Source organism: Anaerocolumna sedimenticola, from assembly GCF_009931695.1.
In the GTDB taxonomy this organism is placed as follows: domain Bacteria; phylum Bacillota; class Clostridia; order Lachnospirales; family Lachnospiraceae; genus Anaerocolumna; species Anaerocolumna sedimenticola.
The window spans coordinates 4,345,515-4,403,185 of record NZ_CP048000.1; the positions used below are offsets into that span (position 1 = coordinate 4,345,515).

The following is a 57,671-nucleotide window of genomic DNA, read 5'->3' on the forward strand; positions in this document are numbered from 1 at the left end:
CCAACTCCCCGAACTGTGTAACTACCTCTTTACCTAACTTTATAGCAGCAGCTCCGGCAGCAACTACTACTGTACCCATTGCTACACCGATACCACTCAATATGCCACCGAGCTTATTAAACTTGCTACCAGCGTCTTCTGCACTTTTGCCTGAGTCTTCAAGTTCATCTCCAAGATTATCTGCTTCAACTGTAGACTGCTCTAATTCACGCTCCATGCCATTTAGTTCTGCCTGAGCCTTATTTAGTTGTATCTGCCAGTTTTGGGTACGACGATCATTTTCACCAAACGAGGTAGTGGCATTATCAAGGGCAGCCTTAAGGGTAGAAATTTTATCTTTCTGTGCATCAATTTCTTTATTCAGAACGGCATTCCGAGCGGTGACAGACTTTATGGATTTATCGTTTTTATCAAACTGACTGGTTACTAAAGACATTTCACTTCCTAGAACTTTAAAGGATTGATTGATTTCAGAAAGTGCCCTCTTAAATTCACGCTCTCCCTCAACGCCTATCTTTAATCCAAAATTATCTGCCATGCCATCACCTCCTCCTTATATACCCGGTGGAATAATATCATCAATCGTTCGAGTTCTTCTTGGTTTCTCAATTCCGTGCCATTGCTTATGGCAGGTCCATAAATCAAAAAACAGTCCAATTGGCATAAGCCAAAACTCCTCTGAATCCATGCCCATTTGAACTGTTCCATAATAGAAAAGCCGGGTAAAGACTTCAGTGTCTGTTACCCGACTTCCACGTTTTTTGGTATTTCTTCTTCACTTTCCACATTTCGTTTCGTACCTTTAAACATGGCTTCTGTGATTGCGTTTTTATATTCTGCTAGATCAAATGGTGTGGTTAGGAGTTCTACATCTTCCTCAGTTAGCAATTCTTCTGGTGAATTTTTGTTTCTAAGATTTTGAATTAAGATAGACTGGTTTGCAAGTAATGTAATTAACCATATAATCTCATCCAGTGCTATCTCGAAATTTTCTGACTTCATTAGCTTTTCACCAAGATTTTCAAGTCCACCGTATCGACCAGCAATCGCCTTTGTAGCACGTGTAGTTAATATAAGTTCATACTCTTTGCCTCCAATATTGATAGCCGCACTTCTCTCATTCTCCATCATTTTCCCTCCTAAGGTTCAGGTGTATATACTGGTTCATAAACTTCCGTAAACCAACCTGTTATAATAGCAGAAGAAACACCTGCATCACCTTCTGTGACCTCTGCTTTCCATGGATGTTTTCCCATACCGTCCAGCTTGTTTCTTCGCATTACCGTCCCCTCAATCGTGGGTGTAGAGAAGGTGATGGTATCTGCCTTTGTCTGTAAGTTGGTTGCTGGTAATCCAAACATCACTTTGTATAGCCAAAAATATCGGTATGTGCCATTGGCCTTTTGAGCACGAAATCCTACCGCGACAGGAGTCCCCACATTCTCACTTGCTGAGATTAATACTCCGTTGTCATCTGTAATCGCACCAGTTAAATCTGCTGCTACAGTTGGGCCAATGTCATCTACACCAAGAGTGAGTGTGCCGCTATTAAAGTCCTTCACGACCTCGGCCGCGCCATCATCCGCATATAAAATCGCTTCTACCAACTCCACCGAGAGTTCTGCAGTAATGGCTTTTGCAAGAACTGAAGGTACAGCATAGGTTTCTTCACCATTGATATCTTCAGTTATTTTTGAATAATACAATCTATCAAGACCGATTGTTGCCATAAGTTACTCCTCCAATCTATAGTTTTTTGCCACATCGATGGCATAATGGTGATATCCGGTATCGTCCTCGTGGCCAATATACCGACGTTCCGTCACAGTGAAGTCTGCATCTAGTAAAGCTTGTGTGAGCTGCCTTTTCCGTTCTAAGTAATTAATTTTTGAGAACAGAGATATCCTAGCTTCCTGCACATCAAATCCCGGGCGATTATCCGCATGGACTTCGAAGATGTCTGAAAGAGGAAGTATCACAGCATACTCATCCGGTGCTATATCTGAAAAGATCCCGGTTTCAACGGGGAGTGGTATAGCGGTAACGAGGGTATTGAGTTCTTCTAAAATATTCATATCTTACTGATCTCCTCCTCCAGCTTGGTTATCATTGCATTCATACATGGCTTTCTAGATGTAGTTCTCGCTGGTTTAAGGAAGGGTTTTGCAGGTTGACCATGCTTTCCGTATTCAATAATACTAGCAATTTTAGCATTACTTTCTCCATCTGATCGTGGCTCTGCAAAACCAACTTTCACATTGAAGTTGCCGCCTCTATCCTGCTTTGCACCAGAAAGACCCAATGAGGATAGCAGTTCACCAGTGCTTCTTGATGAATATTTAGTATCCCTGCCGATTGCTTTACTAAGATTACCTTTGACTTTAGCCAGAACCACTTCACCACCAACCTCTAAAACTTTAGGTAGAATTACATCAGTCTGGTCAGATAACCTGGATACCTTTAAAAGAAATTCTTCTGGCATCTTGATATTTACTCTTGCCATATCCATCACCTCACAGTTGGTTCTATCTTTTCAGTTAAAACCTCAATATACATCCCACGGCTTCTTACATCTTCTACACTTAAAATTTGATATCTACCGTCATCACAGACTATGACCATTTCTGTTGTAACCTTAAGACCAGAAATTTTCCTAAACCGAAATAGGCAAGAGGCAGTAGAAAATGAAGCCATATTTGTCCACCGTTCACTGCTGTGACGATCTTCCTTATAAGCACGTACACTAGCAAGTATGTCATCTCCCTTTATAGAAAAGCCTTCCTTATCTTTAATTGGCACGGTGCTGATAATATCAATAAAGGTATTCATCTTTCCAAAGCTCATGCTATACACCCCACTCTCTGTCAAGGCGTAAAAGTAAGTTCACTGTGTTCCATACTTGTTGACCCGCCTGTACACTATCAGCGAAGAAACCAGCCGTCGAACCATCCCTACTTTCATAGAAATGGCTCGACAGCATTATCACTGCTTGTTCTGTTGTAGGTGGCATGGCTTTGGTTTCATAATAACCTTCTGTGACATGCTGATAACTCTGTGCGTACGACAATGCTGCAGTGATAAAACCAATAAGGAGATCATCATCTTGGTCATGCTTTAGGATTAAGTTCGCCTTGACCTTAGGCAAGAGATTGTCTGCAACTGCCATATCACCAACCTCCTTTAGTCAGCCTCCATTAGTCCTGCAGCTTTTAATTTGACTAGCAAGGAATTAAAATCCGTAACCACCCCAGCGACATCAGTGGCTGTGCTGTCCGCTTGATTTTCAGCAATTGGGAGCCCCGTTACGGAAGCTCCCTCTAAGATTTCTAATGTTCCGCCAATTACTAATTTCTCGCCGCCTTGTTCCATGTAGTTCTTCGTGTTATAACTCATATCGCACCTCCATTACGCTTTCTGCTGGAGCACCTTAACAGCCTCTGGTAAGATAAGCTTGCCATCAACACGTTGAGTAGCAATAAAGCCTACTTGACCTGTAACGGCAAAGAGTTCATTTAATCTTTTGAATACTCTTCCTTGACGATCAGCCACCCAGTAATAGCTGAAGTCACCAAATATTACGGTCTTTGCTGCTGCTTCAATAGTAGGCACATATGCAGAGGTGTAAAGAGGACGGTTTAGAATGGTATCTGGTGTTCCTGCTTGGATGGAAGGTTGCCATAGATACTGTCCGTTTCCGTCTTTCAATTTGCGGATGGCTTTAATCGTAGCATCGTTCATTACAAACACAGCCTTATTACGATATGGTGCTTTCAGACTGTAGAACAGATCTAACATTTCGTCCAGATTGATAGCTGTTGCTCCAGCTGTAGTAACACCGACTTGACCGCCACCTGTAGCATTTAGAATACCTGTTGGCTTACCTGTTCCATCACCAACGAAGAAGGCTTCCTCCTCCTTGTTACCAATACGACGTGCGAACTCTCTTGTAATATAGCTTTCAAGATTAAACACAGAATCGTTTAGCAATTCTTCAGAAACTTTAATCATGGTTGCCAGTTTATAAGCACCAATGGATACTTGACCAAAGCTATCATCGCTCTCAGGAATTGCTCCTTCTTCATCTACCCAGCTTGCAGTTCCTTTGCTTGCTACAACTGGGATTTTTCGATCACCGGAAGATGTCGTGATAACATTAGCAAGTCTACGGAAGATATTCTCTTCTTCTAGTGCTTCCACTAAGGTTCGCTCGAATTCATCAGGTACAAGGTATCCACCCTCAGAATCGGTACCAATCGTCAATGAATTTTTTACATCATAACTAACCTTGTCACGCATAGCGTTCCAGAATGCCTTTTTGTATTCAGCACTTGCACGGCCGGTCTTTTCCTCTCCCGTTCTTGTTGGCTGATTCGTAATAGGGTTACTGGTTGCTTTCGATAATTCTAGGTCGATAGATGCTTGACGTTCCAAACGCTCGATTTCCTTACCAAGAGCCACAACGTCTGCTTCCATCTTTTCATAAGTTGCAGTGTCTTCAGCGGATAACAATCCATCACCGCCACGTTTCGTATCAAGGAATGCTTTTGCTGCATCCCATGCCTTAGCGCGCTTTTCGCGCAATTCAAGAATTTTACTCATTGTATTTCCTCCTTTAAATTAGTGAGAAATTAAAGAAAGCCGCTTATCCAGCGACTCGATTGGGGTTCCTATTTTCGGTTTTTGTTTTTTGGGAATTTTCCCAAGAAGCGAGTTATATACAGCTGCACGGGAGAATATAAGTCCTTGCCCTGTATCGAGTGGACTTCGCTCTTCATCCTCCGTAAACATAATTTTGTCAGCGAAGCCAAGCTCAATGGCTTTGTTTGCGTTCATCCATGTTTCTGCATCCATAAGGTGGGAGATTTTAGTTCGGGATAGCCCGGATTTTAGTTCATATGCATTGATGATACTTTCCTTTACCTCATCAAGCAGAGCCTTTGCACGGAGCATTTCCTCGCTGTCTCCGATGGCTATGGTCGAAGGATTATGGATCATAAGCATGGATACCGGAGACATATATACATCGCCACCTGCCATAGCAATAACCGATGCTGCACTTGCTGCCAGTCCATCAATCTTTACGGTTACACTTCCTACATAATCCATTAGCATGTTATAGATTTGAGCGGCAGCAAAGACATCCCCACCGGGCGAATTGATCCACACTGTTACATTTCCAGAGCCAGCCATTAATTCATCCTTGAATATCTTAGGTGTTACTTCGTCCCCCCACCAAGTCTCGTCAGATATTTCTCCGTTAAGATAAAGAGTACGATCCTCGGTGACTTCATCTCGCACCCAGTTCCAAAATTTTCTCATTGGCTATTTGCCTCCTTTTCATAAAAATTACCCGCCTGAGAAAGCGGGAGCATATTGCCATTAACAAGATATAAATCACCGCCTTCTTCATAAGGGATGCGATTCATATTCTCTAGTTCACGGATGTCGTTTGCAGACATCCATCCATTTTGTCTTCCGACTGAATAACCATTCATACGACTCTGATAATCGCCTCTAAGAAGACCGTCCACATTAAACTTAATAAACAGTGATAATTTCTCGGAAGGCAAAATTAATGACTGCTGCAATGCCTGTTCCCAGCGAACCACCCAAGGATCAAGGGTGTATTTTACGAATTCCAGCGACTGCTGCTCTATATTGGAAAAACTTGATTTCTCAAGGTCACCTATCATATGGGGAGGCACCCTGAATATACGAGCAATCTCATTAATCTGAAATTTTCTTGTCTCAAGAAATTGTGCCTGCTCAGGTGGGATACCAATGGCTTGAAACTTCATGCCTTCTTCTAAGACAGCAACTTTATGAGCATTTCCACTTCCTTGGTAAGCACTATTCCAACTATCTTTGACTCTCTGTATGTCTTTAATTACACCAGGGTGCTCCAATACTCCGCCGGGATTTGCACCGTTAGCGAAGAATGTTGCACCATATTCCTCAGTGGCCAGTGACATTCCAATAGCGTTCTTAGCCATTGCTATGGGCTATAACCAATAAGACCATCAAAGCCAAGACCAGGGATGTGTAGAACTTCATCCTTGCGAAGCGTGACATAGCCACCTTGGGGATTGATACCGCTTTCATCAACATCACGATAATATTTGTATACTAATTCTCCATTTGATGCTCGGCTAACATCCATTTTGCTTGGTAACAGAGGATAAAGTGCAATCGCCTGGCCACGCCCGTTTCGAACAACCTGTGCGTAGGCATTACCCCAAAGTAAAAGATGACTCATAAGTGTTTCTCGAAACACGAATGAAGTCATCTCTGGATTTGGTTCATCATGAAGAAGGTGATATAACGGATGAAAAGGAATTCTTTCTTTTCCTCCGTCCGAACGATATCTATATACGTGTAGCGGAAGCCCTGCTATAGCTTCAGCTAGTATTCTTACACATGCATACACTGCTGTGGTCTGCATAGCAGTTCGCTCATTCACCGCTTTGCCAGATGTTGTTCCGCCAAATAAAAAAGAAAACGAACTGCCCACACGATTTTGCGGTTTATCTCTTGATTTGAACATTCCTTTTAATAGATTCATAGACATCACCTCCGAATAGTTAGAATACAATTAACCCTCGATTATCATAAACAGAATTGTTTGTTCCACCACGACGAATAGCTCTATCAAGAGCCATAATTGTTGCAACCGCACCATCTATCTTTTCCGTGCTCTTTTCCTTATCCGGCTTAATGTTTCCCGCCGGGTCAGTTCTAATAAAGATATTATCCATCATCCACCGAAGTACTGGGTGTCCACCGTGTGCAATTTTCTCTTCCAGTGTCAACTTCATCAACTCTTTCGTTGGTGGTGACATATCTTTAAATCCTTGACCGAATGGCACAACTGTTAATCCTAGACCTTCTAGGTTCTGCACCATCTGAACTGCACCCCAACGGTCGAAGGCAATTTCTCGAATGTTGTATTTAAGGCTTAACTCTTCTATAAAATTTTCAATGTAACCATAATGCACTACATTTCCTTCTGTTGTCTTTAAGAAACCTTGTTTTTCCCATATATCATAGGGAACATGATCCCTTCTCACTCTTAGGTCGAGATTATCCTCTGGTATCCAAAAATGAGGAAGGATAATATACTTGTCATCTTCATACTCTGGTGGAAATACAAGAACAAATGCTGTTATATCCGTTGTTGATGATAAGTCCAATCCACCGTAGCATTGTCTACCTACAAAACTGTCAGGGTCTACTGCAAATGAACATTTATCCCATTTTTCCATAGGCATCCAACGTACGGATTGCTTCACCCATTGGTTTAACCGAAGTTGTCTGAATAAGTTTTCTTCTGCAGGGTTTTGCTTTGCATTTTCGCAAGCAATTTGTATCTTTTCAATATCTACCGTAATGCCCATTGAGGGGTTGGCTTTTGCCCATACCTTCGGATCTGTCCAGTCATCAGCCTCATCGGCTCCATAAATGACTGGGTAGAATGTTGGGTCAACCTTTCGCCCTTCTAGGATATCCTTAGACTTTTGATGTACTTCATAGCATATTGAGTGCTGATCATTCCCGGCAGTCGTAATTAGAAAATACAGTGGTTGCTTTCTAGCATCTCCGGAACCATGAGTCATAACATCGAAAAGCTGTCGGTTTGGCTGAGCGTGTAACTCATCAAATACCACTCCATGAACATTTAAACCATGCTTTGTATATGCTTCAGCAGAAAGAACCTGATAGAAACTCCCAAGCGGTTTATACACTAATCTCTTTTGAGAAAGTACAGGTTTTATTCTAGCTTTTAACGCCGGACATTGCTCTACCATCTCAACAGCCACATCAAAAACAATGGATGCTTGCTGACGGTCAGAAGCACAGCCATAAACCTCTCCACCATGTTCAAAATCACCGCAAGTAAGCAGTAGTGCTACTGCTGCCGCAAGTTCTGACTTTCCTTGCTTTTTAGCAATTTCAATATAAGCAGTATTAAACTGACGGTAGCCATTCGGCTTGATAACACCAAACAAATCTCGAATAATCTGTTCCTGCCAGTCAATCAATTCAAATGACTGACCGTACCACTCTCCCTTGGTGTGTTTTAAACAATTTATAAAGGCTACTGCTGTATCAGCCGAATCCTGATTATAAACCGAACCATCTGCTTTGAAGATGGTCGGCTTGTATGTCTTTAGTTTTCGTATCGCCGCCACCTCCCAGTGAACACTGAAAAAGGAACCCCATAACAGGATTCCCTTCCAAAAATGTAAGCTATTCTATTCTCTGACTTCACCCGTAAGAATGAAGCGAACATAATCATCTCTATGTTCAGATAGGTAATCAATCAATTCATAGTACCCATCACGTTCTGCAATATCGATAACAACAGGAATGTCAAACATATTTGTTTCTCCGGTATTTCGAATTGCTAGAATTTGATCCCTAATTTCTTCCGTCATTCTCCATCCTCCTCTGCAGAGTCGCTAACAGCGTTTCGTAAGATATCAACATTAAAGTCTGCACTTTTATAGCCTTCTAAAATAGTACTGTAATAATAACAACTTGGTTGACCGAGTGGTCTTCCTTCATTCATAATATAAACCATTGTCGTCACGTATTTTTTATCTAGTCTTATCTTAAGTGTTTCCTTTCGATAAAGAAATGGCCATCCTTCATAACGGTCAAGTGCTGTCTCATCTGCGGGTGTGATTTCCCATACAAGTACTGGCACACTCCCCCCTTATAAGGCTCAATGGTTGCCACAGCTCCCGCATGTGAGCCTCTAAAAAGTAACCGATAATTATTTATTTTACTTGCTCCGACCACCTTTGCTGTGGGGCATCTATTTGCCATCTGCTCCAAATTAAGATTGGAGCCGTAGGCAATGTAAAGTTTATTGCTCATTGTAATCCTCCTTTGGTTTTGAGTTTATTGGATTGTTCAGGCTGCCCGAAATCGCCAAGCTGCAGAACCCGAAAGCGCTGCTGTTAGATGCTCTCTGCAGTTAGCAAACTCCTCTCCAATTAAGCCAATGCGGTTTAAGTAAGTCCTCATTGCAAACTTCTCGTTTTCAACCTGTGGTTTCTTAGCAGATGCACATTTTTGCGTTAAAGCTTGGTTGTTAATGGCTAGAGCAAGAACGATGTAGCTTCTTATCTTACCCGCATGAAGTTCACTATTAAATCCCCTAAGCTCAACCGTATGGTTTCCTGTGAAAAAACTGTGGAGGTTTAAGAAGTGGTATCGGCTGTTGTGGTAATGCGTACTTTTGCTTTCGCTGTAGCCCTCATACCAAATATCCTCAAGCTGTCGCATGGTTTTAGGCTTTTTGCGATTCATTTTCTCGACCAGAATGCTATCCATCTTTTTGCAGTAGCTCATTCTCTGAGGTGCTATCTGCAGTGCCTTGTAGAAAAGGTCATTCTTGCTTGCAATGATATTTACAAAATTTCGTATGCTTCTTGGTGTATGGTCTGCCCCATCAAGGTGAATGTGAATTCCGCAAGTTGAATTTGTAAATGCTCCTGCGTGACGAAGCTGCCTAACCAATTCTTGCAATGTTTCTATATCTTCTCGGTAAGTAAGTATCGGACTAACCAGCTCAACGCTGTATTCTCTTCCAGCAGAAACTGTTCTTCCCCTTTCTTTCCTTTGGCAATTAATGCTGCCATCGTACATTACTTTCCAAACCCTACCGTCCGCTGTTATTACCTTCTTGGTGTCGTAATATGTTCCACCCTCCGAATAAGTTCCTTGTAAAAATTCTGCTACCACTTTGGCTGCCTTTTCTCTTGTAATTCCTGTGAACTCAATCTCAATTCCGAAATTTGCTCTTAACATTGTTTTTCTCTCCTTTTAAAGTGTGTATGTCCTTTCGGCATGTATATATATCACTCTAAAAGGGTTATATATCAAGACAATTCACCGATATATCGCGGCATAATCTACACAATCTTTTTGTACATTTCCGTGGCTAAAATGTGTAGTTTACTCTTCGATTTTCCTACATGAGTCCTCGCCAAAAACCACTCCTAGAGAACCTCCCCTATCCCATTTCACATGAATGGTACCAATATCATCAACACTGGTAACTGTACCTTTATCACCTGGTATTAGTTTCGTATAAGGATCATTCATTTCAATAAGAACCACTCTCGCTCCAGGTGTGTAAGAATCCCTTAAGCCTTTTAATGTTTCAGCTGATATTCCTCTCACTATTGTTCCACCTCCTCAAGCTTAGATGGTGTACTTTTAAATGCAGAACTTCCTGTTAGCTTCGAAAGTAGAATCTTTCGCACTTTCTTATATTCCGAACCGATAAAACCAAGGCGAAGAAGGAAGCAGCGGAAGGCATATTTCTCATTCTCTACTTCCTTTGCCGTTGCAGTTATTCTCACCTGTGTCTTAGCCATCTCACATATTGCTGTAATAAAATGTGTATAAGCCTTAACCTCATCTGCACTTGAGTCAAAGGGAAACCAAGGAAAGCGAAATGTTTCTTCAGTCTGCTCAATCGGAAGGGCTTCAACACCGAGTGCTTTCTTTATAAGAGCTCCTTTGCTTTGAATGAGCTTATCAAGATTTGCTATAGCAGTGTCAGTAAAGCCTTCCTTCGGTATCTCAATTGCAAGCAAGTCAGAGGCGTTTGTGTTGCCCTGTGTTGCGTTTTCAGGCTCTTCAAAGGCAAACCCGCGACCAACAAGTTTATCGAGCAGTATTTCCACCGTTTCGCTGTCTGTGCGGTCATCAAATATAAGTGTTCCTTCTTTATCCACCGCAAAGACATCAATATCATAAATGAATGTCGGTGCTCCTCTATAAACTGGCTTTACTTCAAGGATCTCACCGATTGCAGTAACGAATGCTTTTCGTTCACTCCCTGAACGATTAAATCGTATTTTCATATTCCTTATACCACCTTTCTTTTTGGTAGTGTTATATATCACTCTAAACCAAGTAAATAGCAAGTGGTATGTAGCTTATATTTTACATTCTACTATTTACACAAAACTGTAGTTGTTTCATGAATTAAGTTCTACAATACCTGCAAGTACAAAGCAAACGCATGGCAAGGCAACACCATTGCCCCACATTTTATATTCCGCTGAATCCGAGTGAGGATGTTGTAACCATTTAATAATTTGCTTTCTACTTTTTGGCTTCTTAGCTTTCCCTATTATCCTTCGGTGTGTTTCAAATACATCCATCCAGAAAGCAATATCTTCTTCCGTAGGATCTTTTGTTTCAAGATCACTGCACCACCAATCCGGGAATCCTTGAAGTCTCGCACATTCTGTAGGTGTCAGCCTTCTTACGATATACTCAGGCTCTACAATATGATAATCGCCACTGAAGGCTTCCTGATTACCAAGCCACTGCTTCGAACCCATACTGGCAGCAATTGTTCCAAACACTTCTTTGCCAGATGCTGTTTTTACAGCATTAATCAAAGGTGGGTCTTTATAATCCGTAGCCACAAGTGTATTTGCAAGCTCTGTTTCTGCGCTGGTAAAGAAGGATGCCTTACTGGACGAATAAGTTGGCGTTGCAACCGCACTCGGCCCCTGCGCATTTAGTGTTGAAGAGATGCCTTCATCGTTTATACCTAAGTTTCTTGCAAAGTTCTGACCACAATTAAAGCTTTCTCTATCAATGGCATAGATTACAGCGTGTTTATCTACGGTATTTAACGTGAAAGAGATATCCTCACTTAAGCCATCCCCTTGTGGACCATTGCAGTCTTTCCTTCCAATCATAGAGCCTTGCAGTGCAACCACAGCAATACCGCCTTGATTACAGGAAGGATTACCTCCGTTACAATCCACCGTGCGTGAAGTATCTGCCTCATAGATACCGCTGTAGGGGTTATCAGATTTCATAGAGTTGCTATCCTTAGCACAAATTCCAAAAGCCGTAGGTACAAATAAGGTCTGATCATTATTACAAGAAATCGTGGCAGATTTATTATCCTGTATCAAAGCTCCTTTACCGCCACCTTCACAGCCACACCGTATTTTTAATGTCTTTGGTGTTTCCATTACAAAAGGTTGATTATTACCACCCGTACCAAAAGTAGCAAGAACTGTCTGCGCTGTTTCCAGCGGACCCACATACCGACTGTCCTGGGAGTGGTTTTCAAATACCAGTGGAGGGTGGTTTGATTTAGCACGAAGGGTGCTAGTCATATCCTCTGTGACATCCATACGATTCCCACCTTGGTCATTTAAGCAGGTCGTGCCTGTTTCTCCAGTGCCACCTTTAATATTGGTGGTAGTTCCTTCCCACGGCTTGATGCTCTGCGAAGAATCCCTTGACAAGCCTTCGGACTTAAATAATATTTTTCCGGCACTCCTACCTGTAAAATCTGCGACAAGGTAGATACGTTTTCTTCGTTGGGGTACTCCCCAGTATTGCGCATCAATTGTTCTCCAGGCGATGGAGTAATCTTCTCCCACGATTTCTCCTGCACTAAGCCATTTGTTAGGCTTAGGAATAGATATGGTTTTATCTTTAATCCCTGTGATGCTTTCGAGGACTGCCCTAAAGTCCTCTCCTTTGTTTGAAGAGAATGCTCCGGGGACATTTTCCCACACAATAAATCTTGGATATTGTCCATTCGTTTTGCACCTCATTTCCTTAACAATTCGGATTGCTTCATAAAAAAGGACGGATTGCTCTCCGTCCAAACCAGCTCTTTTTCCTGCTACACTCATATCGGTACATGGTGAACCGAAGGTAATTATATCTACAGGCGGGAGCTGTGCACCGTTTAGTTTGCTGATATCTCCAAAATGCTTCATCTGTGGGATACGTTTGGTCGTTACCCTGATTGGGAATGGTTCAATTTCGGATGCCCATAAAGGTTCGATGCCACAGAGAATGCCTCCTAATTCAAATCCACCACTGCCTGAAAACAGTGAGCCGAGGGTTAGTTTATTCATTCTGCATTCACCTCAAATAAAAACAGCCGCTTTATCAACAAAGCGACTGCATTTATCTTTCACTAACTCTTTAATTCTTGGCAGTGCCTCTGGAACATCGTTGTAAATGCCGTATTCCTCAAATAAGATTTTTATTCCTTCATTTCTCGCCTGTACAGCTTCCATAAAAGTCTTATAATAGCCAAGATGAATATCCGTTTGACAGTATTTAATCCTTGCACGATATTTATTTCTTGGAGAGTAATAGCTGACTCCAGACACCCCAGATGTATTATTCTTCTGTAGCCCTTGGTTAAATTGGTTTTGCTGATGAGTACAAATTCGCAAATTGCTTTTACGGTTATCAAGTGGATTTTGATTGATATGGTCAATTTCATATCCCTTTGGAGAATTTAAAATAAATCTGTGTATGCATATCCCTTGCTTATTTCCAATATAGTTTATTGAATCACCGCTCTTATTACAGCGATACCAAGGAGTATCTTTGATTATATTAAAATCCTCAGTATCAAAAATAAATATTTCACCTGTGCTTACAATACCGAAACCTGTCTTTCCATCAGAAGAAAACCAATAGCGGTTTGTTTTTGCTCCCACCCTAATCCCTATCCTTTCCTTTAATATCCTTTGCTACATCTGCATAACACAGAACCTTACCATTGCGCTCAACCGTTACATCATCACAATTCTTCTTAAACTCAACATAGCGTCTAAGTATGACAGATGCATACTTTTCGTCAAGCTCCATCATATAGCAAATTCTATCTGTTTGTTCGCAAGCAATCAGTGTACTTCCCGACCCACCAAATAAATCAAGAACCAAACCGTTTACCTGGCATGAATTCTTGATGGGGTAAGACAATAAATCAATTGGTTTTGAAGTTGGATGGTTCTCATTTTTCTTCGGCTTATCAAAGGACCATATCGTACTTTCTGAACGTCCGGCATACCAGCGGTGTTTACCGCTTTTCAGCCAGCCATAGAGAATAGGTTCATGTTTCCACTGATATGGACTTCTGCCCATAACAAAGCTATTTTTCGCCCAAATACATACACCACTTAGGTGAAACCCCGCATCAACAAATGCTTTTCTGAAATTCAAACCCTCAGTGTCAGCATGGAATATATATGCAGAGCCTCCGTCTTCAAGGCTATTTGCCATATTGGTAAAGGACATCAGCAGAAAATTATAAAACTCCTCCGACTTCATACTGTCATTCATGATAGTTAGCCCACTTGAACTCTTAAAGGACACGGCATACGGGGGATCAGTAAGAATAAGATTTGCTTTTCTATCATTCATCAGATTTTTTACTGTCTCGGCTTCAGTTGCATCACCACACACAAGCCTGTGTCTACCAACAGTCCATACATCACCTTTTTCAACGAACGCTGCTTCCTCAAGAGCCTTTGTTAATTCAAAGTTATCCTCAACAGCTTCACTCTTATTAATACCACTAAACAGATCATCTAACTCTCCCACGTCAAAACCTGTAAGCGATACATCAAAGTCTGCACCTTGCAGATCTGTGATTAGAAGAGCTAGTTTATCTTTGTCCCAATCTCCACTTATTTTATTAAGTGCAATATTAAGAGCCTTTTCCTTTTCTTCATCCATTTCAATGATTACGCATTCTACTTCTGTAATCCCCATATTTATCAGCACTTTCAAACGCTGATGACCACCAACAATTCTACCTGTGTTTTTGTTCCATATAATGGGTTCAACATATCCAAACTCTTCTAAAGAGCGTTTTAATTTCTCATACTCTGGATCCCCCGGCTTTAGGTCCTTACGAGGGTTATATTCTGCGGGGAGCAATTCTGCTGTTTTCTTTTTTTCTATCTGCATTATTCGCATCTCCTCTCCAAAAGTTTATACAGTCCTTTATTTGCACCAACAATATCGCCTGCTAATGCTTGCCCGCGTATTGTTTTATACTGTTGCTTAGTTAATCTTTCTCTTTGCATTTTTAAATGCTTTAGAAATATATAGAGAGTCATATGCTACCTACCTCTTTCTTCCTGATAAAAGAGCCTCCATGATATCATCCTGAGGATTTCCAATAAATGATGTCGTGCAATTCTGCTTAACGATATCAAAAATCTCATACCAAATAAGATTTGCTTGCTTTTGAAACGATTGGCTCATCTGTACAAATGGACTTGTTATAGCACCACCTGTTGTTGGATGCTTTCCTAAAAGTCCGTATGTACTAATCGCTTCCTCGCATTGGATATAACGGGTAAATGCTTGCGCATAAGCTTCAATCAATCGAGGGTTAACAAACTTCTCACACCCACGTTCTTTCAGCCATTTCCAAGTTTCAGTGTATAATAAATCTGCCCCTAACGGTTTACCATCCCTTTGCTTTGCACTAAGGTAATCACTCGGAGCGGGCATATCTTCTCCGTACAATTCTACGACTCCCTCCGGTTCATCAATCTTAAATACGGTTTCAGGCTGTAGGTCTGGTACCTCTAATATCTTTGCTGCTTTGCCGCTTGCTATTTTATCAGAAAGTGGTAGTGGCTTATCACCTGCACGAACTCGTCTACCTCCTCTATTCGTTCCGTCTTTCGCCACATTTTTGCTCCTTTCTTGACTTGCAGGGGTTAATCCCCCGTTTGAACTGGACTTTTTTTGCGTGATGCCCCACGCCCGTTGCACAAATAAATAGTTGTAGAGATTCAGACCGGGCCTGGCATCTACTTTTATCTATCATGCCAACGATCTCCATCTCTTGCTGTGATGGCAGAATGACATGGAGTACAAAGAGCCATCAGATTTCTTTTATCATGGGTTCCACCTTTTGAAAGAGGTAAGATATGATGCACCTCATTTGCTGGTGTCAACCTTCCTTGCTTCTTACATTCCTCACACAGAGGGTGGGCTACAATATAACTATCTCGAATGCGCTTCCAAGCTCGACCATAACGCTTTCTTGTTTCAGGGTCGCGGTCATACTTTTCATACCGTGATGCTTCCTTCTTCGCATGCTCCTCACAAAAACGACCATCAGTTAATTCAGGGCATCCGGGGATAGAACAAGGTCGCTTAGGCTTCATTGGCATCTGCTTCACCTCACTTTTGGGCATAACAAAAGCCACCAAGGATCTCTCCTGCGGTGGCCTATGTCTATACTTTCTACAATACCATTATACTATATTCTGTAATAACATCAACTCTCCTTTACTCTCCACTTGCATTAACAACAACCTTCTTTAGTGCTCTATCACGCATTCGATAAGTATGCTGAATGCTATAGCCCATCTTGATAGCAACTTCCTCCCATGTACAGCCGCAAAGAAAACGAAGCTCAAGCAAGGTCTGGTATTCCTTATTTTCGACTGCTTTGATACTAGCAGCAATCTGCCGCTTAATGTCCATTAACTGATGTATGTCACGATCAATTTCTCTTTGGAGATCCACAATCTTTGCAACTACATTTGCCATAGAGGATACGCTATGGTTGGGGTTACGAGGCATACCGCTGATAGTAGTGGTGCATTTTGTTGCCAGTTCATTTAAGGAAGCAAGCTGTTCAAGCTTACTATCAATGCGAAGGTCAAGTCGGTAGGCTTGACTAAGAAAATCTAATGTAGTCATATTAGCCCACCTCCATTTCACGAACCTGCTTTAATATGGCCTCACCATCTAGACTAGTGAGTGCCTTAAACCAACCGGAACGGAAAAAGCGTTCTACATCATCCCGCTCTCCTTCATTCTTAATAATTTCATTTAGCAGAGTAATCTTTCGAATATCCGTCTTCGCTTCCTCCGTATCTAGATCAGGAGTATGTGGATGGGTTTTCAAGAAACGGATTGCTTCCCTATAGTCCTTAACTGCCTGTATGATAATGGCATTTGCTAGATTGGAGAATCCATCTTCCACTATAAAAGGTTTCACTTGCCTATTTTTGTACATAAATAGTACCTCCGATTTTAGAATTTTTTATTCCACTCGGATTTACTCAGATTGTCTCAGATTTGCAGATTAGCCTTTACAGCATCGATTAATGCGGATTGTGTATTGTCCTTATCCGATAAAGCTCGAAGAATTCTCTCATCAATCGTTCCAGCGGCTATTATATGCTGCACCACAACGGTATTTTCTGTCTGCCCCTGTCTCCATAACCTTGCTATGGTCTGCTGATACAATTCCAATGACCAAGTCATACCAAACCATATGATCGTAGAACCTCCACTTTGAAGATTTAAGCCATGACCTCCACTCATTGGATGAAGTAATGCGACGGGTAATTCTCCATTATTCCATTTCCGAATACTTGCATCGGTATCCAGTTTTGCAAATAGAACCTTAAGTTCTTCTAGCTTCTTTGTTACTCTATCTAGGTCATGTCGGAACCAGTAAATTAGTAATATCGGTTTGCCATTGGCAGCTTCAACAATATCCTCTAATGCATCCAGTTTCTTATCATGAATTTCAAGGACTGTGCCATCATCCGTATAAATCGCACCATTAGCCATTTGACACAGCTTTCCTGAAAGAGCAGCTGCATTTGCAGCAGTGATCTCTCCATCACCTAGTTGTAACACTAAATCCTTTTTCAGCTCTTCATATCTCGCCTTCTCCTTCTCATCCAAATACACTTCATAATTGCTACTTACAAGCTCGGGCATTTTCAAATAATCCTTAGATTTCATAGAAATCGTGATATCGGATATTTTCTTATAAATCTGTTCTTCTGCTCCAGGAAGTAATTTATAGCTATAAATAATCGGTCCATTCATCTTATCTGGCTTAAAGTATGCATTACGATACTGACCTATAAAACGACCAAGTCTCTCTCCCATATCAAGGAGACGAAACTCTGCAAATAAATCCATGTATCCATTCGTACTTGGTGTTCCGGTCAGTCCCACAATTCTTTTGACCTTTGGTCTTACCTTCATTAAAGCTCTAAAGCGTTTTGTCTGATGGTTCTTAAAAGAAGATAACTCGTCTACAACCACCATATCAAAATCGAAGGGCACACCGCTTGATTCAACAAGCCACGGTACGTTTTCACGGTTAATGATATAAATGTCTGCCTTTGCTTTCAGTGATGACAATCGTTCAGATTCTGTACCCACTACTACGCTATAAATCAGATGACTTAAATGCGACCATTTATTTATTTCGCTACTCCAAGAGAAACGTGCTACTCTTAATGGTGCGATAACAAGGATCTTGTGTACATCAAAACTGTCAAATAACAAATCATTTGCAGCAGTTAATGTTATCACTGTTTTGTCAACCGAGGCCCATATCCAATAACAATGCTGAAACATCATGCTCTTTTACATAATCAATGGCATATTTCTGATAATTGTGTGGTATGAACTTCATAAGGCATCACCTCCAATCATATGGTTGTACCAGTCACACGGTATTTTGAATTTCATCAAGGATACCTCCAATCTGCTCTTCTTCATCAAGGACAAATACATGAAAGCCTAATCCTCGAATTAAATTAATTCTTGCAAGCTGTAATGGTCTTGGTTGTTTACCGGGAGTCTTGACCTCGACAAAGCCAACCTTCCCATATGGCAATAAAACCAATCGGTCAGGCATTCCATCAAAACTAGGTGATGTGAATTTTGGACAGATACCCCCTCGTCTTTTAACTTCTATTACAAGCTTTTGTTCTATACCCTTTTCTCTCATACCAACCTCCATAAAACTTGGGTAGTGTAGGTCAATTGAGGTCATACCCTAAACTCTTCTTATATAGATTTTTTATAATTTCTTGCTATAGGGACTTTTTATATATGACCTTAATTGACCTACATTCTTCATATTTTCTAATCTAAGAAGAGTTTTGTTTTTGACCATCATCGACCTACACACCTGTGCATTAGTCAATAAAATCTGTATTTTTTATACGAACTCCATTTATAAAGATTCCACTTGAGAGCCTCTTACGATTTAGACCAGAAACTTCAAGGGCAGTATAAAAGTCTGTGGTGCTTCTGGCATATTCTCCTGTTCTCAAACAGTAAGCACGATATTCCTGATAGAACTCCCCAGACTTCTGTTTATAGGTAGGATCAAGTTCGCAGCATTCATCAAGAAATGCTCCAAGCCAGTCATTGTCTGACCGATAATGATCAATAGCATTCTTTACACAGGTTGGAAGTTTTAGTTTGAATTCATTTGCAATGACCCTTTGTGCACCTTCTATAATCCATGCCAATATATAGGGGCCAGCATTTTGGACTAAGTAATCCGTAAAGTTCTTAATGTCACTCTTTCCTTCAATCTTTGCATTGAATGGGATTACTATCAGTCTTCGCCAGGTTCCTTCATCGTTCGCGCCTACTCTTGGTAGATGGTTTGTATAAAGAACAAGGGTGTGGCTAGGCACATATTTAAATGGATCTTTGTACTTCTTCTCTGCAGTCACCTCATCTGTAGAACAAAGTTGTTTAATGACGGAAGTATTTAGTCGCATTCCCTCTTCCAGCTCGGCAGCAATGATAAGGCGCTTACCCTTTAGTTCTGCCATTTCAGGCTTCACATTCCTTTTACATCCTACAGTCAAGGCATCTGCTGAGATGGAACCGCTATAAGTTCCAAGTACTCTTGAGATGGTATTCCAGAAAGTAGATTTACCATTACGTCCATCACCATATGAAATAATGAGTGCTTCTACATACACCTTTCCAATAGCTGATAGTCCTACAATCTCCTGTACATAATTAATTAGTTCATAATCCCTGCAAAAGAAGGTATCAAGTGCATCAAGCCACAGCTGTTTACCAGCATCTCCCGGTGTAACAGATGTCTGCTTTGTAATGTAATCTTTTCCATCCGGCTCATATGCACCTGAAAGTCCATCTCTTAAATGATAAGTAGCTCCAGGAGTATTAAGGAGAAACTCATCCTTATCAAGATCGCTAACATTGATGGATAACATCGGTTTTGCTGCTTGTAATGCGCTCATTACATATTTCATGTCACGGCGTTTCATCACAAATTGTCTGTAAGCTACTGCCGCTAAATAAGCGCGATATGCTTCCAGCTGTTCTCCTTGTAGTGATTTTTCAAACTTCTTTCCACCAGCTCTCACATCATCCTTTGATACTCCACTTGTTAGAAGAATATCTAAGGTTCTCTGCACTTCATCCAAAGCATCTGCAAGCTGTAAGTCCAAGAATTCCTCCATTGCACCTACCGCTTGCTGTTTTGACTCCACCCAATACTCACCATTGAAACGAAGGTAGTCAGTCGCATCTGTGTAGCAAAGTTCATCTCCATATTCACGGGTTAGGACCTTTGCCTGACCGATGTCTGAGAAATCGGAAGGTTTCAACGATTCACAGTTAAAATCATTATTAAACTCTTCCGGGTCAACATATCCCTCCTGGTTCTGCACCTTTCTGGCAAACTTTATAGCGCTATTCCATATCGTTGTAAGTTCCTCATCCTCCAACGGTGGATCACATTTCTTTGACTCATCAAGAAATATTTGATGTGCTTTATCCGTAGCACCATAGCGTTTTACTACTCTTCCTGCAAAGCGGGATAAGGTACTGTTTCTCTTTCCTTCTGGAATTGTAATTCTTGCTACTTCGGTACCTTCATCATTTTGAAACATAGGTAATTCTTCATCAATGGTCAACCAACCTTCGTGCCATATCACCTCATCACAATTAGCACCATAGATGAAGCGTCCTGCATCCAATGCATTATTATCAAAGAATGGATAGGCTTTTTGCATCGCTATTTTAAATTCTGCATACTCATCTGCATCGTCACATGAATGGATAAGGAAGTACACATGAAATCTTGGCCTAGCTGATTTATTAGCCTTCTGTTTCATATGATTACGACTTGGGGCAATCGCATAAGAAACATCCGGGAATAGTTCATCCAACTTTTCAAAAGTAATCCATTCATTGCTATTCTCAGAATGGTCATTGTCACAATCCATGACCAATACTACCGATTCAATAAAATTCTCTGCACTACGGTAGTTGTTCTTATATTCCGCACAAACGTGATCACTTCTGACAACCTCTTTTAGTTTCTCAGCACTCGTAACCTCAATGCGATTTGGGTAGTAACAGTTTTTTACATCGCCTATACAGTTTGCTGTATAAAGTACTAGCTTCATCTGGTCACCTCCTTAAAGTCCTCCGTAAAATAACGGATTCTCATGCGTTTTCGTTTGGCTCTTAGAATTTCAGCTGCCATGCCTTCCGATATCCTTCCTCCAAACACCCACAGCTCTGCACATCTTCCCAGCAGTACCATGTTCATGAACATTGCCAATTCCCTCTCGGTGGCTTCATCCATAAATTGTGGAAACAACAGATGTGGGGCAATTGGTATTACTCCCTTTTTTACTGCAAATCTGCTATACTCTCTAGCTTTCATGGTATTCCATTCTTCATTTCCAGCATAAGGAGAGCAAATATAAACAAGTGGTCTGTAATTCCTCCTTCTTTCTTCACGCTCTATGCCATTGATCGCTTCAAAAGGTACAGGGTCTTTGTAGCCTTCTGCGTTATACAAGCTAATACCCAAGGTCTCACCTCCTTCAAAAATATTCGAGGACAAAATATCCCCTTAACTTCCTAAGGACAGAACCTTTGCTATTGGACGGATAATTTAAAAACTTTTTATTAAATCCGTCCAATCTTACCTTATCTGTCCTTAGGAAGTTAGAGGGACCTGAGTCAGAAAAGATTTTTATAAAAGTTACAAGATCATCCGTCCAAAGCTCAGACATCTGTCCTTAGGAAATTGAGAGGTAATAAACCCTCGGAAAGGCGGTGCTAATTATGCAGTCTGAAACAACTGCAGGTGCTGATAGCAAACAAGACTTCGGGTTAGATGAAGAACTTGCTGATGTACTAATCGCAATCAGTGTTATTTCTAAGCGACTTGCAAGGAAATTAACCGAGCAAGAACAATCAAACAAGGAAGGAGAAAACAAGCATGAGTAGGATGAACGAATTATCCGCAGAACTTGATGAGTTAAAAAGATGTGGTGAAATCTTAATTGGAATTTCAGATACTCTAAGAGAACTTTTTTCTACAGATGTAGAAGAAAAATCTACAAGTAAGCCTAAGAATCAGAAGGCTGCGATAAAAGAACCACCAGAACCTGCAAAGAAATCAATCTCTCTTACTGATGTCCGTGCTGTCCTGGCGGAGAAATCCCGTAACGGTTACACAGCAGATGTCAAAGCACTACTTATAAAGTACGGAGCTGATAAACTGTCCGATATTAACCCGGCTGACTACGAAGCTTTACTCGTAGATGCGGAGGTGTTTGGACATGCCTAAACATGCATTACTCTCCGCTTCGTCCAGTCACAGATGGCTGCACTGTCCGCCTTCGGCAAAGTTATGTGCCGAAGAGGATAATAAATCCAGTCCTTATGCCCAGGAAGGCACGGATGCACATAGCCTCTGTCAGTTCAAATTAGAACGGTCACTTGGCAGGAATACGAAAGACCCCACAGAAAATTTGGAGTTCTATGATGGAGAAATGGAAAGCTGTGCCGAAGAATATGCTTCTTTCGTCATGGAGCAATTGGCAGAAGCGAAGCATTACTGCTCCGATCCCGTGGTCTTAATCGAACAGCATCTTGACTTCTCCAAATACGTAGAGAGCGGGTTCGGAACCGGTGACTGTGTAATCGTTGCTGACCGGGTTCTTCAAATTATTGATTTCAAATACGGACTTGGAATATTGGTGTCTGCTGAAGAAAATCCCCAAATGATGTGTTATGCACTGGGAGCTTTAGAACTATTCGATGGCATCTACGATATCGATACTGTCAAGATGACAATCTTCCAGCCACGAAGGGATAATGTCAGCACTTACACTTTATCAAAGGAAGATCTCATAACATGGGGAAACGAGGTTCTCTCCCCAATTGCTAAACTTGCTTATACAGGTGAGGGCGAATTCAAAGCAGGTGACCACTGCCAGTTCTGCAAGATAAAGGCCACCTGCCGCAAACGTGCCGAGTACAACCTGGAACTCGCTAAATATGACTTTGAAATGCCGGTCAATCTGGATAATACCGAAATCAGTGTTATTCTCACCAGGGTAGAAAACCTTGTAGCCTGGGTCAATGACATAAAGGATTATGCATTAGAGCAGGCACTTAATGGCACAAAGTACGATGGATTTAAAATTGTGGAAGGACGCTCCATCCGAAAATACACGGATGAACAGAAGGTCGCTGAGGCTGTCACTTTGGCAGGTTTTAATCCGTATGAACAGAAACTCCTCGGAGTAACAGCTATGACATCGGCTCTTGGTAAAAAGCAATTTGAAGAAATTCTAGGAAGCCTTGTTATGAAGGCTCCTGGTAAACCAACTCTTGTTCCGGAGAATGATAAGCGACCGGAATTTAATACAGCACAAATCGATTTCAATAAAGAATAGGGAGGACAATAATATGTCAAAGTTAGCAAATCCAACGAAAGTAATTACAGGTCCACAGACAAGATGGTCATATGCAAATGTATGGGATGCAAAGTCAATCAACGGAGGAACACCAAAATATAGCGTAAGTCTCATCATTCCAAAGTCTGACATCAAAACAGTCGCACAAATTAAGGATGCCATTGAAGCCGCATATAAGGAAGGCGAGTCCAAATTAAAGGGTAATGGCAAAACAGTCCCAGCTCTTTCCGCTCTTAAGACTCCTCTTCGCGATGGTGATGCTGAAAGACCGGATGACCCTACCTACGCAAATGCATACTTTATCAATGCCAATAGTTCTACCGCACCTGGTATTGTCGATGCAGATTGTAATCCGATCCTTGAGCGTTCTGAAGTTTATTCCGGTGTATACGGCAGAGCCTCCATTAATCTGTACGCATTCAATTCTAACGGAAATCGCGGAATTGCCTGTGGGCTGAATAATCTTCAGAAGATTTCAGACGGAGAACCTTTGGGTGGTAAGTCTCGTGCAGAGGATGATTTTTCTACAGATGACGATGATGATTTTCTTTCATAGATGTATACCGTTAATCTCTGACTGGGGCGGTGGCAATGCTGCCGCCCTTTTACATTAAGGATGGTGAATATGATAGAAGAAATATGGAAAGACATACCTGGGTTTGAAGGAAAATATCAGGCAAGCACAATGGGACGTATTAAAAGTCTAGATCGGTTAGTTAGGGGTAAATGTCATTTCACAGGACATGATTTTTACAGAATGATTCACGGCAGAATCTTAAAGCCAGGACGATTCTGTAAAAGTGGTCATGTTTCTGTAGTATTAGGACGTGGTGGCATTGGGAAACCAGTACATCAATTAATTGCATTGACCTTCTTAGGTCCTTGTCCTAACGGTTGTGAAGTTCTCCACGAAAATGGTATTCCTACCGATAATCGTGTCTGCAATCTCCGATATGGTACACGTACAGAAAATATTCTTGATGTATATAAAGATGGGGGGCGATGGAGAAAATTATCGACTGACGATGTTGAAAATATTCGTTTTGGCTTATCCTGTGGAATTACAGGAGTTGAGCTTGCTAGTATGTATGGTGTTTCTTCATCAACAATATCTCGCATCAAATTAGGGAGGAGTTTTGGATGGCTGAAATAAAATATATGAGTTGCGATATCGAAACATATTCTGATGTGGATCTAAAGAAATGCGGTATGTACAAATATGCAGAGTCACCCAACTTTGAAATACTTCTCTTTGCTTACTCCATCAATTGTGGAGAGGTTGTCGTTATCGATCTAGCAAATAATGAGAAAGTTCCTACAGAGGTAATCATTGCTCTATCAGACAAAGAAGTTATAAAGTGGGCATATAATGCTGCTTTTGAACGTATCTGTTTGTCTGAATGGCTTAGAAGAAATTATCCTGAATATTTCAATAGCTACAGTACCAGTGATGACACGGTCGATAATTACCTAGATCCATCCTCGTGGAGATGCTCGATGGTATGGTCGGCATATCTTGGATTACCATTATCTCTTGAAGGTGTAGGAGCAGTTCTTGGATTGGAAGAACAGAAAATGAAAGAAGGAAAAGACCTCATCCGCTATTTTTGTGTTCCATGTAAGCCTACAAAATCAAACGGTGGCCGGACTAGAAATCTTCCTATCCATGACAAAAATAAATGGAATACATTCATCTCTTACAACCGCAAGGATGTTACAGTTGAAATGTCCATTCAGAAAAAGCTGTCCAAATTTCCTGTACCTGAGTTTGTTTGGAAAGAATATCATTTAGATCAAAAGATAAATGATAGAGGAATTGCTATTGATATGGATATCGTAGAACAGGCGATTATGATGGATGAGCGTTCCAAAGAGGAACTCTCGGATGAACTAAAGAAGCTCACAAATCTGGATAATCCGAATTCTGTGTTACAGATGAAACAATGGTTATCTGACAATGGACTGGAGACTGAAACCCTTGGTAAAAAAGCTGTAGCAGAAATGCTAAAAGATGCTCCAGAAGAACTAGCTGATGTCCTTACTCTTCGTCAACAGCTTGCCAAATCAAGTATAAAGAAATATCAGTCAATGCAAAATGCTGTATGCGCTGACAGCCGGGCAAGAGGAATGTTTCAGTTCTATGGAGCTAATCGAAGTGGAAGGTGGGCAGGGCGTATCATTCAATTACAAAACCTTCCTCAAAACCATATGCCTGATTTGGAGCAAGCACGTAGCCTTGTAAAGTGTGGTAACTATGATGCATTAGAAATGCTATATAATTCAGTGCCAGAAGTATTATCAGAACTTATCCGTACCGCATTCATCCCAAAGACTGGATATAAGTTTGTTGTAGTAGATTTTTGTGCAATTGAAGCAAGGGTGCTCTCATATTTGGCACAGGAGTCGTGGAGGAATAAAGTATTTGCAAATAATGAAGATATTTATTGTGCAAGTGCTTCTGCCATGTTTGGTGTTCCTGTTGAGAAACATGGTCAAAACAGTCACCTTCGCCAAAAGGGTAAAATAGCTGAACTAGCGTTAGGATATGGTGGTTCATGCGGTGCTCTTAAATCAATGGGAGCCTTAGATATGGGTATTTTAGAAGAAGAACTACAACCTCTCGTTGATGCCTGGAGAGCTTCAAACCCTAATATCGTTCAGCTTTGGTGGGATGTAGATACCACTGTTAAAAAGGCTATTACTCAAAGAACAGCCACTGAATGCCATGGCATCTGTTTTATTTATCAAAGTGGTATGCTCTTTATCAAACTTCCCTCTGGTAGAAAGCTTGCTTATGTAAAACCTAAGATAGGTATGAATCGATTTGGTGGGGAGGCTATAACCTACGAAGGTGTGGGTGCAACAAAGAAATGGGAGCGTATCGAATCATACGGTGCCAAATTTGTGGAGAATATAGTTCAAGCAATCTCCAGAGATATCCTTAGCTATGCGATGCAAACCCTCTCCCAATCATTCATTTGCGGCCACATTCATGATGAATTAATTATCGAATGTCCAGTGGAAGAATCTTTGGATTTCATCTGTGAACAGATGGGAAAAACTCCTCCATGGATAAAAGGTCTATTATTGAGAGCTGATGGCTTTGAGACTTCGTTTTATAGAAAAGATTAATCAATATGGTAGCAACACTCATTCTACATAGTGCTGCTACCATTTATGCTAAATCATGTTATTTAATAAATCAATTACAATTGCTTTAATCTTCGTCACCTTATCTGTGACTGTGCTCTTTCCCATTCCAATCTCATCCGCAATTTCCCTATGGCTAAATCCATCAGATAATAACTGAAGTATCTTACCGTAGTTAGGGTCGATTTCCTGTACATGACTTATCAGCTCTTTTAGCATATCCAAGTAAATATCTGCTGCACCATAGGTAGGTGGTGCGGCGGCTTCGAAATTGGTCTCTTCATTTTCTGCTGCCAGGCAACTAAAGGTTAATGTTCCAAAATTCTTCTTGTCCAATGAAGTGGCATATGGACACTGACTGCATTTGTTACTTTCTGGGCAGCGAATCAGTTTTCCTTTTCCATTGCTTACCTCGCAGCGTTTGTCACGATCCTCTGCTTTAAGCTCCGCTGAATAGGAACTCATCACGGCATCGTACTGTGTCTTAGTTCCTGGAACCAACACCACATCCACTATTCTGTTACCGATTCTCCATTTTCTAATCTGGGATTTCTTAACGCCTACAATCATCCCATATTCTTCGATTGAATCCCTATCGATGATCATTGGGATTTGTACCTGCTCCTCTTCTGCTCCATTTACTCTGATTTCCTGGGTTTCTTTTTCATAGATTGTCTCTCTTTCCGACCGAGAGAGACTGGGGTAAAGCAGATACCGTTTGACCATGGATAGAAGCATCCCAAGACCAGGCATTAGAAAAAGAGCGCAGGAAATAAAGGGTACTTCCAACTGCTTTTCCATAACTGTCATAATGACAGCTACTTCAAAACAATATGGTCATATCCACCTTTCCAGCGCTCTGTCAGGTCTATATGAATTTTTATTTATGCTCTAATTTTAAAGTGTGCCAGCTAAAATTGCTCGGACATGGGATGTCCTATTTTTGCTGACACAGCAATAAAAAAAGAGCCATGAAAACAAGCTTTTTGCTTATTTTCATGACTCTTTTTTATTGATTGCTATTGTTCTTGAATAACGAATACAGACAGACATGGCATGTCCGACCACAACAATAAATTTTATTATGTTATTCTATTCTGCCGTCCAAGTTGCTTTAAATTCTGTGCTTCCAGCATATCATTACACTCATGAATAGATTTTGTGTAACAGGTATTCAACAGGAATTGATACATGATGTGTTGCTCTGTCATCATAAAAGATTTACCCGATGCCTTTAACAAACAAGTACTTAATACAGGTGGTAACTGCATACCAATCGACAGCTGTACCACTGTTTCTATTGTAACATTGTCTGGCTCTGCATTTCTTAATCTTTGAATCGTTTTCTCACTAATGCTTGATGCACCTGCCAGTTCCTCCTCAGTCATCCCAGACCAATCGATTAAAGCATTCAGTGTCCCTGAAAACGTCACTGGTAGCATTCTAGCCACATTCAGTAACTCTGTATTATATTGCTTTATCATATTTGCTTGGTTTGGCTTATCCTTAATGTCAGATGAGTAATGGGCTTCAAAAACTATATTTGAAGCAGCATTCCTAAATAGAACACATCCTGCAAAACCCCTCTCCATATTTGTTCAGAGATTGAAGCTTCAAATTGAAGACTTGGCAACATTCATCCCTATGGAATCAGGCATAATCTGTTAAAACAGTCTGACCTTCTTCTCTATGGGTATGTAATTAGGGTGTTTAAAGCAAAAATGTGAGTCTACAGGCAAAAAATTTCCTCTTTCCAGTTCCTTCTTAAATTCTGATTTGAGCGTACTTTCAACTAATGTATCCTTTATACTGATGGAAAATGTCTGGTCTTTCCGAATATATCCACTCTTAAAACAGTGCGGTCTGACATAATGACCATCAACATAGGTAAACACACTGATTGCCTCATCATAGCCTACTCCTGTATTTTCTTCGTACCACTAATTTCGTCAATGAAGTTCTGCCACTGTGAAATGGAGATGTTGAGGTCACGGGCACGTCTTAAAGCTTCCTGTACAATCTCCGTCTTCCCGATATACTCTGCCAGATCCGGGTAATGATTATTCCTACTTTTACCCGCCAAATCATAAAAAGTGTAGAGGTCATCCCCCTTGATACACAGTACCTCAGCCATCCTGTCAAGATATTTTTCCGGCGCATATCGGTTTCCTTTCTCAATGTCACTCAGATATGCTGGTGTCAGGAACAGTTCCTGAGCAAGCCCACGAATGGACTTTCCGCGCACTTCCCTGCGTGCTTTAACGTACTCTCCGAACGAAGCGCACTCTTCGTCCGTCAAAAAACGGTCTGCCATGTACTTAATCCACCTATTCGTAAAATTCTGTAAGCTATTATGCTTTCATGGTATCACTGGGGAATCGGCTTGTCAATATTTAACATGTTGTAGAATCATTTTTTGTTGTTCATCCTTATTAGATGGATAACAAGAGTGATTAAAGCTACGACAAAAGTAGTAAAGGAATAACTATTGAAACAGGAAGACAATTGAAGTATGATAGCAACAGGAATTAAGAGTTTTACCAGGATAAATACATGACTGAGTGACAGGAGGAAACGGATGAGCCGGATTACTATCACGGGAAGAGGAGAACCGATTCTGATTAATTATACCGAAGAGACGAGTTTGTTGGATGCGATAATTGGACAAGGCATTTATCTCAGTGCAGACTGCGCGGGCAGAGGAACCTGCGGAAAGTGTAAGCTTCAGCTTCTGGAGGGAGAGCTTGAAATAACCTCGTTTGATCGGAATAAACTAACGGAGCAGGAGCTGGAGCAGGGATACCGGCTGGCCTGTAAAGCCTATCCCAAAAAGGATTGCATCATCCGGCTGGTTTCGGGCAGGGAGACGGATTTTAAAATTATCACGGAGCACCGGCAGGAAAGCATCGGTTACGGTAAGGCGGATGAGGATTATGCAGTCGCAGTTGACATCGGTACCACCACCATTGCCGCCAGTCTGGTTGGTCTTGAAAGTAAAAAAATCCGGTTGACAGACTCTGCAATCAATCGGCAAAGAGCTTATGGAACGGATGTTGTATCAAGAATAAAGGCGTCCAATGACGGAAAGCGGGAGCTTCTGAGAATAAGTATTCAGGAGGATCTTCTGGAGCTGATCCGGCGTATCCTTCATGAGGCCGAGATTCCGAAAAACAGATTGAAAAGGATCGTAATTGCCGGGAATACCACCATGGGCCATTTGTTGCTGGGATATTCCTGTCAGGGGCTGGGCAGTTATCCTTTTACGCCGGTCAATATCAGTACGCTGACGCTTCCTTATGAAGAAGTCATGGGAAGTGATTACCTGAGTATTCCGGTAACCATCCTTCCCGGCATCTCAGCATATGTAGGAGAGGATATTGTAGCCGGTCTGCTGGCCTGTGATTTTGATCAGGCGAAAAATCCTTGTCTGTTAGTTGATCTAGGCACGAATGGTGAGATGGCCGTGGGCAATAAAGACCGGATTTTAGTTTCCTCCGCTGCAGCCGGACCTGCTTTTGAGGGTGGTAATATTTCCTGCGGTGTCGGAAGCATTGCAGGTGCCATCTGTGATATTGAAATTAATAAGGAGGGGAACCGGCTTCAGACCATCGCAGATCAGCCGCCCATCGGTATCTGCGGGACCGGAGTGGTAGCACTGGTTTTTGAACTGCTTCAGTCAAAACTATCCGATGCCACGGGGCTGCTCTGTGAGGAATATTTTGAACAGGGGTATCCGGTTGCTGCCGATCCCCAGGGCAGAGAAATCCTGTTTACCCAAAAGGATATGCGGGAATTTCAAATGGCAAAAGCGGCAATCCGTGCCGGAATAGAGACGCTGGTCCGCTGTCATGGGATTACTTTTGATGAGATCGATACCGTATATCTGGCGGGGGCTTCGGCTATCAAATGAATTTGGAGAAGGCCTTTGGTGTGGGTTTGCTGCCCAAAGAACTTTCCGGTAAAATCAAAGCTGTTGGAAACAGCGCGTTAGGAGGAGCTGTAAAGTATCTGGCAGGGGAAAGCGCTTCTGCCAGAGTGGATCATATACTTGGCGTATCCGGCGAAATCAGCTTATCCAATGAGACAGATTTTAATGATCTATATATAAAGCATATGTTTTTCGAAGAAAAAGCAGAGGAACCTTCTTTTTGAAAAATAAGATACGAAAGTAAAGGTGTGATTTGATTATGAATTTAACGATAAGGGAATACAATGAAAACGATCTGATATCTATGATGGAAATATGGAATGAGGTAGTGGAGGACGGGATAGCTTTTCCGCAGATGGAACCGCTGACCCTGGAGGAGGCAAAAGAGTTTTTTGCCTGCCAGAGTTTTTCCGCTGTTGCACAATGGGGGACGGAAATCGTCGGCTTATACATCCTTCACCCTAATAATATAGGCCGCTGCGGCCATATCAGCAATGCCAGCTATGCAGTGAAATCCTCTGCACGGGATTGCATGTCGGTGAGCAGTTAGTCAGACATTGTCTTAATAAGGGACATGAGCTGGGATTTCGAATTCTTCAGTTTAATGCTGTAGTTAAATCAAATCTCAGTGCGCATCATTTGTATGAAAAGCTGGATTTGTGAAGCTGGGTGTGGTACCCGGGGTTTTCTGTTAAAGGACGGTAATTATGAAGACATTGTGCTGTATTATCATCTGTTATAAGAAAGCGTAGGAGTGGTAAGTACCTTTCGCAAGACTGCAATTTTCAGTTCCATGTCTGCATATAATGAACTAACAAAGATAGCCTGGGAGTTAAGCCATGCCGAATGGTAAACTGGAAAATGAGTTAAACCTTGCACTTGATATTCCCGAAGCGGATAGAGCGAAAACATTAAATCTGAACGTAGGATATTCTCCGAATACGAACACATGGGAATTGATTGTAAAATACAGCGGAAGCCTTGACCGGATCCGGGAGGAACTGGATATATCTGCTGTTGAACTGATGAGAGGGTATGCAATCCTGACGATACCGGAATATTTGATTGACCGGCTTACGGATTATGGAGAAGTTGAGTTTGTCGAAAAACCAAAGAGACTTTTTTATGAAGTAAACGAAGGAAGGACTGCTTCTTGTATTAACCCGCTTCAGACAGGTATTTACAATCTGTTTGGTGAGGGCGTACTGGTAGCTGTTATTGATTCGGGAATTGATTATTCCCACCCGGATTTCCGGAATGAAGACGGAACCACGAGGATATTGGCATTATGGGATCAGACCATACCGGGAGCACCGCCGGAAGGGTTTGACATTGGAACTCTTTATACCAGAGAGCAAATTAATGAAGCTTTGAATACACCCATGCCCGAGAGATTGGAGCTGGTTCCAAGCACGGATTTGTCAGGCCATGGCACTCATGTGGCCGGTATTGCTGCCGGCAACGGAAGGGCAAGCAACGGGCGGTATCGCGGAGTTGCTTCCCAAAGTGAGCTGATTGTGGTAAAGCTTGGTACATCCATGGGTGATTCCTTTCCAAGAACGACTCAGCTGATGCAGGGAATTGATTTTGCGATTCGAACGGCAGTTATTGAAGGAAACCCCGTTGCGATTAACATCAGCTTTGGTAATAATTACGGCTCACATACGGGACTGTCATTGCTGGAGACTTTTATCAATGATGCGGCGAATATCTGGAAAAATAACATAATTATAGGAACGGGAAATGAAGGTGCTGCCGGAAATCACGCCCAGGGAGTTCTGCAAATGGGAAGAAACGAGGTGATTGAAATTGCCGTCAGCGAGTATGAGTTTGCACTGAATTTTCAAATATGGAAAAATTATTATGATCATTTTGATATTATTATAACTGCCCCGAACGGAACCCGTGTCGGACCAATCCCAAGGATTTTAGGTACGCAGCAGTTTACGGTGGCTCAGACAGAAATATTTCTCTACTATGGGGATCCCACACCCTATAATCCCCAACAGGAGATCTATGTTGAGTTGATTCCGACAAACCGTTATATTAATTCCGGTATTTGGCGTATTGAACTGGTACCAAACCGGATCGTGGAAGGCAATTATGATATCTGGCTTCCGTCAGGAGGTGTAAAAAACCCCGCTACCCGCTTTCTGCTTTCCTCGGAATATACCACCCTGACGATACCCTCTACCGCTGAAAGAGCCATCACCGTAGGAGCTTACAACGCCTATACGGACAGCTATGCACCATTTTCGGGAAGGGGCTATACCAGAAATAACCGGGTTAAGCCGGATCTTGTGGCACCAGGAGTAAATATCAATTCTGCTTCCCCGGGAGGAGGCTATACGATTCGTTCGGGAACTTCTATAGCGACTCCGTTTGTCACCGGCAGTGCAGCTTTATTAATGGAATGGGGCATTGTGCGGGGAAATGATCCTTATTTGTACGGTGAGAAGCTCAGGGCATATCTGATTAATGGAGCCAGACCTTTGCGGATTGAGAGAATCTATCCTAACAGGACTCTGGGATATGGGGCTCTGTGTCTGGATAATACCTTCCGCTACATGTAATAAAGCGAAATACTCCTTTTCTTCATAAAAACTATTGACTTCCATTATTTTAATGTAATGCAGATGGGATGCTTTGCCGTCTATTTGCAGTCAAAGAATACAATGCACTTCTGGGGTATTCATGTTGCGGAATACCCAACCTTTAGAAATTTCAAAGTATATCATAAGCACAACAGCTATAATCAATATCATAGGCACAGAGACGCTCGGAACTTAAAAGTTGCCATCGAGCAAATCAAAAGCCATGATGCCTTTCAATTAAACGGAAGGAAGTATATAAAGAATAATAAGTGATTAGTCTAATGATAACAGTTCTCTAGTCTCAACCTAACTTAAAAACAGTAGTTCCCTTGTCTCGCAAGACAAAAAGCAGTTCTATAGTCTCAGCGTATGCGTCTATCGTCTCATGAGGTACATTACTCGTGTCTCGAATATCTTTATATACAACCTTGAAAATATTCATATTGAAGAAATAATGCATACGCATTATATGTTATCAACCCAAGTTCAAGTGGACTTGCGTCAATAGCGTAGACACAAGTCCATATAAATAGAATTAAATCAATCTCATTATTACTTATCATTAATATAATTAATTAATTAATCTAACATGTATTCAGATTGCTTAATTTGCAGAACAATTTAGCTTGGAAAATGTATTTGATACGTTTTAACTTTATAAGGTAATATGCGCCTAACACGGCACTAATAACATATGGTGTAGCCTTAGTGCATTTGAAATAATGACTATAACAATCTATGAAGGAATTGTATTAGCCTTAATAACAACATTTAACATGAACTTGAATACAATATAATAACAGTTTTATAGAATAGGAAGTATAAGTATTTCATGGCTATTAAAATATTTATAGATCAAGGACACAATCCGACTGGTTACCACAATACTGGTGCCAGAGGTCTTGGGTTAATAGAAGAAGATATTACTTATCAGGTTGGAATCTATCTTGCCAATTTATTAGGAGCTGACCGAAGATTTTCCGTTTTGTTATCAAGACCTACGCATACTACGGTTTTAGGAACTTCAAATGCAACCAGCCTTGCTGAAAGGGTTAGAATGGCGAATGAATGGCCTGCTGATTATTTTATCAGTATCCATGCTAATGCAAATGTAAATCCTGCAATTAATGGAGCTGAGATCTATATATACCAATACAACACTCAAGCACATTGGCTAGCACAGCATATCATGGATGCTATTGTCCAATTTACAGCCTTAAAGAATAATGGCATCCGAATAAATCAATCCTTATATGTTTTGCGCAGAGCTAATATGCCTTCCTTACTGATAGAAATGGGATATCTTACGAATGAACATGATGCCGCTATTCTTAGAGATAATCAATGGCTGATTGCTTATGCAATATATATCGGTATCTTAAATTATTTTGGATTTGAACCGATTTAATATTAATAACAGGAGGGATAAAGAATGATGAAAAATAATAATATTAATCGAAATTTATATAATAAAATTCGTGTTTATCCAGCTGAAATGGGAACACAGACCTTCGGGAGGTTACAGGTTCGCTGCACAACCAGAGGACTGGCACCAATTGATAGTGCAATCGTCCAAATTTCCTCTTCGGCAGAGCCGGAGGTAATTATAGAAGAGCTTACTACCGATTTTAACGGGCTCACACAAGAAATTGAATTACCGGCACCCCCAATTGATTATAGTCTGAACCCTGCTCCAGCCACACAACCTTATTCAGAATTTAACCTTAGGGTAAGCGCACCGGACTTTGAACCGGTTACCGTATCGAATGTTGAAATACTCACCCTTGTAACAGCTCTGCAGGAATTAACCCTAACCCCTGCAGAAATTCCTACTGGAGGTGAATTATATGTAATACCACCTCATACTTTATATGGCGATTACCCACCAAAAATAGAAGAAGAAGAGATTAAAGCTATAGGTGAAACCGGTGAAATTGTATTACAAAATGTAGTGATCCCAGAATATATCGTAGTCCACGACGGTCCTCCTACTGATACTGCTGCACAGAATCACTATGTACGGTACCGTGATTATATTAAAAATGTAGCTTCTAGCGAAATCTATGCCACATGGCCGGAATCAACCATTATGGCAAATATTCTTGCTATCCAGTCCTTTACCCTAAACCGAGTTTTTACGGAATGGTATCGTAATCAGGGATATAATTTTACCATAACCTCATCCACGGCCTTTGATCACAAATGGATTCCGGGCAGGAATATTTACAGTAATATCGGCCTAGCGGTGGACCAGATATTCACCAATTATTTATCCAGACCTAATGTTAAACAACCCATATTAACCCAATACTGTGATGGTTATAGAGTACAGTGTCCGAACTGGATGACCCAATGGGGATCTAAGGAACTGGGAGAGAATGGTCTGAATGCAATCCAGATACTTCAACATTTTTATGGAGATTCCATGTTTATTAACACAGCACCTCAAGTATCTGGAGTTCCAGCTTCCTGGCCGGGAGTAAATCTGACAATAGGTTCCACCGGAGTCAGTGTACGGATGATTCAAGAACAGCTAAACCGTATTTCAGATACTTATGTAGCGATTCCTAAAATGGCTGTGGATGGACAGTATGGACCACAAACCGCAGAGGCGGTAAGAATCTTCCAACAAATATTTAATCTTCCCCAAACCGGTGTGGTAGATTTTGCTACATGGTATAAAATATCTCAAATATATGTGGGGGTTACGAGAATTGCGGAATGAGTTATACGATCGTAACGATTATCATAATAGTTGGACTATCGTTACGAAAATATTCGCTTACTACCATGCCCTTATTTATCAACTCATTTAAAGTCGGGTGAATTATATTTAAGGGTAAGCGTCAAATGAAACACGCCTATAATAAAAAATCTGATCAAGTATAATAGTTATATCTTAATCAGATGTTTTGTTATGGGTCGTGACCCTGTTGAGCACGCAATGCGTGCGAAATATAACCCACCCGCTATGCGGGTGTGAGACGATTGTTACACAAAAAAATCACCTTTGACTTATATTTTATGTTCGTAATTTATTTATCATTTAAGTTGGGCATAATTCATCCAATGAATATGAATTTTATAGGAGCGATACTGTCTAACGATTACTAAATCTTATAACGATTAAACTTATATCGTTAATATGGTTGTGCAAACGCAGTTAGAAAGATGTAATTATTATAACTTAGCCCAATGTTTTTCTCTTGAAAGTCTAGAACTATCTCTGAGCAACTTGCCACAAGACCCTTATAATAAGCTATTTACAGACTTGAACACGGAAACCGAAATTGTATCAATCTCGTAACCCTTTTGTTTAAGACATCATAATCGGTTGCAGGCTGTCTTTCGGCTTCTGCTATAATATCTGAATTATTTTCGGTAATATTAGTATTTCCCGATTTAGCATTATCAGCAGTACCTGCTTGTTCTTTTAATTCCTCTAAAACCATATCTTCCCCATCTGCCTCCAAATCACCGGTTAACAATAAGTCAAACTCCTTATAATTGATACTAAGAACAGTGGAATATGCATTCCGGGATGTGAAACTATAGTCGGCTTCCGGATGCAGACAGGTGAAACGAACACCTCCATCCTCTATAGTATCCCCTCGCTTGATATAAGTTATTTTAATCCCTTTCCTCTCAGCCATAGAAATAAGTTTTTCATATACTTCATCTTTCTCATATATATCAGGGATAAGCAGATTACGGATATTTATATTACCTTTATACAGCATGGAAGTTGCTTCTCCTTTCATATCGTCCATTGCTTCAACTAATTCTTTTAATCCGGAGATATGATCTGAATCCATATGAGTCACAATTGCATAATCCAAAGTTTTAATACCATTCGCTTTCAAGAAAGGTTCCAGCCTGTATTGCCCCACTTTGGAAACATCCGAACTGCCACCATCAACAAGATAGGTTGTTCCACTGGGTGATAAAAGAAATATTCCGTCACCTTGCCCAACATCTAAAAATGTCACATCAAGAGAGCTATGTTTAGATTTAATAAATATAATAAACAGAAAAGACAATAGAAAAATACATAGCTTTCGTTTAATTTTTTTATGAAAGCAAATAAGCAGCAGTACAATTACATAATAGACGGTAATAACCCATATATCCGGACGTCCAATTAAAAAAGTCCTATAAGGTAATTCCGAAGCCGCCCTGCATACCCACTCGTAGGAATTTAACAGATAATGTACTCCCCCAATGGTTAATATACCAAGTGGCAGACTGATACACCCTAATATACCTGCAAGAATAGCCAGTAGAATTATAATGGAGGAAGAAGGCAGAATAATCATGTTAATTATTACAGAGTAGGTAGGAAATTCATAAAAGAAATACAGAATAATCGGAAGCGTTATAATTTGAATACTGATACTGGTTTTTAATCCATCCCAGAAATTATTTCTATACGGAATCAGTATTGATAAAACAGGATTAATTAATCCAATACCCAAAATAGCACCAAAAGAAAGCAAAAAGCCTGCATTTGTTATCTGGAGCGGTGATTGTATTAATATAATCAAAGCACTGAAAGCTGTTGCTGATAACAAATCGTAAGTTCTGCCGATTAATCCGGCAAGCATTAAGATGATTAACATTACTACGGCACGATTAGTAGAAACACTAAAATTAGTCAGCACTCCGTAGGAAAAAATAATTAATATGGAAATACCAGCATTTAAAATTAAAGGTATTTTTAAATGTTTAAGAAATTGAAATAGATACAAACCCAATAACGAAACATGCAGTCCGGATATGGCAAGTATATGTGAAATACCGCTTTGTTGGTACAATTCTTTTATTTCCGGATCCAAAAGAGACATTTCCCCCAGTATCATTGCCGACAATATACCTGCGTTCTTTTTGGGAAGCATCTTATTATATACTTCAATTAATCTTATTTTGATGTCATATAGAAATTGGGGAAAAACGGAATTCTTGCCGGTTATGAGATCTATTTCATCCGCATTCATTTTATAATATATATTTAACATCCTATTGTATTGGTATTCATTGAACTGCCCCGGATTAGAGGCCTGTTGGAATTTTTTGATTTCGCCTTTTGCGGATAAGATATTGCCAATTTCGTATTGGTCTTTAGAAGATGTATATACAGTAATTTTACCACTAATATATTTTTTTGAATTATCCAGATAAATCGTATTATGTTTTAACGTAAGTACTTGGTATTCACCTTTATCCTGAATCATCAGAAGCTGCCCCTGAACGGTACCGCTAATCTCACTTGCAAACAGGTCATCCAGACTGCCCGGTGACAACTGCTGATTCATCCGGTAATACCCCAGTATAAATAATAGGGGTAAACTTAATAAAAAATAATAATTTGATAATCTTCGTTTACTTTTTGGAAGAAAAATCCATAATGTAATCAATAAGAAGCTTATTCCCCTATTATAAATATATAAGAAGAAAAAAAGGAATACAGGGCCAAACCCGCCAAATAAGAGGCCAACAACCATACAAGGGGCCTTTTCATTTTCATCTATTTACTCCCCTCTACCAAATCCAGATTTCTTTCAAATAAATTATCAAGAGAAAGATCTTCCCTGTAATTTTTCTTAACTTCACCATTAATCGTAAACTGTACTTTGTTAATTGTAGAAAGTTCAACAAGGGAATTAACAATAGAATAAATTACTACTTCATCTTTAATTCCGGATACCTTGTTTAGAAACTTTTCATTAAAATCCACATAACAAATACCATCTTTGGTTGATGCATTGATCAATTCCGCTCCATCCGGTATAGTCTTTTTAAGATTCTCTTCTATATTTTTAATTCCTGTCGGACCGGCAATTAAACTTTCAAGAATAAGTTTTTCAATTGATACATTTCCATCAAGAGTATGGATTTTTAAATTTGTTCCTACTAATTTATCACCTTTCTCATTGGCAAAATAAACGGTTACATATACATTCTCCGCGCTGGTATCATCAATAAAATCATCCGCTTTCATGAAGCTGATAGGCTGATCATTTAAACCTTTTAATGGCTGCCCGTCCACATAGAATTCTACATCATCCACCCTGTCAATCTGACATAATGTTTTTACGATGCAGGCACGGCATAGAACTTCAGAGATACCGGTTAAATTATTATAAGCAGAGTTAAAATCAATACTTAACCCATTATCCTCGTTAAAGCTGAAATCCTCCACTATAAGTTTAGCCGGTTTTGCCGACTTAAGAGAGAAATCTTTTGGTTCCTTACCTAAGGCTTCCATGTATTCTTTTACCAGTTCTTCTTTTGTTGTTGCTATCGGTTGATATGGTTCTGCTACAATTTTTGTCTCATTTTTATCAATAAAGTAAAGATAATATTCAGGCTCATCTGTTTTCACTGCGTTGGTATCCTCAACTTTTTTACTGCAGGCTCCCAACAAGGCAGTTATGATAAGAACAACCGTCAGTGATATTAGATTTATTTTATTTTTCTTAAATTTTATCTCTTTCTCTTTCATCATTACCTCCATTCCTGGGCAAGTTTTATGCGCATCTGAAATTTGCGCCAAGTGTACTTGCACACTTTGGTTTCGCAGGTATAAATTTCTAAGGTTGAAAGTGAATTTCTTTCAAATTATACCTTTGCACACCACTAACAATGTTTGCGGTACTGCCACAAATAAAAGGAGTGAAAGTATCCCTGCAAGGCTTCCTTTCTAACTGTTTATTTAATATCAGGCTATTGGGAAACAATCGATAGTTGCGCAATTGCCTGAATTCATGCAATATAATTAATCGGTACCCGTACTGTAAATGTAGTACCCTCATTTTCCTTACTATATACTTTAATAGCACCCTTGTGCATATGAATTGCATTTTTTGTTATGGATAAACCAAGTCCGGTACCGCCTGTACCCCTGGAACGGGCTTTATCTACCCGATAAAAACGGTCGAATATAAAATCCTGTGCATCTTCCGGGATACCGATTCCCGAATCCGCTACTTTCACGTAGAAGTACTTATGGTCAGCATTTAAAGATACTCTTACCCAACCGTCTTCTACGTTATATTTAATCGCATTTTCTATTAAATTGGATAAAGCAAGGGAAAGCTTTACTTCATCCACTTCCGCTATTACCGGGCGGAAGCTCTCATAAATTAATTCAATGTTATTTTTCTTGGCGATTGGACGAAGACGTTTTAAAACGAGTTCTAATAGATCATTTATCTTGATAGAAGTAATATTCATCTCACTTGCAGTCTTATCCAGTTTAACCAAGGATAATAAATCATTGATTATTTTGTTTTCACGTTCAATTTCTTCCGTTATGTCCACCAGAAATTCCCGGTACAATTCAGGAGGTACATTCTCCTGCATGATAAGGGAATCTGCTAATACTTTTATAGAGGTAATCGGTGTTTTTAACTCATGTGATACATTGGATACAAATTCCTGTCTGGACCTTTCCAGATTTTTGATACGCAAAAGCATCTGATTCAGAGAATTGGATATCTGTTTTACCTCATAAAATCCATCCACTTTAACCTCTTCGTCCATATACCCTTCCGTAAGATGGCCGATTGCCTTTTTTAAGTTAATAAAAGGTTTTGTAAATACACCGGAGTAAAAAAATGCATATACAAATATGAGGATGGCTGTAGTAAGGAATAAAACGCTTGCTTTTTGGGATAATTTTGATGATACGGAATTAATATTTTTCGTAGAGAAGTTCATTAAAATAACACCCATAATATCCTTGGAGGTATTATGTGTGATGGGTACCGTCATCTCGACAAAATTATTCTCTTTGTCCTGGCGAATACTATTAATCCCTTGAAGGCACTTAATGACATCTTCAGAAATTATGATATTACCATCTTCTATTCCGTAAGTATCCTTTAATATATTTAACTTACTGTCTACAACTAATATTCTTCCGTCATAAATATTAGCGATACGTAATAATTCCGTGTTAACTTCCTCTATGGATGGGTCACTGAAATAACCGGAGGATAGTAATAGATTTGCCATAGAACTTCCCTGACTTTGCAAATCATTTTTCCTTTGTTCAAAAGCCGTTGAATTATAGGTGTTCAACATTTCCCAGGTAAAAAATAAAATCGGAAGAACACCAATTAAGAAGAGTGCAAATAAAGAATGCACTCTCATACTTTTTAAAAACCATAATTTTTCTTTAATCTTGGAAAAAATAGCCAACACCCCATTTTGTATGTATATATTTTGGCTCGCTAGGATTATCTTCAATCTTTTCGCGTAAACGACGAATGTGTACATCCACTGTTCTTACATCACCAGGATAGTCATATCCCCATACAATATTGAGCAAATTTTCTCGGCTATATACTTTATTGGGATTGAATATTAATAATTCCAGTAAATCAAATTCCTTTGCTGTTAAATTCACTTCTTTATTATTAACATAAACACGTCTGCTTTCACAATCGATTTTCAGGTCTTCAAACTTAATGACTTTAGCCTGATTATCCGTTGTTTTCTTGGAACTTCTGCGCATAATAGCCTTGATACGTGCTTTTACTTCCAGTATATTAAATGGTTTTGTTATATAATCATCTGCTCCGTATTCCAAGCCCAGAATTTTGTCCATGTCATCTCCCTTAGCAGTGAGCATAATAATCGGCATATTGGAAAATTCACGAATCTGCTGGCATACCTCAAATCCTGTAATTTTAGGCAGCATTACATCTAACAATACCACATCATACTCTTTCTTTTTGGCAGCTTCCAATGCTTCTTCACCATCATAAGCACAATCAACTTCCATACCGTCCTGTTCCAGGCTAAAGCGTATCCCTTTTACGATTAATTTTTCATCATCAACAACAAGTACTTTCTTACCCACATTCATCACCCATCCTATAATTTCTAAGCCGGTTTCCTAAAGGAAATTGCTCAATTTACTGTAATCATTTCACAGATTTTATTATAAACGGAATCTTTTATTCCGTTAATATTCTTAATTTCTTCAATTGTCTTAAACCCGTTGTGTTCCTGCCTGTAAGCCATAATGCTTTCTGCTTTCGATTCCCCAATGCCAGGCAATGTCATAAGTTCCTCCGCTGAAGCAGTATTAATATTAACTTTCCCGGAAGTGATACCACCTTTAGCGTCTGTACCTCCGCTTTTAGAAGTAACATTGTCTGAAGCCAGCTGATTTATATCATCGCTTAAAACGTTTGTCTGCAGGTTTTTTACTTCCTCCTTGGTTGGAATATAAACCTTTTGTCCGTCATCTACTTTAGCAGCCTGGTTAACATAATCTCCGGCTGCATCTTTTGTTAAACCTCCGGCCAACTTAATAACATCCACCAATCTGGTTCCTGATTCCACCTCATATACATCAGGATTCTTCACTGCTCCGCAAACGTGTATATAAATAGAGTTCCCGATGTTATCTGAAGTTTCAACAGAAGATTGATCTTTCACTTTATCATATCCAGACTGATTTATGAAAGTTCTATCGGCTTCTCCTGTTTCTTCCTTATCATTACTATTTTTCTGTCTTTCATCGTTCGCTTTTTGACTTCCGGATTCTATGGTGTCCACCGATTCCATATGATTGGAAACCTTATCCTGCAGGACAATGTTCGCCGGCTCTTTATCTCTGCAGCTATAGAGAATTCCAGCAAATAGTATTAAAATAATAATGATTCCGATTTTTAATATACTCTTTTTTTCCATAACTTAGTCCTTTCTTATTCACTTCCATGAATTATCATTCCATAGAGGTATATAAAAAAGGTCTTATCAATAATGTATCCTCAATACTTTACTGCATGATAATATTCTACCTAATAAATTGTACGATTACAATAGGTATTTTGAAAGATTTTAAAATGTAAGAAAAACGTCAGAAAACTAGTCCCATTTAAAGGTAATAATTCCTCCGATTACTAATATAACTCCGATTAATTTACGCCATACAAATTTTACCTGTTCCACTCCAAATATACCAAAAAGTTCAATAACATAAGCCATAATTAATTGTGAGGTAACGATCAGCATAATTGCTTTTGCCGGTCCTAAGGAATCCACACTTTTTATAACCGTATACGTGATAAAAGCACCGATAGCACCGCCTAACAGCATATATTTATTATCCACCTTAAAAATGGTACCAAAACTGCCCTCCCGTCCGGTTATAAACCAGGCTGCAAGACATACTAAAAATGCCGTAAACTGTACAAAACTGGAGGATACCCATATACTTGTTTCTTTCGTTACTCCCGTGTTAAATACCCCTTGGATACTCATTAATGCACCTGATATGATTGCAATAATCCATCCCATCATAATAATCACCTTCATTTTAATAGTACGGTTACCTATAATATCCAAATCCGTCTATTATATTCTTGCCAAATCAATGGCAGCATATTCATAATAAGTAAAATAACTTACTGTCAGGTCTGATCAATACTATGGCATAAAAATAGAAGATGTAATAATATATTCACACAGGGTTCATATATTATTACATCCTTTTTTGAAACTTTCAGTTATTTATATTTTCTAATATTTATTATATTAGAAATGATGGTTGTTACCCCTGCTATACAACCTGCACCCCCCATACATATCCTAAAATAGTACCTGCAGTACCGGTAATCAAAAGACCTGTGCCAGCTAATAATCCCAATTTGGAACCAATTACAGAAACTTTTCTTGGCGGATGGGTTAATTTATTAACTGAATCATTTGATTTCTTTAGAATTTTCTGAGTTGTTATCCTAGTCGCCTTTAATATTTTTTCATTATACCGTTTCAAAATAAAACCTCCTTATAAGGAAATAATTAGTATATAAACCGACCGTTGGTTTCTATAAGCTTTTAAAAAAAGCATATTTCTTTTGCTTCCTGAATGAAACTTATTTACGAATGAAGCGCTAAACGAAAAGAATATGCCTTATGTTTTTATTTAGATACATTAAAGCCACCCATGCTATTATAATCAAAAATAAGCTGGTCTATAAGTTCTTCACTTAATATATCTACACCTAACTGTTTCATGATCTGCTGTAATGCGATCAGACGCTGCTTGGTCTGTAACTGATTTCGGTTGAATAATACGGGGTTAGTCCATATATTAAGTAACATCATAAATATTTCCGCACATTCTACCGGATAATCAGTCTGTATTGAACCATCTGCTATCCCCTCTGATAACAATTGGGATATATAATCTGCATCATCCTTAACATTACTTTTTATACCAGCTACTACAAATTGCGGGCTCTTAATCTGAGAGCAAAGAATTCTATTAATTGCATGTATTTCTTTATCGGATGCTATGGAAAGCAGAATTTTTTGTATTTTTTCTTTTGCATTTACCGCTTGTGTGTTAACTATCAAATCTTTTAACATCTGAGCGGCATAATCTGAACGCCTTTTAATAACAACTTCCAATATTTCTTCTTTTCCGGTGAAATGGTGGTAAATAGCACCTTTTGAAAGACCAAGCATGTCCATAATATCTTGAATACTGGTCTTATCATAACCTTTTTCAATAAATAATTTAGTAGAAGCATCTAAAATATGCTCAATCGTTTGTTCCGGGTATTTATTACGTCCCATTCCTTTCTCCTTTCAAACCGACGGTTAGTTTGTATTTATTGTAATTCTTTTCATATACTCTGTCAAGACAATTTTATGATTCTTTCTAAACCTATGAATAACCCTCCATACCAATCGATGGAATGGAGCGCTTTTGCACAACCGGAAGAAACACGCTTTGCGAGTTTCTTCGGTTCGCGTGCGCGTTCGTATTATTGCAAGAAGCTTGCTAATTCTCACTTTGCTTTCGCGGAAATAAAAAAGGATACTTTTAATTGTCAGTATCCTTTAATGTTATCGTATTTAAAATTTCTTTTGATTGTACACCACATATTCCCTTTAGGCTAAAAAACACTTTCCAAAATACCAATCATCTCATCCACATGTTCTTTCGTAATTATCAAAGGCGGTACGAAACGAATGATATTGGCACCTGCCGAAATGATGATCAATCCTTTATCCATGGCTTTTAATATATAATCCTTTACAGGTATCTTAAATTCCAAGCCCTGCATTAAACCTTTCCCTCTTCTTTCCAGAATAAAATCATACTTTACTGCTAATTCATCTAATTTTTCTTCCAGATATCCGGCTGTTTCGTTAACATGGGATAAAAGATTTTCCTTTTCATATAAATCAAATACTTTACTTACTGCTGCCGTTGCAAATGGATTACCGCCATAGGTTGTTCCATGATCTCCCGGTTCAAAAGCTGCAGCTACTTTTTCCGTTGCGGCAAAAGCCCCAACAGGCACTCCGCATCCTAATGCTTTTGCACAGGTAATAATATCCGGTTTTACCCCATAACCCTGGTAAGCAAACATTTTGCCGGTTCTTCCCATACCGCATTGAATTTCATCAAAGATCAGCAGTATATCCAGTTCATCACACAGGTTTCTTAAACCTGACAGAAATTCTTTATCTGCCGGGTAGACTCCGCCTTCACCCTGTACCGGTTCTACCAAAACTGCACATGTCTTATCAGTTATTTTTTCTTTTATACTATTCAGGTTATTAAAATCGGCAAATACGGTACCGCCAATTAGTGGTTCAAAAGGTTCCCTGTATTTTGGGTTTCCTGTAACAGATAAGGCACCCATACTTCTGCCATGGAAAGAGTGGTTCATGGAAATGATTTCACTTCCGGCTTGATGATTCTTATTATAATAATATTTTCTTGCAAGCTTTATTGCACCCTCTATTGCTTCCGTACCGCTGTTGGTAAAGAATACACGGTCCATACCGGATGCTTTGATTAATTTTTCCGATGCTTTAACAGCCGGAACATTATAATACAAGTTAGAAGTATGTATTAGCTTATCAATCTGATTCTTTAATGCTGCATTGTATTCTTTATTACCGTATCCTAATGCAAATACTGCAATGCCCGCAGCAAAATCAAGGTATTTTTTTCCTTCAATATCGTAAAGATAAACACCTTGACCTTTGTCCAGTACAATTTGGAATCTGTTGTAAGTATGCATTAAGACCTGTTCTGCTTTTTCAATATACCCATTCATCTCCATGATATTCCTCCTTACTTTCCTGTTTGGACCTTTTCATGTTCAAATAAAATTCCTTCATTATTCAGTATTGCTGTTCCGATACCACGATTGGTAAAGAATTCAAGTAAAAGACAATGCTCCATTCTTCCGTCAAGTATATGGACTCTGGATACACCGTTTCTTACCGCATCAATACAATTTTTTAATTTGGGAAGCATTCCTCCGCCAATATAACCATCTTTAATTAATTCATCTGCTTTTTCTAAGGTTAACACGGATATTAATGTATTCTTATCCTCCGGATCCGTATACACCCCCTCGATATCGGTAAGAAATGCTAATTTTTCAGCCCCAATCGCTGTTGCTACCGCACAGGCTGCGTCATCCGCATTTATATTATAGGCATGAAAATTATCATCCAGCCCGATTGGTGCAATGATAGGAATGAAATTATTGTCAATTAAGGTATTGATTAAATCAACATTTACTTCTGTTACATTTCCCACATATCCGATATCCTGTCCGTTGATTAGCTTTTTTTCTACTTTCAGAGTTGCTCCGTCTTTACCGCTGATTCCGACTGCTTTAACCCCCAGTTTTTCTATCATCTGTACCAGGCCTTTGTTAACTTTGCCTAGCACCATTTCAGCAACTTCCATGGTCTGTTCGTCCGTAACGCGTAAGCCTTCCACAAATTTAGATTCGTGTCCTAATAAACTGACCCATTTACTGATTTCTTTGCCGCCGCCATGTACAATAATCGGCTGCATTCCAACCAGCTTAAGAAGTGCTACGTCCTTAATTACATTTAACTGAAGATTTTCATCCAGCATGGCACTTCCGCCGTATTTAACAACTACCTTTTTATTATTAAATTTCTGTATATATGGTAAAGCTTCAATAAGCGTCTGCGCTTTTATTAAAATCTGATCCATATGTTCCATATCTGTCATTTCCTCCGGTTAACTATACTCCTGTTAAGATACTGTTTGTATATTTACTCATACAATATCTTTTGTAAATTGTCATATATCTTAAATTGTCCGCTGTTTTTTATATATAATGCTATGCCTAAATTCCCTGGCTTTACATATAAGCAATAATGAATATTTATAAATGCAATTAAGACCGATAATCCGCATTTATCTTCACATAATCATAGGTCAAATCACAGCCCCATGCGGTTGCTGTTCCCTCACCCATTTTAACATCCGCAATTGCCCGAACTTCTTTCGCTGACAGTATCTTGGTTGCTGTTTCTTCACTGTAATCAGTTGCCATTCCATTTTCAACAAGCTTTAATTTACCGTCTGCACTTTCAATATATAAATCTACCAGATCTGGATTGAAGTCTACACCGGAATAACCCATTGCACAAAGAATTCTGCCCCAATTCGCGTCATTACCGTAAACCGCTGTTTTAACCAGGCTCGAGGTAATAATGGACTTACTTAATATAACGGCATCTTCTTTACTTTTTGCTCCCACTACTACTGTCTCAAACAATTTGGTAGCTCCTTCCCCATCGGCAGCCATTTGTTTTGCCAGCTCGGTAGTAACAAGATTTAAAGCTTTGCAGAACTTATTATAATCTTCATTTTTCACATTGATCTCTGTATTACCTGCCAAACCATTCGCAAAAATTATCAGGGAATCGTTAGTGGAAGTATCCCTGTCTACGGATATCATATTAAAAGAATCTTTCACATCTGCACTGATTGCTTCCTGTAATAGAGATTTACTTATTGCTATATCGGTAGTTACGACCCCAAGCATGGTGGCCATGTTAGGATGAATCATACCGGAACCTTTCGACATACCTCCGATAGTAACTTTCTTACCGCTAATTTCAAAAGACACAGCAAATTCCTTGGAATAAGTGTCCGTAGTCATAATTGCTTCTGCTGCCAATGAACCGCTCTCAAGGGTATCTTCCAGCCCATCCGCCAAAAGTTTTGTCCCCTCCTTTATCACCTCAATAGGAAGCTGTTTACCGATTACACCGGTTGAAGCAGTTAAAACAGCATTTATAGAAAGCCCAAGGCTTTTTGCTACAGCTTCTGCCATTGTATAATTATTCTCATCACCTGCCATACCGGTACAAGCATTAGCTACACCGCTGTTTAATACTACAGCCTGGGCAGTTTCATTTTCTTTAATTATTTTTATATCCCATTTAACCGGCGCTGCTTTTACTACGTTTGTAGTAAAAGTTCCTGCTGTTTTAGCCGGTACAATACTGTATACTAAAGCCATATCTTTTCTTTTCTTTTTAATTCCGGCATAAATTCCGGCTGCTTTATATCCTTTTGCTGCGGTAACTCCGCCTTTAATAATCTCCATATAAAAAATCCTCCTGGCATTTTTGCCGATAAAAGTCTTATTTTCTCTTCCCCATAGTCAGACTCGTTCCTTTATGGAAACATAGGAACTAACTGTAATCCGCTGTTTTCCTCCAAACCAAACATTACGTTCATATTCTGGACTGCCTGGCCGGCTGCCCCTTTTACCAGATTATCCATTGCACCCATCATAATAATGCGGTTGGTTCTGGAATCAATCACAAAATTTACATCTACAAAGTTACTTCCTTCCACCCATCTGGTTTCCGGGCAAATCCCTTTATCCAATACTCTGATAAAATATTCATTTTTATAATATTTATCATATACTGCTTCAACTTCATCATAAGTTACCTTTTGTTTCAGATTCCCATAAGCGGTAATCAGGATACCTCGATTCATAGGAACCAGATGCGGTGTAAAATTGATTTTCATATCCTGGCCTGCCGCATAAGATAACTGTTCCTCAATTTCAGGGGTATGTCTGTGGTTAGCGACTCCGTATGCTTTCATATTTTCATTTACTTCACAGAAAAGATTGCCCAGCTTAGCGGAACGGCCTGCGCCGGATGTTCCTGATTTAGCATCTATAATAACTGAATCAGGATCGATTAATCCTTCCTTTAATAATGGATAAACGGATAAGGTCGTGCAAGTCGGATAACACCCCGGATTGGCAATCAATCTTGCCTTTTTAATCTGATCCCGGTTAATTTCACATAATCCATATACTGCTTCATGAATAAACTGCGGGCTTTGATGTGTAATCCCATACCATTCTTCATAAATACTTACATCTTTGATTCTGAAGTCTGCGCTTAAATCGATAATTTTTACTTTGGATAATATATCACTGTTCACTAAGGAAGCACATAATCCCTGGGGTGTTGCTGTGAATATAACATCCACATTCTCTGCCAGCTCCTCCATATTATCATCCATACATGTAGCATCTACTAACTGAAACATATTCTGAAAGACTTCATAGTACTTCTTATCTATATAACTCTTAGATCCAAACCATACTATCCTGGCTTCTTTGTGTTGTAAAAGTAATCTGACTAACTCCTGTCCGGCATAACCGGTTGATCCAATGATTCCTACCTTTATCATCTGTCTACCTCCGTTCTTTTCCTGTTTCTGAAATAATTGTTTATAATTATACATCTTAATTGATTATTATGCAATAGCCGAATTATAAATTTTTCAATTTTTTTCTATTTAAACGAGAAAATCCTTACTGTAAACATAATGTTTCTATCTTACAGGTATTAACCAATAACTTACTTTCTAATTTATTTTGTATATTTTTACTTTTACCTATATCCTAATATCCTATTGTTCTTCTCCGTTATTTAAAATATCTATGCCTTCTTCATATAACCTTGTGTATAATTTAGCAATAGGAAAACCTACAATGTTATAATAATCCCCTTCAATCTTTTCTATATTAACAGCAAATTTACCCTGTATTCCATATGCACCTGCCTTATCAAACGGTTCACCGGTGGCTATATACTTATCAATCTGTTTTCTTTTCATAGGGTATACCCACACTTCCGTCTTTTCGGTAAAACTGATTATTATATCTTCTGCTGCATTAAATTCATCTCTTTTTACATCAGATTTAATTATTACGGAGACTCCTGTATAAACCTGATGTCTGTTGCCCTGCAGCATTTGCAGCATAGCCCTGGCATCCACTTCATTCTTAGGTTTTCCCAGGACTTGTCCGTCAATTGCAACCATGGTATCCGCTCCGATTATGATAGCCTTTCCCTCTACTTTATCTGCTATATCACGTGCTTTAACACATGCTAGTTCCTTTACGATTTCCTCCGGTTTTTCCTTTGTGATAATCTCTTCTTTATCGCTGGACAAAACGGTGAATTTAACACCGACCTGTTCCAATATTTCTTTTCTTCTGGGTGAACCTGATGCTAAAATTATTTTATACATAATTACCTCCATATAAGTATTTGATTATTTTTATTCAATTTCAGACTTACTTTTATAATGCGTTTTAAAACTACTCTTATTTTATACATTATGATTTTATTTCAAACAAAAAAGAGGCATAGAATAAATCAACCTGACTGCCTTAAGGGCAGTCAAACTGCTTGTATCTATACCATAATCCTTTATTTGCTTAAAAGTAATTGTACCATTATTATACATTTATGTCCATCAATTTACATAAAAAACCGTTAAACAATCGTGCAAGTTTTCTATTAACATAGATTTGATGTGTATAATTTTAAATTTGCTATTGCATGAATTAACAAAATGATGTATATTTATAATAATTCAAAACAAGGTATATTTGCCTTGGCAACTATTTTTAAAAATCAGGAGGAAATATAATATGAAAGAAAAAGTTATACTTGCTTATTCCGGCGGTCTGGATACAACCATGATTATTCCGTGGTTAAAAGAAAATTACGATTATGATGTAGTATGTGTATGCATTAATGTAGGACAGGGAAATGAATTGGAAGGTTTAGAAGAAAGAGCTAAGCTGTCCGGAGCAACAAAATTATATATTGAAGATGTTGTAGATGAATTCGTTGATGATTATGTACTACCTTGTGTGAAAGCCGGTGCCGTATATGAAAATAAATATTTACTCGGAACCTCCATGGCAAGACCTGTTATTGCAAAGCGTTTAGTAGAAATTGCAAGAAAAGAAAATGCTACTGCTATTTGCCATGGTGCTACCGGTAAAGGCAATGACCAGGTACGTTTTGAGTTAGGCATTAAAGCTTTGGCTCCTGATCTGAAAATAATCGCTCCCTGGAGAATTTGGGATGTTTCCTCCAGGGAAGAAGAAATTGAATACTGTAAAAACCACGGCATTGATCTTCCATTTTCAGCAGACAACAGCTACAGCCGTGATAGAAATTTATGGCATATCAGCCATGAAGGTCTGGAATTAGAAGATCCTGCTAATGCACCAAATTATGACCATTTATTAGTACTTAGCGTATCTCCGGAAAAAGCTCCGGATGAGGGCGAAACCCTTACATTAACCTTTGAAAAAGGCATCCCAACAGGATTAAACGGAAAAGTCATGAAATCATCCGACATTATAGCCGAGTTGAATACACTTGGCGGTAAGCATGGCATTGGAATTATCGATATCGTTGAAAACCGTGTAGTCGGAATGAAATCACGCGGTGTATATGAAACACCGGGCGGAACTATCTTAATGGAAGCTCATACACAACTTGAAGAATTAATTCTTGACCGTGCAACTTTAACCTGCAAGAAGGAAATCGGCAATAAATTCGCTGATGTTGTATATGAGGGCAAATGGTTTACACCACTTCGCGAAGCTCTTCAGGCTTTTGTTAATGTAACCCAGGAGTATGTAACCGGCGAAGTTAAATTAAAATTATATAAAGGAAATATTATTAAGCAGGGTACCACTTCTCCATATTCCCTATATAATGAAAGCATTGCTTCCTTTACTACGGGTGATTTGTATAACCACCATGATGCGGAGGGATTTATTAACCTTTTCGGCCTCTCTTTAAAGGTTCGTGCTATGAAGATGGCTGCTGTTGAAGCTGAAAAAAATAAGAAATAATATTTTGCCTTGGCAAACTTTTCTTGAAATAAAAACCATGAGATCAAACAGTTGCTCACATTCAGCCATTAAATCCACCAATTTTAGAAGCAGCTTTGCCTGATTCTGAAATGAAGTATAATTTTTAAGTAAATTATTTTGTAATCGCATACAAATATTTTAACATAGATCCCTTACTTTTCGAAGTTTGGGATTTATTTTTTGTCTAAAAAGCAGGACGGCGCCTCAGAAATCTTGAATGTTTATCACATAGATAATCACACGCTATTTTGATACCCTAAAATGTGATAAACATCTCTAATGAAATAGGACGCCGCATTTAGTGCGACAGCCCCATTTTTATAAGACAAAGCGACTAATATAAGCCCCTTTGCTAAAAATTTCCTGTCTTTATTTCTAATTTAAATTTAATTATTCTTTTATTTTGTTGTAAACTATATGATATATAGTAAAATATATTAAAAAGTTTACTTGTTTTATGAAAGGAGCAAATTAAATGATTATTACAACTACACCTTCGGTTGAAGGAAAAACAATTTCGGAATATAAGGGTGTCGTATTTGGTGAAGTTATTTCCGGTGTTAACTTTATAAAAGATTTTACAGCGGGTCTTTCTAATTTTTTTGGCGGCCGTTCAGGAACCTATGAAGAAGAATTAATTCAGGCGAGGGAAAATGCCATGAAAGAAATGGAAAATCGAGCCAGACAGTTAGGCGCCGATGCCATAGTTGGAGTGGATATTGATTATGAAGTACTCGGAGCCGATAACGGTATGCTTATGGTCACCGCATCCGGCACTGCTGTCAGACTCAAATAAAACTAAAGTAATTTTAATATAAACGGTAAATTACTAAAGATAGTTTATCTGCCCATTTACTTCAACCGTTTTCTGTTGATTTCACAGATAATAATGATTATAAAATGAATTATCCGACATTCGGAAATGATTAATCAAAATAATATGTTTCCAGAAACTTATCTAAAACCATTTTATATTCCGTCGGATTCTTCTGGCAGGACTGTGCATGTTTTGCATAGTGAGCCAAATAAATCTCTTTCTTACCCGGTTTGGCATCATACATGGCCTGAGACATGTAATAAGGTACGAAATCATCTTCCAGTCCATGTATAAACAGAATCGGTATATTACTCTTAACAGCTGCATCCATTGGAACAACATCATGGATCCAGAAACCGGCCCGAATCTTAATTAAAACCTCGGCTAAAGGTAAAAAAGGGAATGTGGGGAGATGATAATATTTCTTTAATTGGTAACGGATTAATTCTTCCAAAGAGGAATAGGAACAATCTGCTATTGTACAGCGCACTCTCCCATCGATAGCATGATGGGATAATACCGTTGCTCCCCCATAGATTCACCGTGGGTTACAATAGCAAGATTGGGGCCGTATTCTGAATAACACCAATCCAATACCGTCTGTAAATCAAACTTTTCATAATAACCCATAGTTGTATAAGCCTTACCGCTTAAACCATGATTTCTATGATCATATGTAAGTACCGTAATGCCTTTTTTTAAAAACATGGAAGCATATATCATACTGCTGTATTTACCGCAGGTATAACCATGGCAGATAATTGCTATTTTTAACTTAGTATCCGGATTCAGAAATTGCTCTTTACTTATTTCATTATTGATTAATTGGCAGGATAAATCATATCCATATCGTGATTTTATTATAAAATCTTCCTTTTCCAGGCTTTGGTATTCTTTCTCGTTAAGCCTTCCCTCTTCAATCTCTCTTTGATAGAGTTTATCATAGGCTAATACCTTAGGTCTTAGAACTATATTGGATAAAACCCAGGAAGCTGCTGCCAGCAAAATAACCACGGCGAGGAAAATGAACAAAATAATATAACCTAACATATTTTTCTCCTATCTGTCTTTCACAAAATTATATATAATACGGGATTTAAATATGTCTGATTACCCGTTGCTGCCTGATAAAATAATTATGAAAATAAATACCCGTATGAATTATTTTAACATAAGTTTATTTAAAAAATCATTGATATTTTATTAAGAATTTCTTTATAATCTCCGATTGGAATCTGATTAGGGTTTCCTTTCTTATATTATCCACCAATTGGGTAATGTAAAATCCGAATTATTATAAAATAGCGTCTTATTCGGCAAAATAATTTAACAACTTACAGTATTGAATTTTTAGCTAAAATGCTTTACTATTAATTTAGTAATAAAATGTGGCTTGTAACAGATTTTGATATTTATGCAAGGAGAATATTATGGAAAAAGACACCATATTAGTAGTGGATGATAGCGATATCATATGCAGTATTGTAAAAGGAATATTGGAGACACCATCTTTGCATATTTATATAGTCCATTCCGGTGAAGAGGGGATTATTGCAGCAAAAAAATTACATCCTACGCTTATACTGCTAGATATAATTATGAACGGTATAGACGGATATGAAACCTGCCAAATCCTAAAATCCAGTGACGAGACCAAGGATATCCCTGTAATTTTTATAACCGGCAACAACGATTCGGATTCCGTATTAAAAGGATTTGAAGTCGGTGCAGCAGATTATGTATCAAAGCCTTTTATTCCTGAAGAATTAAAGGCTCGTGTTAAAGTTCATATGCAAAATATCAAAATCCAGAGGGAACTGCAGTTTTTAATGAAAGAGTTAAAAGAAATGGCTGTTACGGATTATCTGACTAAGCTATATAACCGCCGTTATTTTGCAGATCAATTACAAGTTTACGTAACGCAATACATGTTACCTATTTTTCTATTATTATTTGATATTGATAACTTTAAAAAGATAAATGATAGCTATGGGCATAATGCAGGTGATATGGTATTAGTCACCGTTTCCAATATATTTAAGCTGCTGCTTCGGGAAGAGGACATCCTAAGCCGCTGGGGCGGAGAAGAATTTATGATATGCTTACCTAATATTTCGGAAGAGGAAACCATTGACCTGGCGAACAAACTTCGAAAGGAAGTAAGTAAGTACACCTTTAACTGTGATAATAATACCTTCCAATGTACGATTACGGGAGGTATTATTAAGTATGACCGCTCCATTTCCGCTGAAAAAAACTACAGCAACGTGGATCAGGCATTATATCTTGGTAAATCATCAGGAAAAAACCGCTGCATATATAACGATCCAATACTGGAAAGTACGAATTAACAAAATAATCAAAGAGAAATCCGATAAGGAGATACCAATGGCATATGAAATACTGGTTTTAGATATTGATGGAACATTAACGAATTCAAAGAAAGAAATTTCCAATAAAACTCTGGATTCTATTATGAAGATACAGGAACGGGGTCACAAAGTAGTATTGGCCTCCGGACGCCCTACCCCGGGAGTACTTCCCTTAGCCAATAAGTTAAAACTATCCGAGTACAACGGATACATATTATCTTTTAACGGTGCTAAAATAATCAACTGCAATACCAATGAGATTATATATCAAAAAGTTCTTCCAGGTGATATAATACCCAGGTTACACAAGGCAGCATCAGAAAATTCCGTTGGTATTATTTCTTATGAAGATAACTGTATTATTACTGATTCGGAAATTGATGAATTTATGGAGACTGAGGCAAGAATTAATGGTATACCCATTAAAAAGGTAAACGATTTTCCGTCCTATATTAATTTTAATGTGAATAAATGCCTGATGACCGGACACAGTGCCAAACTTGAGAAAGTCGAAGTTATAATGAGAGAAAAGTTTGGTCAACAACTCAGTATATACCGGTCGGAACCTTTTTTTCTGGAACTGATGCCCCAAAACATTGACAAAGCATATTCTCTGGGCAAATTATTGGACTACCTCGGCTTATCAAAGGAACAAATGATCAGCTGTGGTGACGGGTATAACGATTTATCCATGATTCAGTATGCAGGAATGGGCGTAGCTATGGCAAACGCACAGGATGTAGTTAAAAAAGCAGCCGATTATATTACCTTATCCAATGATGATGACGGTATAGCCCATGTTATAAATGAATTCATGTTATAAAATTTGCCGCAAAACTAATGCGAAAGTCAAAGCGGATATTCGCACTCCGCTGCGCTACTTACTTGTAAGGTTAAATTGGAGTATCCTGATTGTATAGGCAACACTGCAATAAATTTCAGTTGTTGTTTTATACGAATCAGGATACTCCGCTTACATTATATATCTCTGTCAGGCATTAACAGATATTACTTTACCGCTTAATTCTAATATATTTTTCACTTCTGTCATTAATTCTTTACTTGGTTCTTTTGTCTGAGATAGCTTATACTCCAAACCAAGTTCTTTCCATTTGTATTCACCCATCTTGTGAAAGCCTAATAATTCTATCTTACTAACGTTAGGATAATTGCGAAGATGACTGGATAACTCTTTTATACTGTCTTTATTATCCGTCAGACCAGGAACCAGAACATATCTGACCCATGTGTTGATATTCTTCTCTCTTAAATAATCCAGGAATTCCAGAGTTGGACAAAGGGATACTCCTGTAACTTCTTCATAGACTATTGGATTATAGTTTTTTATGTCAAGCAATACGATATCTGTATATTCTAAAATTTCTTTTACACCATCATTCCATATAAAACCAGAGGTATCAAGGGCAACCGATATTCCCTCTGCTTTACATAGTTTGGACATTTCTAATATAAACCCTTGCTGCATTAAAGGCTCTCCGCCTGTAAAAGTAACGCCTCCGCCGGAAAATCCCATGTAAGATTTATATTTTACTATTTCTTTCATCAACTGTTCCGGTGTATATTCCATTCCTTTATTGGTATCCCAGGTATCCGGGTTATGACAGAATTGACACCTTAAAGGGCATCCCTGCATAAAAACAACAAAGCGTATGCCAGGTCCGTCCACAGTTCCGCAACTTTCAAGGGAATGAACTCTTCCAATTACATTCATATTATTCACCTTACCTTTCCAGTTTTAAGATATTTTGCTGATATCTCATTGTTTGTTATTGTATCAATATAACCTTTATATAGATAAATTATTAAAACTAGAACCTAATTGAAATCATACGTACAATTAAGCTTGCTCCTAAACTTTACACTATTAGGAACAAGCTTTGTAATATACTATATCATTTTATCTTTCATGGAAAGTACGGTTAATAACATCTAACTGCTGCTCACGATTTAATTTAATAAAATTAACAGCATAACCGGATACACGAATAGTAAGCTGAGGATATTTTTCCGGATGCTCCATCGCATCCAATAAGGTTTCGCGATCGAATACATTTACATTTATATGATGTCCTTTATCGCAGAAATAACCGTCCAGCATACCAACAAGATTGTTAATTCTTTCATCCAGATTCTTACCAAGAGCTCTTGGTACGATAGAGAAAGTATAGGAAATACCATCCTCTGCATGTTTATAAGGAAGTTTAGCAACCGATGCCATCGATGCTATCGCACCTTTTTTATCTCTTCCGTGCATTGGATTTGCACCTGGTGCAAAAGGTTCTCCGGCTTTACGGCCATCCGGAGTATTTCCGGTCTTCTTGCCGTATACAACGTTGGATGTTATAGTCAATACGGATAGCGTCTGTTTTGCGCTGCGGTAAGTCTTAACTTTACGTAATTT

60 protein-coding genes and 4 pseudogenes (2 of these 64 cut by a window edge) are annotated in these 57,671 nt (G+C 39.1%); 15 read left to right on the plus strand and 49 right to left on the minus strand.

Annotation, left to right across the window (positions count from 1 at the left end):
• The 28 genes and pseudogenes from Ana3638_RS19235 to Ana3638_RS19370 all read right to left on the minus strand — a co-directional run.
• Nucleotides 1-538: the 5' end (the start) of a phage tail protein gene (locus tag Ana3638_RS19235; protein WP_161839476.1), read on the minus strand. The gene continues 1,889 nt to the left of window position 1, outside the view; 538 of the gene's 2,427 nt are visible here — the first part of the coding sequence; it begins with the start codon at nt 536-538; the stop codon falls past the left edge of the window.
• Between the two features lie 203 nt (nt 539-741).
• On the minus strand, nt 742-1,131 hold the full coding sequence (locus Ana3638_RS19240; protein WP_456298139.1) for a hypothetical protein: 390 nt from the start codon (nt 1,129-1,131) through the stop codon (nt 742-744).
• Between the two features lie 8 nt (nt 1,132-1,139).
• On the minus strand, nt 1,140-1,730 hold the full coding sequence (locus tag Ana3638_RS19245) for a major tail protein (RefSeq protein ID WP_161839477.1): 591 nt from the start codon (nt 1,728-1,730) through the stop codon (nt 1,140-1,142).
• A 3-nt stretch (nt 1,731-1,733) separates the two neighbouring features.
• The gene (locus tag Ana3638_RS19250) at nt 1,734-2,075 is read right to left on the minus strand and encodes a hypothetical protein (RefSeq protein ID WP_161839478.1); all 342 of its coding nucleotides are present in this window, start codon (nt 2,073-2,075) and stop codon (nt 1,734-1,736) included.
• A complete protein-coding gene (locus Ana3638_RS19255; RefSeq protein WP_161839479.1) occupies nt 2,072-2,503 on the minus strand; it encodes an HK97 gp10 family phage protein in 432 nt (143 codons plus the stop codon). Before Ana3638_RS19255 ends, Ana3638_RS19250 begins: the two co-directional genes overlap by 4 nt.
• Nucleotides 2,504-2,508: 5 nt before the next feature.
• On the minus strand, nt 2,509-2,844 hold the full coding sequence (locus Ana3638_RS19260; protein ID WP_161839480.1) for a head-tail adaptor protein: 336 nt from the start codon (nt 2,842-2,844) through the stop codon (nt 2,509-2,511).
• 1 nt (nt 2,845) lies between these two features.
• Nucleotides 2,846-3,166 carry a head-tail connector protein gene (locus tag Ana3638_RS19265; RefSeq protein WP_161839481.1) on the minus strand — a complete coding sequence of 107 codons (321 nt, stop codon included), beginning with the start codon at nt 3,164-3,166 and terminating at the stop codon, nt 2,846-2,848.
• A 14-nt stretch (nt 3,167-3,180) separates the two neighbouring features.
• Nucleotides 3,181-3,393, minus strand: coding sequence for a head fiber protein (locus Ana3638_RS19270; protein WP_161839482.1), 213 nt, complete (start codon nt 3,391-3,393; stop codon nt 3,181-3,183).
• A 12-nt stretch (nt 3,394-3,405) separates the two neighbouring features.
• On the minus strand, nt 3,406-4,599 hold the full coding sequence (locus Ana3638_RS19275; protein ID WP_097015246.1) for a phage major capsid protein: 1,194 nt from the start codon (nt 4,597-4,599) through the stop codon (nt 3,406-3,408).
• A gap of 18 nt (nt 4,600-4,617) precedes the next feature.
• A complete protein-coding gene (locus Ana3638_RS19280; RefSeq protein ID WP_161839483.1) occupies nt 4,618-5,319 on the minus strand; it encodes a head maturation protease, ClpP-related in 702 nt (233 codons plus the stop codon).
• Nucleotides 5,316-6,562 (minus strand): annotated as a pseudogene (locus Ana3638_RS19285) (phage portal protein). The gene Ana3638_RS19280 and the pseudogene Ana3638_RS19285 overlap by 4 nt, the downstream one beginning before the upstream one ends.
• Nucleotides 6,563-6,581: 19 nt before the next feature.
• Entirely contained in the window at nt 6,582-8,180 is a 1,599-nt protein-coding gene (locus Ana3638_RS19290) for a terminase large subunit (RefSeq protein ID WP_161840636.1), read from the minus strand.
• Between the two features lie 72 nt (nt 8,181-8,252).
• Entirely contained in the window at nt 8,253-8,435 is a 183-nt protein-coding gene (locus Ana3638_RS19295) for a DUF5049 domain-containing protein (RefSeq protein ID WP_161839484.1), read from the minus strand.
• Nucleotides 8,432-8,707, minus strand: coding sequence for a gamma-glutamylcyclotransferase family protein (locus tag Ana3638_RS27270; RefSeq protein WP_456298140.1), 276 nt, complete (start codon nt 8,705-8,707; stop codon nt 8,432-8,434). The genes Ana3638_RS19295 and Ana3638_RS27270 overlap by 4 nt, the downstream gene beginning before the upstream one ends.
• 209 nt (nt 8,708-8,916) lie before the next feature.
• Complete coding sequence (locus Ana3638_RS19305; RefSeq protein WP_161839485.1) at nt 8,917-9,816, minus strand: amidoligase family protein; 900 nt, start codon at nt 9,814-9,816, stop codon at nt 8,917-8,919.
• A 147-nt stretch (nt 9,817-9,963) separates the two neighbouring features.
• Nucleotides 9,964-10,191, minus strand: a complete 228-nt coding sequence (locus Ana3638_RS19310; RefSeq protein ID WP_161839486.1) for a DUF4314 domain-containing protein — start codon at nt 10,189-10,191, stop codon at nt 9,964-9,966.
• Entirely contained in the window at nt 10,191-10,880 is a 690-nt protein-coding gene (locus tag Ana3638_RS19315) for a virulence protein (protein ID WP_161839487.1), read from the minus strand. The genes Ana3638_RS19310 and Ana3638_RS19315 overlap by 1 nt, the downstream gene beginning before the upstream one ends.
• 117 nt (nt 10,881-10,997) lie before the next feature.
• Nucleotides 10,998-12,917 carry a DNA cytosine methyltransferase gene (locus tag Ana3638_RS19320; protein WP_161839488.1) on the minus strand — a complete coding sequence of 640 codons (1,920 nt, stop codon included), beginning with the start codon at nt 12,915-12,917 and terminating at the stop codon, nt 10,998-11,000.
• A gap of 12 nt (nt 12,918-12,929) precedes the next feature.
• A complete protein-coding gene (locus Ana3638_RS19325) occupies nt 12,930-13,514 on the minus strand; it encodes an HNH endonuclease (protein WP_202621516.1) in 585 nt (194 codons plus the stop codon).
• 1 nt (nt 13,515) lies between these two features.
• Nucleotides 13,516-14,769 (minus strand): site-specific DNA-methyltransferase, encoded by a 1,254-nt coding sequence (locus Ana3638_RS19330; protein ID WP_161840638.1) that lies wholly within the window; start codon nt 14,767-14,769, stop codon nt 13,516-13,518.
• Between the two features lie 159 nt (nt 14,770-14,928).
• Nucleotides 14,929-15,504, minus strand: a complete 576-nt coding sequence (locus Ana3638_RS19335) for a P27 family phage terminase small subunit (protein WP_161839489.1) — start codon at nt 15,502-15,504, stop codon at nt 14,929-14,931.
• 128 nt (nt 15,505-15,632) lie between these two features.
• Complete coding sequence (locus Ana3638_RS19340) at nt 15,633-15,992, minus strand: HNH endonuclease (protein ID WP_161840639.1); 360 nt, start codon at nt 15,990-15,992, stop codon at nt 15,633-15,635.
• Between the two features lie 118 nt (nt 15,993-16,110).
• The gene (locus tag Ana3638_RS19345; RefSeq protein WP_161839490.1) at nt 16,111-16,527 is read right to left on the minus strand and encodes a DUF1492 domain-containing protein; all 417 of its coding nucleotides are present in this window, start codon (nt 16,525-16,527) and stop codon (nt 16,111-16,113) included.
• 1 nt (nt 16,528) lies between these two features.
• Entirely contained in the window at nt 16,529-16,846 is a 318-nt protein-coding gene (locus Ana3638_RS19350; protein ID WP_246240389.1) for a hypothetical protein, read from the minus strand.
• Nucleotides 16,847-16,902: 56 nt separating this feature from the next.
• Nucleotides 16,903-18,271 (minus strand): annotated as a pseudogene (locus Ana3638_RS19355) (SNF2-related protein).
• Nucleotides 18,272-18,304: 33 nt separating this feature from the next.
• Nucleotides 18,305-18,589 carry a VRR-NUC domain-containing protein gene (locus tag Ana3638_RS19360; RefSeq protein ID WP_161839491.1) on the minus strand — a complete coding sequence of 95 codons (285 nt, stop codon included), beginning with the start codon at nt 18,587-18,589 and terminating at the stop codon, nt 18,305-18,307.
• A gap of 190 nt (nt 18,590-18,779) precedes the next feature.
• On the minus strand, nt 18,780-21,041 hold the full coding sequence (locus Ana3638_RS19365) for a phage/plasmid primase, P4 family (RefSeq protein WP_161839492.1): 2,262 nt from the start codon (nt 21,039-21,041) through the stop codon (nt 18,780-18,782).
• Entirely contained in the window at nt 21,038-21,454 is a 417-nt protein-coding gene (locus Ana3638_RS19370) for a DUF7768 domain-containing protein (protein WP_161839493.1), read from the minus strand. Before Ana3638_RS19370 ends, Ana3638_RS19365 begins: the two co-directional genes overlap by 4 nt.
• Before the next feature lie 257 nt (nt 21,455-21,711).
• Between Ana3638_RS19370 and Ana3638_RS24730 the strand changes: the two genes are divergently transcribed.
• From Ana3638_RS24730 to Ana3638_RS19395, 6 genes are all read left to right on the plus strand, one after another.
• Nucleotides 21,712-21,876 carry a hypothetical protein gene (locus Ana3638_RS24730; protein ID WP_202621517.1) on the plus strand — a complete coding sequence of 55 codons (165 nt, stop codon included), beginning with the start codon at nt 21,712-21,714 and terminating at the stop codon, nt 21,874-21,876.
• Nucleotides 21,869-22,219, plus strand: a complete 351-nt coding sequence (locus tag Ana3638_RS19375; protein ID WP_161839494.1) for a DNA ligase — start codon at nt 21,869-21,871, stop codon at nt 22,217-22,219. The genes Ana3638_RS24730 and Ana3638_RS19375 overlap by 8 nt, the downstream gene beginning before the upstream one ends.
• Nucleotides 22,212-23,333 carry a DUF2800 domain-containing protein gene (locus tag Ana3638_RS19380; protein WP_161839495.1) on the plus strand — a complete coding sequence of 374 codons (1,122 nt, stop codon included), beginning with the start codon at nt 22,212-22,214 and terminating at the stop codon, nt 23,331-23,333. Before Ana3638_RS19375 ends, Ana3638_RS19380 begins: the two co-directional genes overlap by 8 nt.
• A gap of 13 nt (nt 23,334-23,346) precedes the next feature.
• A complete protein-coding gene (locus Ana3638_RS19385) occupies nt 23,347-23,910 on the plus strand; it encodes a DUF2815 family protein (RefSeq protein ID WP_161839496.1) in 564 nt (187 codons plus the stop codon).
• 69 nt (nt 23,911-23,979) lie between these two features.
• Nucleotides 23,980-24,507 (plus strand): NUMOD4 domain-containing protein, encoded by a 528-nt coding sequence (locus tag Ana3638_RS19390; protein ID WP_206762694.1) that lies wholly within the window; start codon nt 23,980-23,982, stop codon nt 24,505-24,507.
• Nucleotides 24,495-26,486 carry a DNA polymerase gene (locus Ana3638_RS19395; protein ID WP_161839497.1) on the plus strand — a complete coding sequence of 664 codons (1,992 nt, stop codon included), beginning with the start codon at nt 24,495-24,497 and terminating at the stop codon, nt 26,484-26,486. The genes Ana3638_RS19390 and Ana3638_RS19395 overlap by 13 nt, the downstream gene beginning before the upstream one ends.
• Nucleotides 26,487-26,534: 48 nt before the next feature.
• Here the strand turns inward: Ana3638_RS19395 and Ana3638_RS19400 are convergent, their stop codons facing one another.
• The 4 genes from Ana3638_RS19400 to Ana3638_RS27145 form a co-directional block, all read right to left on the minus strand.
• Complete coding sequence (locus Ana3638_RS19400; protein ID WP_161839498.1) at nt 26,535-27,314, minus strand: helix-turn-helix domain-containing protein; 780 nt, start codon at nt 27,312-27,314, stop codon at nt 26,535-26,537.
• Nucleotides 27,315-27,586: 272 nt separating this feature from the next.
• Nucleotides 27,587-27,946, minus strand: a complete 360-nt coding sequence (locus tag Ana3638_RS19405; protein ID WP_161839499.1) for a helix-turn-helix domain-containing protein — start codon at nt 27,944-27,946, stop codon at nt 27,587-27,589.
• A 473-nt stretch (nt 27,947-28,419) separates the two neighbouring features.
• Nucleotides 28,420-28,818: a helix-turn-helix domain-containing protein gene (locus Ana3638_RS19410; protein ID WP_161839500.1), complete on the minus strand. Its 399-nt coding sequence runs from the start codon at nt 28,816-28,818 to the stop codon at nt 28,420-28,422.
• Between the two features lie 95 nt (nt 28,819-28,913).
• Nucleotides 28,914-29,102, minus strand: coding sequence for a putative holin-like toxin (locus Ana3638_RS27145; protein ID WP_408609480.1), 189 nt, complete (start codon nt 29,100-29,102; stop codon nt 28,914-28,916).
• Here Ana3638_RS27145 and Ana3638_RS19415 point away from each other — a divergent pair.
• The 5 genes and pseudogenes from Ana3638_RS19415 (at nt 29,083) to Ana3638_RS19440 (ending at nt 35,751) form a co-directional block, all read left to right on the plus strand.
• Nucleotides 29,083-30,656: pseudogene (locus tag Ana3638_RS19415) on the plus strand (ASKHA domain-containing protein). The gene Ana3638_RS27145 and the pseudogene Ana3638_RS19415 sit on opposite strands and share 20 nt — an antisense overlap.
• A gap of 35 nt (nt 30,657-30,691) precedes the next feature.
• Nucleotides 30,692-31,174: pseudogene (locus Ana3638_RS26905) on the plus strand (N-acetyltransferase family protein).
• A gap of 97 nt (nt 31,175-31,271) precedes the next feature.
• The gene (locus Ana3638_RS19430) at nt 31,272-33,005 is read left to right on the plus strand and encodes a S8 family peptidase (protein ID WP_161839503.1); all 1,734 of its coding nucleotides are present in this window, start codon (nt 31,272-31,274) and stop codon (nt 33,003-33,005) included.
• 853 nt (nt 33,006-33,858) lie between these two features.
• On the plus strand, nt 33,859-34,434 hold the full coding sequence (locus Ana3638_RS19435; RefSeq protein WP_161839504.1) for an N-acetylmuramoyl-L-alanine amidase family protein: 576 nt from the start codon (nt 33,859-33,861) through the stop codon (nt 34,432-34,434).
• Nucleotides 34,435-34,458: 24 nt separating this feature from the next.
• On the plus strand, nt 34,459-35,751 hold the full coding sequence (locus Ana3638_RS19440; protein WP_330587667.1) for a peptidoglycan-binding domain-containing protein: 1,293 nt from the start codon (nt 34,459-34,461) through the stop codon (nt 35,749-35,751).
• 538 nt (nt 35,752-36,289) lie between these two features.
• Here Ana3638_RS19440 and Ana3638_RS19445 read toward each other — a convergent pair.
• From Ana3638_RS19445 to Ana3638_RS19505, 13 genes are all read right to left on the minus strand, one after another.
• Nucleotides 36,290-38,527: a DNA internalization-related competence protein ComEC/Rec2 gene (locus Ana3638_RS19445; RefSeq protein ID WP_246240392.1), complete on the minus strand. Its 2,238-nt coding sequence runs from the start codon at nt 38,525-38,527 to the stop codon at nt 36,290-36,292.
• A gap of 23 nt (nt 38,528-38,550) precedes the next feature.
• Complete coding sequence (locus tag Ana3638_RS19450) at nt 38,551-39,531, minus strand: GerMN domain-containing protein (RefSeq protein ID WP_161839506.1); 981 nt, start codon at nt 39,529-39,531, stop codon at nt 38,551-38,553.
• Between the two features lie 257 nt (nt 39,532-39,788).
• Complete coding sequence (locus Ana3638_RS19455) at nt 39,789-41,042, minus strand: sensor histidine kinase (protein ID WP_246240395.1); 1,254 nt, start codon at nt 41,040-41,042, stop codon at nt 39,789-39,791.
• A gap of 163 nt (nt 41,043-41,205) precedes the next feature.
• Nucleotides 41,206-41,892 (minus strand): response regulator transcription factor, encoded by a 687-nt coding sequence (locus Ana3638_RS19460; protein ID WP_161839508.1) that lies wholly within the window; start codon nt 41,890-41,892, stop codon nt 41,206-41,208.
• Nucleotides 41,893-41,942: 50 nt separating this feature from the next.
• Nucleotides 41,943-42,731: a helix-hairpin-helix domain-containing protein gene (locus tag Ana3638_RS19465; protein WP_161839509.1), complete on the minus strand. Its 789-nt coding sequence runs from the start codon at nt 42,729-42,731 to the stop codon at nt 41,943-41,945.
• Nucleotides 42,732-42,908: 177 nt separating this feature from the next.
• A complete protein-coding gene (locus Ana3638_RS19470; protein ID WP_161839510.1) occupies nt 42,909-43,343 on the minus strand; it encodes a DMT family transporter in 435 nt (144 codons plus the stop codon).
• Nucleotides 43,344-43,602: 259 nt separating this feature from the next.
• Nucleotides 43,603-43,818 carry a hypothetical protein gene (locus Ana3638_RS19475; RefSeq protein WP_161839511.1) on the minus strand — a complete coding sequence of 72 codons (216 nt, stop codon included), beginning with the start codon at nt 43,816-43,818 and terminating at the stop codon, nt 43,603-43,605.
• 146 nt (nt 43,819-43,964) lie between these two features.
• Nucleotides 43,965-44,624, minus strand: coding sequence for a TetR/AcrR family transcriptional regulator (locus tag Ana3638_RS19480; protein WP_161839512.1), 660 nt, complete (start codon nt 44,622-44,624; stop codon nt 43,965-43,967).
• Nucleotides 44,625-44,947: 323 nt separating this feature from the next.
• Complete coding sequence (locus Ana3638_RS19485) at nt 44,948-46,129, minus strand: aspartate aminotransferase family protein (protein WP_161839513.1); 1,182 nt, start codon at nt 46,127-46,129, stop codon at nt 44,948-44,950.
• A gap of 11 nt (nt 46,130-46,140) precedes the next feature.
• Complete coding sequence (argB, locus tag Ana3638_RS19490; RefSeq protein WP_161840643.1) at nt 46,141-47,043, minus strand: acetylglutamate kinase; 903 nt, start codon at nt 47,041-47,043, stop codon at nt 46,141-46,143.
• Nucleotides 47,044-47,230: 187 nt separating this feature from the next.
• Nucleotides 47,231-48,451, minus strand: a complete 1,221-nt coding sequence (argJ, locus tag Ana3638_RS19495) for a bifunctional ornithine acetyltransferase/N-acetylglutamate synthase (protein ID WP_161839514.1) — start codon at nt 48,449-48,451, stop codon at nt 47,231-47,233.
• 71 nt (nt 48,452-48,522) lie between these two features.
• Nucleotides 48,523-49,563, minus strand: coding sequence for an N-acetyl-gamma-glutamyl-phosphate reductase (argC, locus tag Ana3638_RS19500; protein WP_161839515.1), 1,041 nt, complete (start codon nt 49,561-49,563; stop codon nt 48,523-48,525).
• A 222-nt stretch (nt 49,564-49,785) separates the two neighbouring features.
• Entirely contained in the window at nt 49,786-50,409 is a 624-nt protein-coding gene (locus Ana3638_RS19505; RefSeq protein ID WP_161839516.1) for a Maf family protein, read from the minus strand.
• A gap of 406 nt (nt 50,410-50,815) precedes the next feature.
• Between Ana3638_RS19505 and Ana3638_RS19510 the strand changes: the two genes are divergently transcribed.
• Together Ana3638_RS19510 and Ana3638_RS19515 are read left to right on the plus strand one after the other, a co-directional pair.
• Nucleotides 50,816-52,039: an argininosuccinate synthase gene (locus tag Ana3638_RS19510; protein ID WP_161839517.1), complete on the plus strand. Its 1,224-nt coding sequence runs from the start codon at nt 50,816-50,818 to the stop codon at nt 52,037-52,039.
• A 496-nt stretch (nt 52,040-52,535) separates the two neighbouring features.
• Nucleotides 52,536-52,856, plus strand: coding sequence for a putative heavy metal-binding protein (locus Ana3638_RS19515; RefSeq protein ID WP_161839518.1), 321 nt, complete (start codon nt 52,536-52,538; stop codon nt 52,854-52,856).
• 130 nt (nt 52,857-52,986) lie between these two features.
• On the opposite strand, the gene Ana3638_RS19520 is transcribed toward Ana3638_RS19515, so the two are convergent.
• Nucleotides 52,987-53,367 (minus strand): alpha/beta hydrolase, encoded by a 381-nt coding sequence (locus tag Ana3638_RS19520; RefSeq protein ID WP_161839519.1) that lies wholly within the window; start codon nt 53,365-53,367, stop codon nt 52,987-52,989.
• Nucleotides 53,352-53,927: an alpha/beta hydrolase gene (locus tag Ana3638_RS19525; RefSeq protein ID WP_161839520.1), complete on the minus strand. Its 576-nt coding sequence runs from the start codon at nt 53,925-53,927 to the stop codon at nt 53,352-53,354. The genes Ana3638_RS19520 and Ana3638_RS19525 overlap by 16 nt, the downstream gene beginning before the upstream one ends.
• A gap of 380 nt (nt 53,928-54,307) precedes the next feature.
• Between Ana3638_RS19525 and Ana3638_RS19530 the strand changes: the two genes are divergently transcribed.
• Together Ana3638_RS19530 and Ana3638_RS19535 are read left to right on the plus strand one after the other, a co-directional pair.
• Nucleotides 54,308-55,228, plus strand: coding sequence for a GGDEF domain-containing response regulator (locus Ana3638_RS19530; protein ID WP_161839521.1), 921 nt, complete (start codon nt 54,308-54,310; stop codon nt 55,226-55,228).
• A 37-nt stretch (nt 55,229-55,265) separates the two neighbouring features.
• Nucleotides 55,266-56,072: a Cof-type HAD-IIB family hydrolase gene (locus tag Ana3638_RS19535; RefSeq protein ID WP_161839522.1), complete on the plus strand. Its 807-nt coding sequence runs from the start codon at nt 55,266-55,268 to the stop codon at nt 56,070-56,072.
• Nucleotides 56,073-56,240: 168 nt separating this feature from the next.
• Here Ana3638_RS19535 and pflA read toward each other — a convergent pair whose 3' ends face one another.
• Together pflA and pflB are read right to left on the minus strand one after the other, a co-directional pair.
• Nucleotides 56,241-56,981 carry a pyruvate formate-lyase-activating protein gene (gene pflA, locus Ana3638_RS19540; RefSeq protein WP_161839523.1) on the minus strand — a complete coding sequence of 247 codons (741 nt, stop codon included), beginning with the start codon at nt 56,979-56,981 and terminating at the stop codon, nt 56,241-56,243.
• Nucleotides 56,982-57,167: 186 nt separating this feature from the next.
• Nucleotides 57,168-57,671 carry the end of a formate C-acetyltransferase gene (gene pflB, locus Ana3638_RS19545; RefSeq protein WP_161839524.1) on the minus strand. It continues 1,722 nt past the right edge of the window, so only the last 504 of its 2,226 coding nucleotides appear in the window; the start codon falls outside the window, past its right edge; it ends in the stop codon at nt 57,168-57,170.

Coding starts and splice junctions, on each gene's coding strand:
- Ana3638_RS19250 (WP_161839478.1), bottom strand. CDS start 2,075: ATGAATATTTTAGAAGAACTCAATACCCTCGTTACCGCTATACCACTC.
- Ana3638_RS19270 (WP_161839482.1), bottom strand. CDS start 3,393: ATGAGTTATAACACGAAGAACTACATGGAACAAGGCGGCGAGAAATTA.
- Ana3638_RS19340 (WP_161840639.1), bottom strand. CDS start 15,992: ATGCCAATGAAGCCTAAGCGACCTTGTTCTATCCCCGGATGCCCTGAA.
- Ana3638_RS19445 (WP_246240392.1), bottom strand. CDS start 38,527: ATGGTTGTTGGCCTCTTATTTGGCGGGTTTGGCCCTGTATTCCTTTTT.
- Ana3638_RS19345 (WP_161839490.1), bottom strand. CDS start 16,527: ATGACTACATTAGATTTTCTTAGTCAAGCCTACCGACTTGACCTTCGC.
- Ana3638_RS19485 (WP_161839513.1), bottom strand. CDS start 46,129: ATGGAGATGAATGGGTATATTGAAAAAGCAGAACAGGTCTTAATGCAT.
- Ana3638_RS19380 (WP_161839495.1), top strand. CDS start 22,212: ATGCCTAAACATGCATTACTCTCCGCTTCGTCCAGTCACAGATGGCTG.
- Ana3638_RS19450 (WP_161839506.1), bottom strand. CDS start 39,531: ATGATGAAAGAGAAAGAGATAAAATTTAAGAAAAATAAAATAAATCTA.
- Ana3638_RS19265 (WP_161839481.1), bottom strand. CDS start 3,166: ATGGCAGTTGCAGACAATCTCTTGCCTAAGGTCAAGGCGAACTTAATC.
- Ana3638_RS19470 (WP_161839510.1), bottom strand. CDS start 43,343: ATGATGGGATGGATTATTGCAATCATATCAGGTGCATTAATGAGTATC.
- argB (WP_161840643.1), bottom strand. CDS start 47,043: ATGGATCAGATTTTAATAAAAGCGCAGACGCTTATTGAAGCTTTACCA.
- Ana3638_RS19505 (WP_161839516.1), bottom strand. CDS start 50,409: ATGTATAAAATAATTTTAGCATCAGGTTCACCCAGAAGAAAAGAAATA.
- Ana3638_RS19410 (WP_161839500.1), bottom strand. CDS start 28,818: ATGGCAGACCGTTTTTTGACGGACGAAGAGTGCGCTTCGTTCGGAGAG.
- argC (WP_161839515.1), bottom strand. CDS start 49,563: ATGATAAAGGTAGGAATCATTGGATCAACCGGTTATGCCGGACAGGAG.
- Ana3638_RS19455 (WP_246240395.1), bottom strand. CDS start 41,042: ATGGCAAATCTATTACTATCCTCCGGTTATTTCAGTGACCCATCCATA.
- Ana3638_RS19465 (WP_161839509.1), bottom strand. CDS start 42,731: ATGGAAAAAAAGAGTATATTAAAAATCGGAATCATTATTATTTTAATA.
- Ana3638_RS19245 (WP_161839477.1), bottom strand. CDS start 1,730: ATGGCAACAATCGGTCTTGATAGATTGTATTATTCAAAAATAACTGAA.
- Ana3638_RS19260 (WP_161839480.1), bottom strand. CDS start 2,844: ATGAGCTTTGGAAAGATGAATACCTTTATTGATATTATCAGCACCGTG.
- Ana3638_RS19405 (WP_161839499.1), bottom strand. CDS start 27,946: ATGCTACCAGTGACGTTTTCAGGGACACTGAATGCTTTAATCGATTGG.
- Ana3638_RS19525 (WP_161839520.1), bottom strand. CDS start 53,927: ATGTTAGGTTATATTATTTTGTTCATTTTCCTCGCCGTGGTTATTTTG.
- argJ (WP_161839514.1), bottom strand. CDS start 48,451: ATGGAGATTATTAAAGGCGGAGTTACCGCAGCAAAAGGATATAAAGCA.
- Ana3638_RS19390 (WP_206762694.1), top strand. CDS start 23,980: ATGATAGAAGAAATATGGAAAGACATACCTGGGTTTGAAGGAAAATAT.
- Ana3638_RS19385 (WP_161839496.1), top strand. CDS start 23,347: ATGTCAAAGTTAGCAAATCCAACGAAAGTAATTACAGGTCCACAGACA.
- Ana3638_RS19535 (WP_161839522.1), top strand. CDS start 55,266: ATGGCATATGAAATACTGGTTTTAGATATTGATGGAACATTAACGAAT.
- Ana3638_RS19240 (WP_456298139.1), bottom strand. CDS start 1,131: ATGATGGAGAATGAGAGAAGTGCGGCTATCAATATTGGAGGCAAAGAG.
- Ana3638_RS19400 (WP_161839498.1), bottom strand. CDS start 27,314: ATGACAGTTATGGAAAAGCAGTTGGAAGTACCCTTTATTTCCTGCGCT.
- Ana3638_RS19305 (WP_161839485.1), bottom strand. CDS start 9,816: ATGTTAAGAGCAAATTTCGGAATTGAGATTGAGTTCACAGGAATTACA.
- Ana3638_RS19350 (WP_246240389.1), bottom strand. CDS start 16,846: ATGTACAAAAATAGGCAAGTGAAACCTTTTATAGTGGAAGATGGATTC.
- Ana3638_RS19315 (WP_161839487.1), bottom strand. CDS start 10,880: ATGAAAATACGATTTAATCGTTCAGGGAGTGAACGAAAAGCATTCGTT.
- Ana3638_RS19395 (WP_161839497.1), top strand. CDS start 24,495: ATGGCTGAAATAAAATATATGAGTTGCGATATCGAAACATATTCTGAT.
- Ana3638_RS19330 (WP_161840638.1), bottom strand. CDS start 14,769: ATGCAGATAGAAAAAAAGAAAACAGCAGAATTGCTCCCCGCAGAATAT.
- Ana3638_RS19295 (WP_161839484.1), bottom strand. CDS start 8,435: ATGACGGAAGAAATTAGGGATCAAATTCTAGCAATTCGAAATACCGGA.
- pflA (WP_161839523.1), bottom strand. CDS start 56,981: ATGAATGTAATTGGAAGAGTTCATTCCCTTGAAAGTTGCGGAACTGTG.
- Ana3638_RS24730 (WP_202621517.1), top strand. CDS start 21,712: ATGCAGTCTGAAACAACTGCAGGTGCTGATAGCAAACAAGACTTCGGG.
- Ana3638_RS19280 (WP_161839483.1), bottom strand. CDS start 5,319: ATGAGAAAATTTTGGAACTGGGTGCGAGATGAAGTCACCGAGGATCGT.
- Ana3638_RS19440 (WP_330587667.1), top strand. CDS start 34,459: ATGATGAAAAATAATAATATTAATCGAAATTTATATAATAAAATTCGT.
- Ana3638_RS19430 (WP_161839503.1), top strand. CDS start 31,272: ATGCCGAATGGTAAACTGGAAAATGAGTTAAACCTTGCACTTGATATT.
- Ana3638_RS19480 (WP_161839512.1), bottom strand. CDS start 44,624: ATGGGACGTAATAAATACCCGGAACAAACGATTGAGCATATTTTAGAT.
- Ana3638_RS19530 (WP_161839521.1), top strand. CDS start 54,308: ATGGAAAAAGACACCATATTAGTAGTGGATGATAGCGATATCATATGC.
- Ana3638_RS19375 (WP_161839494.1), top strand. CDS start 21,869: ATGAGTAGGATGAACGAATTATCCGCAGAACTTGATGAGTTAAAAAGA.
- Ana3638_RS19320 (WP_161839488.1), bottom strand. CDS start 12,917: ATGAATAAACTAACCCTCGGCTCACTGTTTTCAGGCAGTGGTGGATTT.
- Ana3638_RS19255 (WP_161839479.1), bottom strand. CDS start 2,503: ATGGCAAGAGTAAATATCAAGATGCCAGAAGAATTTCTTTTAAAGGTA.
- Ana3638_RS19360 (WP_161839491.1), bottom strand. CDS start 18,589: ATGAGAGAAAAGGGTATAGAACAAAAGCTTGTAATAGAAGTTAAAAGA.
- Ana3638_RS19435 (WP_161839504.1), top strand. CDS start 33,859: ATGGCTATTAAAATATTTATAGATCAAGGACACAATCCGACTGGTTAC.
- Ana3638_RS19275 (WP_097015246.1), bottom strand. CDS start 4,599: ATGAGTAAAATTCTTGAATTGCGCGAAAAGCGCGCTAAGGCATGGGAT.
- Ana3638_RS19510 (WP_161839517.1), top strand. CDS start 50,816: ATGAAAGAAAAAGTTATACTTGCTTATTCCGGCGGTCTGGATACAACC.
- Ana3638_RS19365 (WP_161839492.1), bottom strand. CDS start 21,041: ATGAAGCTAGTACTTTATACAGCAAACTGTATAGGCGATGTAAAAAAC.
- Ana3638_RS19515 (WP_161839518.1), top strand. CDS start 52,536: ATGATTATTACAACTACACCTTCGGTTGAAGGAAAAACAATTTCGGAA.